The sequence below is a fragment of the Nonomuraea sp. NEAU-A123 genome (assembly GCF_018603905.1).
GTDB lineage: Bacteria > Actinomycetota > Actinomycetes > Streptosporangiales > Streptosporangiaceae > Nonomuraea.
Genome location: NZ_JAHFZZ010000015.1, coordinates 54497 through 110869 on the forward strand (window position 1 = coordinate 54497; position 56373 = coordinate 110869).

55 protein-coding genes, 1 tRNA gene and 3 pseudogenes (2 of these 59 only partly in view) are annotated in these 56373 nt (G+C 65.6%); 32 read left to right on the forward strand and 27 right to left on the reverse strand.

The window, feature by feature from the left end; genetic code table 11:
* The 5 genes from KLK06_RS37950 to KLK06_RS37970 all read right to left on the reverse strand — a co-directional run.
* Nucleotides 1-246, reverse strand: the start of a protein-coding gene (locus tag KLK06_RS37950; RefSeq protein ID WP_214640482.1) for a (2Fe-2S)-binding protein. The gene continues 252 nt to the left of window position 1, outside the view; the window shows 246 of its 498 coding nt (coding positions 1-246); the start codon lies at nucleotides 244-246; its stop codon lies off the left edge, out of view.
* A complete protein-coding gene (locus KLK06_RS37955) occupies nucleotides 243-2576 on the reverse strand; it encodes a xanthine dehydrogenase family protein molybdopterin-binding subunit (protein ID WP_214640483.1) in 2334 nt (777 codons plus the stop codon). Before KLK06_RS37955 ends, KLK06_RS37950 begins: the two co-directional genes overlap by 4 nt.
* Nucleotides 2573-3391 carry a xanthine dehydrogenase family protein subunit M gene (locus tag KLK06_RS37960; RefSeq protein WP_214640484.1) on the reverse strand — a complete coding sequence of 273 codons (819 nt, stop codon included), beginning with the start codon at nucleotides 3389-3391 and terminating at the stop codon, nucleotides 2573-2575. The genes KLK06_RS37955 and KLK06_RS37960 overlap by 4 nt, the downstream gene beginning before the upstream one ends.
* A 14-nt stretch (nucleotides 3392-3405) precedes the next feature.
* Nucleotides 3406-4668 (reverse strand): FAD-dependent oxidoreductase, encoded by a 1263-nt coding sequence (locus KLK06_RS37965; protein ID WP_214640485.1) that lies wholly within the window; start codon nucleotides 4666-4668, stop codon nucleotides 3406-3408.
* A gap of 192 nt (nucleotides 4669-4860) precedes the next feature.
* The gene (locus KLK06_RS37970) at nucleotides 4861-5361 is read right to left on the reverse strand and encodes a MarR family winged helix-turn-helix transcriptional regulator (protein ID WP_214640486.1); all 501 of its coding nucleotides are present in this window, start codon (nucleotides 5359-5361) and stop codon (nucleotides 4861-4863) included.
* Nucleotides 5362-5503: 142 nt separating this feature from the next.
* Between KLK06_RS37970 and KLK06_RS37975 the strand changes: the two are divergent.
* Nucleotides 5504-5620, forward strand: a pseudogene (locus tag KLK06_RS37975) (metal-sensing transcriptional repressor); the annotation flags it as partial.
* Nucleotides 5621-5953: 333 nt separating this feature from the next.
* Here KLK06_RS37975 and KLK06_RS37980 read toward each other — a convergent pair.
* The 4 genes and pseudogenes from KLK06_RS37980 to KLK06_RS37995 all read right to left on the reverse strand — a co-directional run bounded on the left by KLK06_RS37980 (nucleotide 5954) and on the right by KLK06_RS37995 (nucleotide 8187).
* Nucleotides 5954-6190 (reverse strand): hypothetical protein, encoded by a 237-nt coding sequence (locus KLK06_RS37980; protein WP_214640487.1) that lies wholly within the window; start codon nucleotides 6188-6190, stop codon nucleotides 5954-5956.
* A gap of 208 nt (nucleotides 6191-6398) precedes the next feature.
* On the reverse strand, nucleotides 6399-6908 hold the full coding sequence (locus tag KLK06_RS37985; RefSeq protein ID WP_214640488.1) for a hypothetical protein: 510 nt from the start codon (nucleotides 6906-6908) through the stop codon (nucleotides 6399-6401).
* 164 nt (nucleotides 6909-7072) lie between these two features.
* Nucleotides 7073-7600 (reverse strand): hypothetical protein, encoded by a 528-nt coding sequence (locus KLK06_RS37990; protein WP_214640489.1) that lies wholly within the window; start codon nucleotides 7598-7600, stop codon nucleotides 7073-7075.
* 180 nt (nucleotides 7601-7780) lie between these two features.
* Nucleotides 7781-8187, reverse strand: a pseudogene (locus tag KLK06_RS37995) (pyridoxal-phosphate dependent enzyme).
* Between the two features lie 249 nt (nucleotides 8188-8436).
* Between KLK06_RS37995 and KLK06_RS38000 the strand changes: the two are divergent.
* On the forward strand, nucleotides 8437-8667 hold the full coding sequence (locus tag KLK06_RS38000) for a DUF6289 family protein (protein WP_214640490.1): 231 nt from the start codon (nucleotides 8437-8439) through the stop codon (nucleotides 8665-8667).
* 368 nt (nucleotides 8668-9035) lie between these two features.
* On the opposite strand, the gene KLK06_RS38005 is transcribed toward KLK06_RS38000, so the two are convergent.
* On the reverse strand, nucleotides 9036-9848 hold the full coding sequence (locus tag KLK06_RS38005) for a tetratricopeptide repeat protein (protein WP_214640491.1): 813 nt from the start codon (nucleotides 9846-9848) through the stop codon (nucleotides 9036-9038).
* A gap of 252 nt (nucleotides 9849-10100) precedes the next feature.
* On the opposite strand from KLK06_RS38005, the gene KLK06_RS38010 reads away from it, so the two are divergent.
* Together KLK06_RS38010 and KLK06_RS38015 are read left to right on the forward strand one after the other, a co-directional pair.
* Nucleotides 10101-10628 carry a DinB family protein gene (locus KLK06_RS38010; protein WP_214640492.1) on the forward strand — a complete coding sequence of 176 codons (528 nt, stop codon included), beginning with the start codon at nucleotides 10101-10103 and terminating at the stop codon, nucleotides 10626-10628.
* Nucleotides 10629-11195: 567 nt separating this feature from the next.
* Entirely contained in the window at nucleotides 11196-12614 is a 1419-nt protein-coding gene (locus KLK06_RS38015; RefSeq protein ID WP_214640493.1) for a KOW motif-containing protein, read from the forward strand.
* Between the two features lie 183 nt (nucleotides 12615-12797).
* Here the strand turns inward: KLK06_RS38015 and KLK06_RS38020 are convergent, their stop codons facing one another.
* Complete coding sequence (locus KLK06_RS38020; RefSeq protein ID WP_214640699.1) at nucleotides 12798-13463, reverse strand: DUF4097 family beta strand repeat-containing protein; 666 nt, start codon at nucleotides 13461-13463, stop codon at nucleotides 12798-12800.
* Between the two features lie 316 nt (nucleotides 13464-13779).
* Here KLK06_RS38020 and KLK06_RS38025 point away from each other — a divergent pair, with 316 nt between their 5' ends.
* The 3 genes from KLK06_RS38025 to KLK06_RS38035 all read left to right on the forward strand — a co-directional run bounded on the left by KLK06_RS38025 (nucleotide 13780) and on the right by KLK06_RS38035 (nucleotide 17059).
* Nucleotides 13780-13947, forward strand: a complete 168-nt coding sequence (locus tag KLK06_RS38025; protein WP_214640494.1) for a hypothetical protein — start codon at nucleotides 13780-13782, stop codon at nucleotides 13945-13947.
* A gap of 159 nt (nucleotides 13948-14106) precedes the next feature.
* Nucleotides 14107-16074, forward strand: a complete 1968-nt coding sequence (locus KLK06_RS38030) for a right-handed parallel beta-helix repeat-containing protein (RefSeq protein WP_214640495.1) — start codon at nucleotides 14107-14109, stop codon at nucleotides 16072-16074.
* A 496-nt stretch (nucleotides 16075-16570) separates the two neighbouring features.
* Complete coding sequence (locus KLK06_RS38035) at nucleotides 16571-17059, forward strand: hypothetical protein (protein ID WP_214640496.1); 489 nt, start codon at nucleotides 16571-16573, stop codon at nucleotides 17057-17059.
* Nucleotides 17060-17422: 363 nt separating this feature from the next.
* Here the strand turns inward: KLK06_RS38035 and KLK06_RS38040 are convergent, their stop codons facing one another.
* Nucleotides 17423-18028: a hypothetical protein gene (locus KLK06_RS38040; protein ID WP_214640497.1), complete on the reverse strand. Its 606-nt coding sequence runs from the start codon at nucleotides 18026-18028 to the stop codon at nucleotides 17423-17425.
* Nucleotides 18029-18088: 60 nt separating this feature from the next.
* Between KLK06_RS38040 and KLK06_RS38045 the strand changes: the two genes are divergently transcribed.
* The gene (locus KLK06_RS38045; RefSeq protein WP_250906656.1) at nucleotides 18089-18445 is read left to right on the forward strand and encodes a hypothetical protein; all 357 of its coding nucleotides are present in this window, start codon (nucleotides 18089-18091) and stop codon (nucleotides 18443-18445) included.
* Between the two features lie 615 nt (nucleotides 18446-19060).
* On the opposite strand, the gene KLK06_RS38050 is transcribed toward KLK06_RS38045, so the two are convergent.
* Entirely contained in the window at nucleotides 19061-19522 is a 462-nt protein-coding gene (locus KLK06_RS38050; protein ID WP_214640498.1) for a hypothetical protein, read from the reverse strand.
* A 579-nt stretch (nucleotides 19523-20101) separates the two neighbouring features.
* On the opposite strand from KLK06_RS38050, the gene KLK06_RS38055 reads away from it, so the two are divergent.
* The 3 genes from KLK06_RS38055 to KLK06_RS38065 all read left to right on the forward strand — a co-directional run bounded on the left by KLK06_RS38055 (nucleotide 20102) and on the right by KLK06_RS38065 (nucleotide 25719).
* Nucleotides 20102-20254: a hypothetical protein gene (locus KLK06_RS38055; protein WP_214640499.1), complete on the forward strand. Its 153-nt coding sequence runs from the start codon at nucleotides 20102-20104 to the stop codon at nucleotides 20252-20254.
* Nucleotides 20255-21429: 1175 nt separating this feature from the next.
* Entirely contained in the window at nucleotides 21430-24144 is a 2715-nt protein-coding gene (locus KLK06_RS38060; RefSeq protein ID WP_214640500.1) for a tetratricopeptide repeat protein, read from the forward strand.
* A gap of 111 nt (nucleotides 24145-24255) precedes the next feature.
* Entirely contained in the window at nucleotides 24256-25719 is a 1464-nt protein-coding gene (locus KLK06_RS38065) for an IS66 family transposase (protein WP_214640501.1), read from the forward strand.
* Between the two features lie 218 nt (nucleotides 25720-25937).
* Here the strand turns inward: KLK06_RS38065 and KLK06_RS38070 are convergent, their stop codons facing one another.
* The 5 genes and pseudogenes from KLK06_RS38070 to KLK06_RS63220 all read right to left on the reverse strand — a co-directional run.
* The gene (locus KLK06_RS38070) at nucleotides 25938-29003 is read right to left on the reverse strand and encodes a hypothetical protein (RefSeq protein ID WP_214640502.1); all 3066 of its coding nucleotides are present in this window, start codon (nucleotides 29001-29003) and stop codon (nucleotides 25938-25940) included.
* 1933 nt (nucleotides 29004-30936) lie between these two features.
* Nucleotides 30937-31380: a hypothetical protein gene (locus tag KLK06_RS38075; RefSeq protein ID WP_214640503.1), complete on the reverse strand. Its 444-nt coding sequence runs from the start codon at nucleotides 31378-31380 to the stop codon at nucleotides 30937-30939.
* A 326-nt stretch (nucleotides 31381-31706) separates the two neighbouring features.
* A complete protein-coding gene (locus KLK06_RS38080; RefSeq protein WP_214640504.1) occupies nucleotides 31707-32618 on the reverse strand; it encodes a hypothetical protein in 912 nt (303 codons plus the stop codon).
* A 2-nt stretch (nucleotides 32619-32620) separates the two neighbouring features.
* Nucleotides 32621-33040: a hypothetical protein gene (locus KLK06_RS60430; RefSeq protein ID WP_250906657.1), complete on the reverse strand. Its 420-nt coding sequence runs from the start codon at nucleotides 33038-33040 to the stop codon at nucleotides 32621-32623.
* 132 nt (nucleotides 33041-33172) lie between these two features.
* Nucleotides 33173-33682 (reverse strand): annotated as a pseudogene (locus tag KLK06_RS63220) (DUF262 domain-containing protein); the annotation flags it as partial.
* A gap of 369 nt (nucleotides 33683-34051) precedes the next feature.
* Here KLK06_RS63220 and KLK06_RS38090 point away from each other — a divergent pair.
* Entirely contained in the window at nucleotides 34052-34534 is a 483-nt protein-coding gene (locus KLK06_RS38090) for an NUDIX hydrolase (RefSeq protein ID WP_250906658.1), read from the forward strand.
* Here KLK06_RS38090 and KLK06_RS38095 read toward each other — a convergent pair.
* Nucleotides 34512-35735 (reverse strand): XRE family transcriptional regulator, encoded by a 1224-nt coding sequence (locus tag KLK06_RS38095; protein ID WP_214640507.1) that lies wholly within the window; start codon nucleotides 35733-35735, stop codon nucleotides 34512-34514. The two genes, KLK06_RS38090 and KLK06_RS38095, sit on opposite strands and share 23 nt — an antisense overlap.
* Before the next feature lie 118 nt (nucleotides 35736-35853).
* Between KLK06_RS38095 and KLK06_RS38100 the strand changes: the two genes are divergently transcribed.
* The 10 genes from KLK06_RS38100 to KLK06_RS38145 all read left to right on the forward strand — a co-directional run bounded on the left by KLK06_RS38100 (nucleotide 35854) and on the right by KLK06_RS38145 (nucleotide 43331).
* Nucleotides 35854-36273, forward strand: a complete 420-nt coding sequence (locus KLK06_RS38100; RefSeq protein WP_250906659.1) for a hypothetical protein — start codon at nucleotides 35854-35856, stop codon at nucleotides 36271-36273.
* The gene (locus KLK06_RS38105; RefSeq protein WP_214640508.1) at nucleotides 36270-36578 is read left to right on the forward strand and encodes a hypothetical protein; all 309 of its coding nucleotides are present in this window, start codon (nucleotides 36270-36272) and stop codon (nucleotides 36576-36578) included. Before KLK06_RS38100 ends, KLK06_RS38105 begins: the two co-directional genes overlap by 4 nt.
* Before the next feature lie 325 nt (nucleotides 36579-36903).
* Nucleotides 36904-37620, forward strand: coding sequence for a GntR family transcriptional regulator (locus KLK06_RS38110; RefSeq protein WP_214640509.1), 717 nt, complete (start codon nucleotides 36904-36906; stop codon nucleotides 37618-37620).
* A 122-nt stretch (nucleotides 37621-37742) separates the two neighbouring features.
* Nucleotides 37743-38153 carry a plasmid replication, integration and excision activator gene (locus KLK06_RS38115; RefSeq protein ID WP_214640510.1) on the forward strand — a complete coding sequence of 137 codons (411 nt, stop codon included), beginning with the start codon at nucleotides 37743-37745 and terminating at the stop codon, nucleotides 38151-38153.
* Nucleotides 38150-38464 (forward strand): hypothetical protein, encoded by a 315-nt coding sequence (locus KLK06_RS38120; RefSeq protein ID WP_214640511.1) that lies wholly within the window; start codon nucleotides 38150-38152, stop codon nucleotides 38462-38464. The genes KLK06_RS38115 and KLK06_RS38120 overlap by 4 nt, the downstream gene beginning before the upstream one ends.
* Before the next feature lie 84 nt (nucleotides 38465-38548).
* Nucleotides 38549-39976 carry an FtsK/SpoIIIE domain-containing protein gene (locus KLK06_RS38125; protein ID WP_214640512.1) on the forward strand — a complete coding sequence of 476 codons (1428 nt, stop codon included), beginning with the start codon at nucleotides 38549-38551 and terminating at the stop codon, nucleotides 39974-39976.
* Nucleotides 39976-40176, forward strand: coding sequence for a hypothetical protein (locus tag KLK06_RS38130; RefSeq protein ID WP_214640513.1), 201 nt, complete (start codon nucleotides 39976-39978; stop codon nucleotides 40174-40176). The genes KLK06_RS38125 and KLK06_RS38130 overlap by 1 nt, the downstream gene beginning before the upstream one ends.
* Nucleotides 40169-41770: a helitron helicase-like domain-containing protein gene (locus KLK06_RS38135; protein WP_214640514.1), complete on the forward strand. Its 1602-nt coding sequence runs from the start codon at nucleotides 40169-40171 to the stop codon at nucleotides 41768-41770. Before KLK06_RS38130 ends, KLK06_RS38135 begins: the two co-directional genes overlap by 8 nt.
* Nucleotides 41767-41955: an AlpA family transcriptional regulator gene (locus tag KLK06_RS38140; RefSeq protein WP_214640515.1), complete on the forward strand. Its 189-nt coding sequence runs from the start codon at nucleotides 41767-41769 to the stop codon at nucleotides 41953-41955. The genes KLK06_RS38135 and KLK06_RS38140 overlap by 4 nt, the downstream gene beginning before the upstream one ends.
* A complete protein-coding gene (locus tag KLK06_RS38145; RefSeq protein ID WP_214640516.1) occupies nucleotides 41952-43331 on the forward strand; it encodes a site-specific integrase in 1380 nt (459 codons plus the stop codon). Before KLK06_RS38140 ends, KLK06_RS38145 begins: the two co-directional genes overlap by 4 nt.
* 240 nt (nucleotides 43332-43571) lie before the next feature.
* Here KLK06_RS38145 and KLK06_RS38150 read toward each other — a convergent pair.
* The 3 genes from KLK06_RS38150 to KLK06_RS62620 form a co-directional block, all read right to left on the reverse strand.
* Nucleotides 43572-43653: transfer RNA gene (locus tag KLK06_RS38150), tRNA-Tyr, on the reverse strand.
* Nucleotides 43654-43740: 87 nt separating this feature from the next.
* Nucleotides 43741-43977 (reverse strand): sulfotransferase, encoded by a 237-nt coding sequence (locus KLK06_RS62615; protein WP_308168633.1) that lies wholly within the window; start codon nucleotides 43975-43977, stop codon nucleotides 43741-43743.
* On the reverse strand, nucleotides 43914-44120 hold the full coding sequence (locus KLK06_RS62620; protein ID WP_308168634.1) for a hypothetical protein: 207 nt from the start codon (nucleotides 44118-44120) through the stop codon (nucleotides 43914-43916). The genes KLK06_RS62615 and KLK06_RS62620 overlap by 64 nt, the downstream gene beginning before the upstream one ends.
* 253 nt (nucleotides 44121-44373) lie before the next feature.
* On the opposite strand from KLK06_RS62620, the gene KLK06_RS38160 reads away from it, so the two are divergent.
* Together KLK06_RS38160 and KLK06_RS38165 are read left to right on the forward strand one after the other, a co-directional pair.
* Entirely contained in the window at nucleotides 44374-44871 is a 498-nt protein-coding gene (locus KLK06_RS38160) for a YajQ family cyclic di-GMP-binding protein (protein WP_214640517.1), read from the forward strand.
* Between the two features lie 346 nt (nucleotides 44872-45217).
* Nucleotides 45218-45517, forward strand: a complete 300-nt coding sequence (locus tag KLK06_RS38165; protein ID WP_214640518.1) for an antibiotic biosynthesis monooxygenase — start codon at nucleotides 45218-45220, stop codon at nucleotides 45515-45517.
* A gap of 5 nt (nucleotides 45518-45522) precedes the next feature.
* Here the strand turns inward: KLK06_RS38165 and KLK06_RS38170 are convergent, their stop codons facing one another.
* Nucleotides 45523-45798 (reverse strand): hypothetical protein, encoded by a 276-nt coding sequence (locus KLK06_RS38170; RefSeq protein WP_214640519.1) that lies wholly within the window; start codon nucleotides 45796-45798, stop codon nucleotides 45523-45525.
* 60 nt (nucleotides 45799-45858) lie between these two features.
* Here KLK06_RS38170 and KLK06_RS38175 point away from each other — a divergent pair, with 60 nt between their 5' ends.
* Entirely contained in the window at nucleotides 45859-46359 is a 501-nt protein-coding gene (locus tag KLK06_RS38175; RefSeq protein WP_214640520.1) for a hypothetical protein, read from the forward strand.
* A 10-nt stretch (nucleotides 46360-46369) separates the two neighbouring features.
* Here the strand turns inward: KLK06_RS38175 and KLK06_RS38180 are convergent, their stop codons facing one another.
* On the reverse strand, nucleotides 46370-47029 hold the full coding sequence (locus tag KLK06_RS38180; protein ID WP_214640521.1) for a hypothetical protein: 660 nt from the start codon (nucleotides 47027-47029) through the stop codon (nucleotides 46370-46372).
* A 148-nt stretch (nucleotides 47030-47177) separates the two neighbouring features.
* Here KLK06_RS38180 and KLK06_RS38185 point away from each other — a divergent pair, with 148 nt between their 5' ends.
* The 7 genes from KLK06_RS38185 (at nucleotide 47178) to KLK06_RS38215 (ending at nucleotide 52298) form a co-directional block, all read left to right on the forward strand.
* Nucleotides 47178-47927, forward strand: coding sequence for a helix-turn-helix domain-containing protein (locus tag KLK06_RS38185; protein WP_214640522.1), 750 nt, complete (start codon nucleotides 47178-47180; stop codon nucleotides 47925-47927).
* A gap of 10 nt (nucleotides 47928-47937) precedes the next feature.
* Entirely contained in the window at nucleotides 47938-48411 is a 474-nt protein-coding gene (locus tag KLK06_RS38190) for an NUDIX domain-containing protein (protein ID WP_214640523.1), read from the forward strand.
* A gap of 151 nt (nucleotides 48412-48562) precedes the next feature.
* A complete protein-coding gene (locus KLK06_RS38195) occupies nucleotides 48563-49540 on the forward strand; it encodes an alpha/beta hydrolase (RefSeq protein WP_214640524.1) in 978 nt (325 codons plus the stop codon).
* Nucleotides 49541-49552: 12 nt separating this feature from the next.
* Nucleotides 49553-50284, forward strand: coding sequence for a YafY family protein (locus tag KLK06_RS38200; protein WP_214640525.1), 732 nt, complete (start codon nucleotides 49553-49555; stop codon nucleotides 50282-50284).
* Nucleotides 50285-50335: 51 nt separating this feature from the next.
* Nucleotides 50336-50800 carry an NUDIX hydrolase gene (locus KLK06_RS38205; protein ID WP_214640526.1) on the forward strand — a complete coding sequence of 155 codons (465 nt, stop codon included), beginning with the start codon at nucleotides 50336-50338 and terminating at the stop codon, nucleotides 50798-50800.
* Nucleotides 50801-50854: 54 nt separating this feature from the next.
* Nucleotides 50855-52057 (forward strand): cytochrome P450, encoded by a 1203-nt coding sequence (locus KLK06_RS38210; RefSeq protein ID WP_214640527.1) that lies wholly within the window; start codon nucleotides 50855-50857, stop codon nucleotides 52055-52057.
* A gap of 19 nt (nucleotides 52058-52076) precedes the next feature.
* Nucleotides 52077-52298, forward strand: a complete 222-nt coding sequence (locus KLK06_RS38215; RefSeq protein WP_214640528.1) for a ferredoxin — start codon at nucleotides 52077-52079, stop codon at nucleotides 52296-52298.
* Between the two features lie 4 nt (nucleotides 52299-52302).
* Here the strand turns inward: KLK06_RS38215 and htpX are convergent, their stop codons facing one another.
* The 3 genes from htpX to KLK06_RS38230 all read right to left on the reverse strand — a co-directional run.
* A complete protein-coding gene (gene htpX, locus KLK06_RS38220; RefSeq protein ID WP_214640529.1) occupies nucleotides 52303-53154 on the reverse strand; it encodes a zinc metalloprotease HtpX in 852 nt (283 codons plus the stop codon).
* Nucleotides 53155-53282: 128 nt separating this feature from the next.
* A complete protein-coding gene (locus KLK06_RS38225; RefSeq protein WP_214640530.1) occupies nucleotides 53283-55001 on the reverse strand; it encodes an NADH-quinone oxidoreductase subunit N in 1719 nt (572 codons plus the stop codon).
* Nucleotides 54998-56373, reverse strand: partial view of an NADH-quinone oxidoreductase subunit M gene (locus KLK06_RS38230; RefSeq protein ID WP_308168636.1) — the 3' portion only. It continues 232 nt past the right edge of the window; 1376 of the gene's 1608 nt are visible here — the last part of the coding sequence; its start codon lies off the right edge, out of view — the gene reads right to left on this strand; the stop codon is at nucleotides 54998-55000. The genes KLK06_RS38225 and KLK06_RS38230 overlap by 4 nt, the downstream gene beginning before the upstream one ends.

The window sequence follows — 56373 nt, forward strand, 5'->3', positions numbered from 1 at the left end:
CAGCGACTCGACCGTGCGGATCTCCTGGCCCTCGGCCTGGGCCGCGAAGATCAGGCACGCGCGCGCCGGAGCGCCGTCGAGCAGAACGGTGCAGGCGCCGCAGACACCGTGCTCGCATCCGGCATGCGTACCGGTGAGGCCGAGCCGGTGCCGGAGCACGTCCACCAGCGTGTGCCGGGACTCCACCACCAGGTCGTCGTGCCGCTCCCCATTCACCGTCAGGCTGATCAGCAGCTTCTCCGTCATGCGTTCGCTCCGATCGCGCGCTGCACCGTCTCGGGCCGGATGGGGGTGTCGTCCAGCTCCACCCCGGTGGGGCGCAGGGCATCGTTCACGGCGTTGAGCACCGCTGCCGGGGCGCCGATCGTGCCGCCCTCCCCTGCGCCCTTCGCCCCGCTCTCGGTGAACGCGCACGGGGTCTCCAGATGGCGGATCTCGATGTCGGGGATCTCGTTCGCCGTAGGCACCTTGTAGTCGATGAAACTGGCACATGACGGCTCGCCCTGCGCGTCGTAGGTCACCTCCTCGAACAGCGCCCCGGCGATGCCCTGGGCGATACCGCCGCGGCACTGCCCCTCGACGACCTGCGGGTTGATGGCGACTCCGCAGTCCTCCACGCAGACGTACCTCAGGAACTCCACCCGGCCGGTGCCGGGGTGCAGCTCCACGACCGCGCCGTGAGCCGCGTTGGAGAACGTCCCGTCGCCGTGCACGTCGAAGGACGCGCTCGCGGTCAGGCCGGGTTCCGCGTCCTTGGGGAGCAGGTTGGCCTTCAAGTAGGCGATGCCGGCCAGGTCCCGATAGCGCAGGGCGCGCCCATGGTCGTCGCGCCTGCGTACGTGCCCGTCGTGCAGCTCGACGTCATCGGTCTCCAGCAGGTACGCGCCCAGGCGCAGCAGCCGGTCCGCCAGCTTGGTGGCCGCCCGCGCGACCGCGCTGCCGCCGATGGTGGCCGACCGGCTGGCGAACGTCCCGAACCCGTAGGTGATCCGGTCGGTGTCGCCCTGATGGATCTTGATCTGGGCGAGGTCCAGGCCGAGCCGGTCGGCGACGATCTGGGCCAGCGTGGTCTCGTGGCTCTGCCCGTGACTCATGGTCCCGGTCGTCACGGTCACGCCACCGGTGAGGTCCATCGTGATCTCGGCGAGGTCGAAGCCCGGCACCACGGCCATCTTGCGCTTGGCGAACGCGCCGGAGCCGTATCCGGTGCGCTCGCTGAAGCACGAGTAGCCGATGCCGAGGAAGCGCCCCTCGGCGGCCGCCTGTTCCTGGCGCTCGTACCAGCCCTCTTCCCTGATCATCTGTTCGCATAGGTTCAGGGATTCCAGGTAGGAGCCCGGGTCGTAGGTGACGTCGTTGATCCCGGCGTACGGGAACTCGGTGATCAGGTTCCGCCGCCGGATCTCGACCGGATCCAGACCCAGCTCGCGGGCCGCCCGTTCGAAGACCCGTTCCATGACCATGACGATCTGGGGCCTGCTGACCCCCCGGTACGGCGCCGACGGCGCCTTGTTCGTGGTGACGGCCCGGCCGCGGACCCGGTAGGCGGGCACGCGGTAGACGCCCGGCAGCTCCGCCGACGCCATCAACGGCTCGATCCCGGCGGTGAACGGGTAGCAGGAGTAGGCGCCCATGTCGCAGACCACATCGGCGTCGAGGGCAAGGATCCGTCCGCCTGCGTCGAACGCCGCGCGCACGTCGTACCGCTGCTCGCGAGCCAGGAACGAGGCGGTGAGCGCGTCCCGGCGGTCCTCGATCCACTTCACCGGGCGACGCAGTCGCAGGGCCGCGGCCCCCACGGCGATCTCCTCGCGGCCGACGACGCACTTCTGCCCGAATCCGCCGCCCATGTCCGGCACCACCACCCGCACAGCCCGTTCACCGAGGCCGAGACACTCGGCCAGCACCGTGCGGACCTGGTGCGGGACTTGGGTACAGGTCTGCACCAGGAGCTGCTCCGCGCGCGGGTCCCAGCTCGCGACGGCCCCCCTGGTCTCCAGCGGCACCGCGTTCTGCCGGCCCGTCCTGGACCGCACGTACACCACGCGATGGGCCGCGGCGAAGATGTCGTCGATGCCCTCGGTCGCGAACATCGACACATCCACCAAGGTATTTCCGGCAGCCGCCGCGTGCACGAGCGGTGCGCCCGGAGCGAGCGCCTGCTCCTCCGAGAGCACTGGCATGCCTGCCTCGTACGTCACCCTCACGGCCTCAAGGCCGTCCTCCACGGAGTACGGGTCCTCGGCGAGCACGATGGCGATCGGCTCGCCGACGAAGCGGACCCGGTCCCGGGCGAGGACGGGCATCGCGGTCGGCACGAATTCCGAAAGCGGCCGATCGAGGACGGCTGTGATGTCGTCGACCGCCAGGTCCCCGGCGGTGAACGCGGCGACGACTCCCGGCACGGCCAGCGTTCCGGACAGGTCGACGCCGGTCACGGTCCCGTGGGCGATCGTGCTGCGGACGAACTGCGCGTGCAGCATGCGGGGAAGGCGGATGTCGTCGACGAACCTTCCGTTCCCGGTCAGCAGCCGCGGATCCTCCCGCCGGGCGGCCGACCTCCCGACCCAGCTCATCGCCGCATCGCCGCCTCGCAGGCCCGGACGAGCAGGGTCCTGGTGAGGGCCCTGCGGTAGTCGGCGCCGCCGCTGCCGTCCGCCGGCGGGTCGATGGCCGCCGCGGCGGCCGCGGCGCATTCGGCGAACGTGCCACCGCGCGCGAGCACCGCCTCCGCCTCGGGCACCCGCAGCGGCACGGGGGCCACGCCGCCGAGCACGACGCGTTCGGCTTCCAGGTCGACGGCGGCGGCCACGATGGCGTAGTCGCCCCGCCGTTGGGCGAACTCGGTCAGCGCGGCATGCGGCGCGGGCCGCGGGAAGACAACCTCGACGATCATTTCTTCCGGCTCCAGCGCCGTGGTGAAGAAGCTGAGGAACAGCTCCTCGGCCGGGACCCGCCGTACCCCGGCCGTCCCCTGGACGACGACCTCGGCGCCCAGCAGGACGGCGAGCAGGCACCACTCGGCGGTGGCCTCGCCGTGGGCGAGGCTGCCGCCGACCGTGCCGCGCGTGCGGATGGGCAGGTGCCCGATCCATCCCATCGCGTCGCGCAGCACGGCGAAGCCGGGACCGAGCGGCGCGTTCTCCACCTGGTGATGGGTGGTCAGCGCGCCCAGACGCAGCACGCCGCCGTCGTCGCGGATGTAGGCGAGCTCGCCGCGCAGGCCGCCGAGGTCGACCAGGTGAGCCGGGCGGGCGAGGCGGAAGTTCATCATCGCGACCAGGCTCTGGCCGCCTGCGATGTACTTGGCGTCCTCGCCCAGCTCGGTGAGCAGGGAGACCGCTCCGGCGACGTCCCTGGCACGGTGGTAGGTGAACGGTGCGGGTTTCATCTCGGATCGGCCGGTCAGTTGTGGAACTGGTAGGAGAAGGCTTCTTCGTCGGGGTCGTTCAGCGGAGTGCCACGCCACAGCCACCGGTAGGAGACGTCGGACTCCCCGTCGAACCGCTTGAGTCTCTCGTCGCGGGCCCGCTGCTCGGGCCCGTCGGGCAGGTGGTAGAAGGACATGTTGCGCCAGGCGGCGTCCTGGACCATCCCGGCGTGCTTGGCGCGGCGCGACACGTACCGCATGAGGGCCACCCGGATGCCCTCGGCCGGAACGGCGCCGAGCTCCTCCGCGATCACAGCCGCGTCCTCCATCGTCTGCGAAGCGCCCTGTGCCTGGTAGGGCAGCATGGCGTGGCAGGCGTCGCCCAGCAGAGCCACGTGGCCGTCCACCCACACCGGATCGCGGCGGCGGTGGTACATGGCCCATGCGGAGACGTCGCCGTCGGCCTTGGAGAGCATCGCGGCGACCCGGTCGTCCCAGCCGGGGAAGGCGTCGATCAGCTCGTCCACCGTGGCGGGAACGGTCCATCGCTCCGCCACCTCGGGCGAGCAGGGCACGATCGCGACGACGTTGAGCCACTCCCCGCCGCGGATCATGTAGTGGACCAGATGCCGGTCCGGGCCGTACCAGATGGTGCTCTGGAAGCGGTCCACCAGCCAGCGCGTCGCCGGATCCGTGGCGATCTTGTCTCCGGGTATGAGCGCTCGATAGGCCATCTCGCCGGAGAAGAGCAGGTTGCCGGGCAGGCCGAGCGCGTCGCGTACTCGGGACCTGATGCCGTCCGCGCCGATCAGGGCGTCCGACTCGTACCGGTCGCCCGCGGCGGTGACCGCGACGGGCCGGGCGGGGTCGGTCCGGTCGACGGCCACGACCTCGTTCCCGGTCCGAACGTCCACCACGGGGCCGGGCCGGTCCTCGTCGACGCACGCGTCCAGCAGCACCTGGTGCAGGTCGGCGCGGTGGTAGTGCCAATAGGGGGCGTTGTACTCGCGCTTGCAGAAGTCGCCCAGCGGGGTCAGGCCGATCACGCTGCCGTCCTGCCAGCGGCGACGCACCTGGTCCAGGGGCTCGGTACGGATCTTCTCAAGGGCGGCGCGCAGCCCGAGCCCGAGCAGGATGCGGCTGGCGTTCGGCGCGGTCTGGATGCCCGCGCCAACCTCTCCCAGCTCGGGGGCCTGCTCCAGGACCGTGACGCGCAGGCCGCGCTGCCGCAGTGACAGCGCGGCGGTCAGCCCACCGAGGCCACCGCCGACGATCGTGACCTGGTACGACTGACTCACCTGGCCCAGCTCCAACTCTTCGGGATGCGAGGTCGTTCTCCGGGCATGCGGATCACAGCCATCTCGCCGCTGAAACTAATCCGAACACGGACGATCTCGAAAAAGCAAGAGACGTCGCTGGATGTAATTCCAGTACAACGGCAGGAGGAGGCAGCGGGATACCTCGGCTTTAACCGCCGCCCGCGGGCGACGTCATTCGTCGCCCATGAGCGCCTCCCACTGGGCCGCCAGCGCCGCGATCTCGCGCAGCACGCGCTCCCGTTCCGCCGTCGAATAGCCCTTCAACAACCGCTCATCGAGCTCTCGGACGCGCCGGCTCACCTCTTCGAGACGCCGCGACCCCGCCTCGGTCAGGTGCAGCAGCTTGCGGCGGCCGTCATGCGGCGCGGTGTGCCGGACGATCAGCCCGTTGTCCTCCAGCCGGCGGACGATGTCGGCCATCGTGGACCGGTCCAGCGCCACCGACGAGGCCAGCGATCCCTGGTCCACGCCGGGATAGGTGTCCACCGCGGTGAGCACCGCGAACTGCGGGCTGGTAAGGACTGGGTCGACCGCGCGCGTCCACAGGGCGACGTAGGACTGGTAGAGCCGCCGAGCCAGGTAGCCCGGCGCGGCGAGGAGCTCACCAGGCGTCGTAATGGCCTCGCCACCGGCTCCCCCCGCCGTCGGCGTTTTACCCGTTTCGCGCGCCATGCCCCTACCTAAGCATGAAGCCGCCGAGCACCTTCGATCGCCCGAATCGACACCCGGCGAGCGATCTTGCCCTGATCTGCACACTCCCTGCAAGAACCTTGGCGCCCCGCTTGCAGCTCAAGCCACGGAGCCGAACGAAAGCATGATGGGCGACGCACTGACCCGGCTGAAGCGGGCACACGGCCAACCAGCCGGCGTGATCGCCATGATCGAGGCGGGCGAGGACCGCGCGAAGGCGCTCACCCAGCTCGCCGCAGTCTGCCTTCGACCGCCCCCGACCACGGCAAACCCCCGCCACCCCGTGGCGATCGTAGGCAGGCAGCATTGGGCGGCGGCACGACCAGCCAGTGCTGCGACCGGAAACGATCACCGGGTCGATTGGCTGCCGTTGGAAGAGCGCTGGTACGAGCGCACGGTCGACGCCGTGGGCGTGCGCCGGTTCGCGGTGCAGGACCCGGACGGCTACCTCCTGCGCATCTCTCAGCACCTGGGGACCCGCCACCCACGTCATGCCGCGGCTCGTACGAAGCACCCATCGCGCTGACGCGTGCTTGCTCTCCCAAGACACTCCGTCGCCGACCATGCGGCGTCGCTACGATCCGCGGGTGCGCCGGCGCACTAGGACGATCAGCCCTATCTGGATGACGAGCAGCACCAGTGCGATCAGTCCCGATGCGGCGGTCATCTCTTCCTCTGAAAGCCCGCCAACACATTCCGTTATGTTGCCGCCCTCATATATAGAGGCGCAGGTGCGTCCAAGGACCATGACAACGACGAACCAGTTGACAAGCAGAAGGGGAACCGCGCCCAGGACAAGGAGCAGCGTCATGTGATTCATCCTCCCACCTGCCGGGTTCACCTTCGCCGGAACAGGTGCGAGACGCCCGCCTATATCGGAATCACGACTCACTCCGAACACACAAGCATAGGCAAGCGATCACGACAAGGTCGGTACGGTGCACTTCCCATCCAGCGGGCCCAGGCAGGGCACGACCAGGGTTTCACGTTCGCTGAGGAAGGCACGGCAGGCCGCGAGCTCACGGCTCGCTCTTGGCGGCGGTGTTCTTTGGCACATCTGTACGGTTGGCGAGTAGGCCGATCACCATGCCAAGACCGCACACCAGAAGTGGCCAGCCATATGGTCGGCGTGGCGCCCACCCATCGAAGGTGATCGCCAGTCCTGCCAGAATGACGACTCCGGCCAGCAGCCGGCTCAAGACCTGGCCTGCGATGCGCGTGCGCTGGCGGATCAGTAGGAGCGTAAGGATGATGGCCAAAACGACGCCGGGCCACGCCAGTAGAAAATAATCCCAGAAGGTGATGTCGACAGCCGGTTCGCCGATCAGGGTTACACGCAGCCAGGAGTCGGTCGGCAGCGTAGCAAGGGAGACGGGGAAAGCCATCAGCAGCATCAACAGCTTCCCGTAGAGCTGGTCCCCGAGATGGTTATCGACAGTCAGCCAGGTGAGTGCACAGACGGCCGCCATGTATGACAGCACGGTCACAGCCGCTGGAAGCCTAAGTGTGCGGCTGATGATTCGCATCATGTGGGGATTGTCTTCCAGGCAGGTGATCGTCGACGACAGAAGATGGCAAGCAGCCGGCGGCCAAGACCATCGCGGTCCTGCAGGAACCCCAGCACCACGCCGAAAGGTACCGGAGCCGCACCGGGGCCCTTCGGCTTGGCCGCGCGACCAATAGACGGCGAGGACTACGGCAACGTTCCCCCAGGCGTGGGAGTACAGCCAATCTCTTCACGCCGAACCAGCGTCAAAAACATGACCAGCACTGCGCCCGTCAAATAGTGCAGGATCGGCCCGGACTCGACGATGTGCCAACCCCCGAAACGGAGTGTGTCCATACACCCATCCATGACGACCTGGACGGCGTAGGGAATCGTGAATACCCCGGCGATCACCACGAACAACACCGCCGTCATCCACCCGGCGATTGTGCCCCACTTTCCTCGACTGGCGAGAGTCGCGCTCAGCCCAAGCGCCATCACCGCGGTGGGCCAGCCGTTCGACTCCGCCGATGTGGTCTGCCCATTGATCTCTATCAGCCAGCCGATATTCGCGAAGGGGTCAGCACATGAGATACGAACAAAGCCGTAGGCCGGTCCTTCGAGGAAATACCTCCAGACGGTACGCGAGGCGGGAGCCGCCAGCGCTGCCAGGCTTAACAAAGGCACCCCCCAGCGCGGGGGAATCACCGGTAACGGAAGCACAAGGGCCGCCACGTGGTCGTAGATGGAGACGCCCAGCCTAGATCATCTCTGGTAGGGACGACGGCATCCGACTGCACGCCCCTGAAACGCAGAAGAGCCCCCGGAGGGCCTCTGAGCTGGACTTACTGCGGATGGCAGGTGCAAGGGTCGAACTTGCGTAGGCTGAGTCGACGGTTTGCAGGGCGTCGCGGTTCATAACCTCGACTCCGGCGCGGAGATTCTGAGGCCAGGCCGCAAGGATGTGGCCGCCAGGGCGAGCCCGGCCGCCAAGCCTCCCCCGCCGATGGGAACAACGATCGTCGCAGTGTCCGGGAGCTGTTCGAGGATCTTCAGCCCGATCGTGCCCTGCCCGGCAACCACGTCCGGATGGTCGAACGGATGGATGATCACCGCTCCGGTCTGCTCCGCATGCTCCCTCGGCCGGGCCAGGGCCTCATCTACGGTACGGCCAGCGAAGATGACGTCGGCGCCATAGCCCAGGGTCGCCTCCACCTTCGGCAATGCCGCCCCCTCGGCATGAAGCCCGTCGCCTTGGTCCCGAGGAGTCGTGCACTCAGCGCCACCCCTTGTGCGTGGTTGCCCGCACTGGCCGCCACCACACCCCTGGCCCGTCCCTGTAGGGTGACCGGCCATGCCGTGGCGATCGTAAGGGCTGCATCTGTGCGGCAGGAGACTGCGCTGGCGCACTCAGGCCGTGGTCACCGACGTTGCCCACGAGCTCGGCAGCACATCGTTCGGCCTGACAGTCGTTTTAACCCCTTGAATACCGGTATTGACCTTATTGATCTATTCGCTTCGGCGATCGATCATCGAGAGCAGTAGCGCTCCTCACCCCAGGAAGGATCTTCATGATTCGCCGCGCATCGCTGGCCGTCCTGCTCGCTCTCGGCACCCTCACCGTTATCAGCTCGCCCGCGCACGCCCGCGCCTGCAGGATCGACTACCACTGCGAAACGTACTACTACACCGACTCGACCCGCACCACGCTGGTAGGGGTCAAGTACGAGAACTGCGTCGGGGATGAGACATGGGTGGGCACGCGGGGATCCTATCCGGAGTTCTACGAGACCCCCTGCTGAGCGTCCGCTCGGAAGTCTCCGCTCAGCAGAACAACGCCACTGCTTTGATCTACTTCGCCACCGGCGGCCGTGTGACCTGCGGCACGCGGCCGTCTCGCTCTGGCTCAACGGCGGTCTACCGGATCCGGTGCTCGCGGTGACGGCGACCGTGCCGGGTCGTCTACAAGGTCAGTTAGTGCTGTGACCGGAAGGTTCCCGGGTTTGTGGGCGGCCTTCCACGGCTTCGATGGCACCGCCCCATGATCGCATGAGACGAGTTCGCCTTGATGATCACATTTGACCCGGTCTAGCCTCAGTAACGGCTCACCGGCCCGGTGTGCGCGAGCCGTACGCCGGGCCGAACACTACGAGCAGTGCCAGGTCCTCGGTCACCTCGGCGAACCGGCCAGCAGTGCCGCGGACGTGGACCGCTCCGGTGCGCCGATGACCATGAACAACGCATGGGCCTGTCCCCAAAGGCGCCGGGACTCCTCGCGCCCCCTGCCCTTCACCGCATGGCCGAGCGTCATCAGGGCGCGTGCGTAGTCCAGCCGCTGCCCGGATCGCCGTGCGTGTTCCAGGGCCTGCTCGCACGCATCCACGCACTGCCCGCCGTCGCCCACCGCCAGGTGGATGGCGGCGAGCAGGCCATGCAGCCGTGGCACGTTCAGAAGATTGGACGTGAACGCCAGCTTCAGCGACCGGTCCGCCTCGTCACGTGCGTCTGCGTACCTGCCCTGGCGGTAAAGGAGCTCCGCGCGGCCGAGCAGCACCTCGTCCAGGTCGATGCCCGTGTCCTCGGCGAGCTCCAGCGCAGCGTCGAGGCGGGCGAGCGCACTGTTCACGCTGCCCAGCTCCAGCTCCGCTCCCGCCATACCGATCAGCGAGGCGATCTGGCACCGCCGGTTCTCCACCTCCATGGCGATGGCCAGACTACGGCCGAAGACGTCGATCGCCCGCTCGTAGTGGCCGACGCGCACCGACCCGAGCGAGTGATGGATCTCCACCGACCGCCGGTACCGCGGGAAGGCCTTGTGCGGTTCTCCCAGCTGTTTGAGCACCACGCCGCAGCCTTGGAGCGCCCTGGCCTCGCCCAGCGGCCAGCCCGCCCGGCGGGACAGCGCCAGCGCGCGCTCGTGGTGATCCATGGCGTTCTTGAGGTCGGCCATGCGCCATTGGGCGAGTCCGAGCGAGTGGTGCATCGCCGCCTGTCCTCTGAGAGCCTGCTGACAAAGGATTTGGTCGCCGAGGCCGGGACAGGGATGCCCTGGTCGAGCCCCATCTTCGAGCGATACGCCTGCGGACAGGAGCGGGCGCCTGATAGCTGAGGTGTTGTCTGCGCAACTCGGCAACCACGAGCCCGTGCTTGTCCCTTCGTGCTGCCGCCTGGTCGGCGGCGGGCATGATACGCGCGTACCCGCAAAATCGGTTGCGCAGGTCATCATGATGGTGGCATGACGTGGACAGCACCCGGCGTAGAGCGGGGACCTCGGACGGACATGGCCTGTGGCGAACGCGAGATGCTGGATAACTGGTTGAAGCTCCGCCGGGTGTTCCTGCTGCGCAAATGCGCCGGCCTCACCGCCGAGCAACTGAAGACCGCATCCGTGGAGCCGTCCAACCTGACGCTGCTCGGCCTCTTGCGACACATGACGGAAGTCGAGCGTTGGTGGTGGCGGGAGAAGTTCCTGCACGAGGACTTGCCCGAGCTGCACATCACGGAGGAGTACGAAGACGGCGACTTCGACCTGGTGGCCGACGCCGATGCCGAGGCGGACTACGCCGCCTTCCTCGCGGAGACGGCTGCGTGCGACGCCGCGGTCGCGAGCATCGACCTCGACGAGCTGGCCGACGACCCCAGGGCGCCGACCGGCAAGGTCAGCCTCCGCTGGATCTACATCCACCTCCTGGAGGAGTACGCGCAGCACACCGGGCACGCCGACCTGATCCGGGAGCGCATCGATGGGGCCACGGGAGCGTAACGGCCCTCCCGGCATTACCCGTATCTAGGTCCTGGCACCTCACCGACGTACCCGCTGATCAGCTGAGTGGTGGTTGGCCGTAGCTCCAGGACTCAGAGCCTGCTGACCAAGGCTTAAGTGCTCGTGGGGCATGGGACCGTAGAGGGCTGGCCCGATCTTGTTGATGGAGCCTGGTGGGACCATCGAGACAGTTGGCCGCGGAAGCAGTTGATGTTCTCGATTCTGAGGATGACGCCCAACTCGGTCCCTCTCCAGGCACCGCCAGGGCTGAGCGGCCAGGAGTTCCAGAACCTTGCCGCGTCGGCCGGGACTGAACAAGACCGGTAGCGGGCTCCTGGTTGCCGACCGAGTTGCGTATACAACACCTCAGCTATCAGGCGCCCGCTCCTGTCCGCAGGCGTATCGCTCGAAGATGGGGCTCGACCAGGGCATCCCTGTCCCGGCCTCGGCGACCAAATCCTTTGTCAGCAGGCTCTGAGGCACCGCGCAGGGCTGTTGGGCCCGTATGTCCGTGGCGATCTCTATCATGCTGGCCCAGAGATCGTCCGTGGCGATAGGGGACCCACCGTGGAGCGTCAGTTCGCGAGGATTGTCGATGGCCCGTTCGCCGGCTTTGATGCGGAGATCGTCTCTGTGAACGGTGACAGGTTGACAGCGCGTGTGACGGTATTCGGCCGGCAAACAGCGGTCGAACTCCATCGGGACCAGATGGAGCATCCCGAGGACATACCCGCGCTGTGGTCCAGCGAGGCGGAGGCCGACGGGGAGGTCCTTGCCGGGCTGCGGGAGCGGATAGCGGCACAATACGACGACCTCGGATATGGGGAGAAGTTCGAGTTCTTTCTCGAACGTGTCGATCTTCCCGAAGAGGACCTGGCTCAGGAGTGGGAGGCTTACACCGCGCTGTGTGCCAAGGTTGACGTCCATGTGCGGCGGCGCAAGGCGGTGGCGTTGCGCGCGTTCGATCAGGAGATCGCTCCCCTGCCGGCCGGTGAGGCGAGAAGGCGGGTGGCGGCCGACGCCGACCGCTGGCTGCCGGCCGCGGCCGCCCGGGAAGAGCGCCGGTCGCGGTACCCGATCATCGACCGCTCCAATGCCGAAGAACGGTTGCTGGCAACGACATTCGGGCACCCCGATCCGCCACCGACGCTGTGGGAACAGGCCCACCATCGGCGGGCCGCCGCGCGTTCCGCCGCCGACCTGCGGGACTACGCGGTGTGGAAGGCGGCGAACCGACCACAGGAACAGAACGAGCAGGTGAGGTCGGCTGCTGTCACCCAGGTGGAGCACGAGCGCGCCGCGATCGAGGAACGCCTTGCCCGCGACTGGGGATTCCAGCTGCCCGACTCGATCTTCCGGTTTCGGGCCTTCCTGCTGTCCCTGGGCCCGACCGAAAAGCAGGCCCTCGACGACCTGGAACTGTCCCCGTTCGGGATCATGGACCTGTTCGATGATCCCGCTCGCCGTTCCCGGGCCGGCATCGATGTGCGCGTACACGGCCGCTACTACCGCGACCCGCCCGAGTTCCTCACGTTCATGCACGGCGGCACCGACGGGCTGCATTTCGGGCTCTGGTATGACGATGGGCGCACCTGCACCGGCGTTGCCTCCTACTACAACAACGATGGCGGCGGCGTGGGCCTCCCATCGCATACCCCTCTCGAGACCGTCCGGCACACGCTCGAATGGGGATGGCGCCACGTCGGAGATTGGGATGATGAGCCGGCCGACCCCATGAGCCTCGAGGTGATCGCACGACGGCACCGGCTACGGCTCCTGCGCGAGGTCCTGATGACCTTCCAGTCGCCCGCGAAGCCCACATCACCGAGGCACGGCGCCGCTGCGCCGCCGGATACCCCGCCGACGCGCTTACCCTCGGCCGTGACCTGCATTGGATCAGCGCAGGAGACCCCGAGCTCGAACACCACGCCAACGAACTACTCACCATGGCCTACCGTGCCCTGGGCCGCGACAACCTCGCTGTGATCGCCCAAGCCCACCACCACCACCGCGGTCTCCCCCAGGTGCACGTCCTCGAAGAGACCTGATCGCAGTCACCATCAATGCACTGCAGACCCGGCAGCAGGGCCGTCGGCGAGGCTCCACTACCAGAGGGCAGCCCAGCGAGATCGCCGGGGTCACTTCGCCTCACCCTCTGAGGCAGTTCCATCACAAACTGCGAGCGGTGATGTCGCCGTTGGAGGTGGTGGCGTGGATGTCGAGTTCGGCGGTGCCGTCGTTCTTGAGGGCGTTGGTGATGCGGCCGTGGCTGGTACCGGCATCCAGGGAGGCCGAGACGCCGGCGGCGGCGGCGATCGAGATGTCGCCGGACTGGGTGCTGAGCACGACCTTGCCGCGCACGGCCTCGGCGATCCGGATGGCGCCTCTTGCGGTGCTGATCTCTGCGGGGCCACCCAGTCGGCCGACCTCGACGTCTCCGTCGGCCGCGGCGAGGCGGACGCTCGCGGCCTCGTCGATCTTGATCTGACCGTACGCGCCGTCGAAGGCGACGTCGCCGAGACAACCGACCACCCGGAGCTCCGTGCTGGCCGCCTTGACCTGGATGCTGGAGCCGGCGGGCAGCTGGATCGTCACCTCGATGGATCCAGACGGGCCGAAGTACTGGTTCTTCGCCTCGGCACTCTGGATCCGCAGGACACCGTCGGCGTATTCGACCGTGGTCTGCTCCGCCGCCTTCACATCACGGCTCTTTGACGCGTTCACGGGCGAGACCTCGACGGTGGTGTCGGACCGGTCGGCGGCGATGAACTGGACGCGCCCCGCAGGGATGTCGAGGACGGCGGAGATCGGGGCGGGGGTGTCGAACTTCTGCATCATGTGCTCCTGTGCTGTGTTGTTTCGGTCTTGCGGCTCGGCGTGGCCCAGTTCGCAGCCCTTAGGCCGCAATCGCTGAACCGTTCATGGCTCAACCATCGCCGACCGCTCTGATACCGAGCCGTCTCCGTCCTGACGCCGCCGCTGACATGGCCCGGAACTCCCGAAGCCACAGCGAGCCGCAAGGTAGGGATCGTGCCGCGGGCTTTCGCAGCGAGTTCGTCGCGCCGTCCGTGAAGGTGTCGATCTCCTGTCCAGCGTGCCCAATGGTGACCCAGTCCGTTGAGGACGGCCGGTCGCGTTCGGGGCGGTGGGGGTGGACGCCGACGCGGCAGTGATCACCGCCCTGAACGTCGCTATCGACGCCACAGCGCTCAACGCCTACGCCGTGGCCGCGCTCCGACGCGTCGCCCATGACCTGGCATCGGCGGGCGTTCATGGTGCGAAGGACATCGAGGATTCGCCGACGTCCCCGAAACGGTGAAGAGGTGTCTCCGCGGTCCCCGATCAGCAGGACGCTGGCATCGGCCCTGCAGTACTGTCTCAGTGCTTGATCTTGAGGTTGGTGCGAGCTCTGGCTACAGCTGCGACGGCTGACGGTCGAGTGCGGCCAAGACTGGCCAAAACTTGGAGGAGCACAGGAATGCGAAGAACCTGGCCAGTGGCGTTGGTGGCCCTCGCCACGATTGTCATGAGCGGCGCGACGCCGGCGAGCGGCGATGCGGTCGATTCGGCAACCGATTCGACGACGGCAACGGCAGCGGTCTGCGGCAGCTCGTCGCTGAACGGCCCGACCACACCGCCCTCCGGCGCGGTCGTGGTCCCTGCGGGCGACAACAGCGGCGTGGACTTACGCAAGGCGAACACCACGTACTACTTCGAGACCGGCACGCACACGCTGGGCACCGACCAGTACTCCCAGATCATGCCCGGCACCGGCGCGACGTTCATCGGCGCGCCCGGCGCGGTACTGGACGGGCAGCGGCTGAACCTGTTCGCGTTCACTCAGGGGGCGACCGGCGTCACGATCCGGTACCTGACCATCACCGGGTTCGTCGCACCGCACGATCAGGGTGTGGTCAACCACGACTCCGGCGACGGCTGGGTCGTGGAGCACAACACGATCCGTGACAACGCCGGCGCGGGGCTGATGGCCGGGGCCACGAACAAGATCCGTGGCAACTGCTTGAAGGACAACGGGCAGTACGGCCTGAACGCGTACAAAGCCGGCAACACCATCACCGGCCTGGTTGTGGCGGACAACGAGTTCACCGGCAACAACACCGAGGACTGGGAGCACCAGATCCCTGGGTGCGGATGCACCGGCGGGATGAAGTTCTGGGCGGTGAACGGTGCCGACGTGACCGGCAACTGGGTCCACGGCAACCACGGGCCGGGGGTCTGGGCGGACACCAACAACAACGACTTCCTCATCGAGGGCAACCTCATTGAGAGCAACGACTCGCTCGCGATCTTCTACGAGATCAGCTACAACGTCGTGATCCGGAACAACACCATCCGCGGCAACGCCTGGGCCTCCGGTTCAGAGCGGGCAACGAAGGGCGACCCGTTCCCCGAAGCGGCGATCTACCTGTCCGAGGCGGATGGTGAGCCCCGCGTGACAGCGCGGACCAGCAAGATCGAGATCACCGGCAACCGGTTGGAGAACAACTGGGGCGGGATCACCGCGTGGGCGAACGCCGACCGGTTCTGCAACAGCCCAGCCTCGACGACCGGCGACTGCACGCTGATCGTCGGGCCGACCAACACCTCACAGTGCTCGGCTCCTGCCATCGCCAGCGAGCCGCTCTACACCAACTGCCGCTGGTGGACGAAGAACGTCGACATCCACCACAACACGTTCGCCTTCGACCCCAGTGCCGTCAACGGCGGCTGCCCAACGCAGTACTGCGGGCACATGGCCCTGCTGTCCAACTGGGGCACGTACCCAGACTGGTCCCCGTACAAGGGCGCCGTGATCCAGCAGTCGATCGTCCACGGGTCGAACAACTCCTGGCACGACAACACCTACACAGGACCGTGGCAGTTCAGGGTCACCGACATGGGCAGTCGCATCGCGCCCGGGCAGTGGGTCGGCCCCCAGTACGGCCAGGACGCCGGCAGCACGTTCGACGGCGGCACGCCCGTCCCGCCGGCGATCACCGAGCAGGACTTCGAGTCCTCGACGACCTCGCCCTACACCCCGTGGTACGGGTCCAGTCTGGCGCACCAGACCGGCGGCGCGCATGGTGGCACAGGCTCGCTGCAGATGACCAGCGCCCAGGCGTCTGGCAGCGCGGTGCAGCTCGACAACTTCCCCGGATACAGCGGTGTGGTCGCCGGTACGAGCTACCACGTGTCGCTGTGGTACCGGGAGGCCGTGGCGACCATGCCTGCCGTCACGTGGAATGTGCGGTGGCGCGACGAGTCCGGCACGGTGCTGCGTACCGACGCCATCTCCCTGGCCCAGAAGACCGCCTGGACCGAAGCAGCCGGCACGTTCACCCCGCCCGCGGGCACGACCCGCGTCGACTGGACTTTTGTCTGGAACGCAAGCACCGCCGGGCCCGCGTTCCAGATCGATGATGTGGCAATCCGTCCCGGGGCTTAAGCAAAAGACCTGAGGAACATGAGCCCGGTGACGGCGCGTGAAGCACCCGTCTTGAGGTCCCCAGCGAGCGACAAACCGCGTGACAATCACCAAAGATGATCACACACGTTGACGAACGTTGGAGGACGCACAACGCCGGGGACCCAGTTGTTGCAGGTCAAGGGCCTGGTCCTCAAGATCGAGAGCCAGGCCCTTCGCCGCACCACAACACGTCCGGCGTGACTGCGGTGAACTTCCGCCGGACCAGATCCGGGGCGGCGGGCCGCTTGCCCTGTCAGCGCGTGACCGTTGCGGCAGGCGCATGGCCTTCTTTCTGGGGCGGAGCGATACAAGCACGCCGCCGCCCTCATGATCATTGCATGTATATTGCACGGCGATCCGGGCGATAATCCCTATCGGGCCCTGACTCCGAGAAGCAGCTTCTCAGGGGATTCAGGCATACCGCTCCTCGAACCCTACGCACAGCTCAGACGCCGCCGAGACTCCGGAGCATCCTGTGCCTGACGACGTGATAGGTAACGAGACGTCATACCTGCGACTTCAGGCCGACTACATCGGTCGTGTGGGGGTCGAGGTCGGCATCTTCGTCGCCGTCGATCACCTGCGACGCAAGAACTTGCTCACATCGGAGGAAGAGGAGCTCTACTTCGACATCGACGACTGGTTCCGCAAGCACCTGCCCGAACCGCCGTTCTATGCCGATGGAAACACCATCGGCGCGATCACGTGGTTCAAGCGCGCCACCACGGGCGCGATGCTCGCCCGCCTGGAGCCGTTGCGAGATCTACTGACGGTGCACGGCGTGCGATGCGACCTCGTACGCGCCAGCGACCCCGGGAAACTGATCTACGAGGACGAGTACCAAGTCGGTGTGATCCCCAGGATCAGAAAGCCCGTACCACCCCTGCCACCTGGTGTCACGCTTGGACCGACCACCTCAGGTTCCAAGCGGCACCTTGCACGCCAGGCACCGGAATCCAGATGATCCGATGGACTTGCCTCGGCTCGGAAGCGGACCACAACCACGTTGTCCGGTGAGCCGTGCTGAGGAACGAAGCACGGCTCACCGATCTCCCCCAACTGTTCACGATGGCCGGCCACGGACGGGCGATCGTGAGGGCCGTATCTGTACGGCGCGTCATACAGAACCGAACCGCATTAGCAGCTCGGATCCTGGCCGTTCCGATCAGTTCAACCTGGACCGCTCGCCCTCGCTGGCCAAGGTTGGACGGCTCCGAACGATGCGGCATTGCAACTAGAACTGCAACTAGAACGCTTCCAGCACCAGGTTGGGACGCAGGACGCTCGGCGGGCTCTCCACACGTGATCGCTGCGGCTCCAGCCCGTCTCAGAGCAGCCGCATTGGTCGTCTCAAGGGGTCCCAATCCATGGTGACGAGTCCCCCATAACGCTTGGCCAGCCTGTGGCGTAGGCCTTGGCTGAACGCGTTCGTTTCGACGACGATCCGGTTGAGTTCGGGTTCGATGTACATCCCCAAGACCTCGGGTTCGTCGATCGGCCTGCCGTGTTCCCTGTCCTCCGTCAAGGTGGTCAGGGCCGCTTGGCTGTTCCGGACCAGTCGGACCTGGGGCACGATCCGGTACGGAATGGGTTTCCCGTATGACCGGTCCAATCCTGAAATCGGCGGGGAAGCCAGCTCTTGTCCTCGGGGCGTGACGTAAGGGGCGATGAGCCGGTATGGCGCGTACAGGAGGTAGGGCGGGGCGAGATCGTGCGGGTAGGTCTCGGCCCGCCGCTGAGCGGCTTGTATAGCCTGATAGAAAGGCCCGATGCTCACGGCCGACCGGGGCGCTGGCGACCTTAGTTTGTAGTACACCTCCACCGCGTCCTCTGCCGCTGGTTGCACGATCACTCGCCATCCGCCCGGCAGGCACACAGGCACCGCCGTTACAGCGTAGACAGCGAACAGCGCCAAGATCGCCTTCAGTCGCATGCGGAAAGAGTGTAAGACAGGGGCTGGGGACGGCCCACGCTCGACATCTCCCGCCCCGAAGTGAACAGGCGGTGGACCGACACCGGGGACGCGCACGAGCAGCGCGGGCTCAAGCACCGTGGAGAAACCGACGTCCGCGTGGTGCCGATCCCTCCGGAGCTGGTCAAGATCCTTCGCGAGCACATCGCAGAGTTCGGCGTCGGCGAGGACGGCAGGATCTTCCGCAGCGAGCGGGGCGGCGTGGTCGCCTCAACGGCGTACACGGAGGTGCGGCAGGAAGCCCGCATGCTCGCCCTGACTCCTGCTCAGGTCTCCTCACCCCTCGTCCGGCGGCCGTACGATCTGCGGCACGGGACGGCAACAACGTTGATCATCGGCCTGCTGACCGTAGGCACCCTTCACAAAATGATCGACTGAGGCACACCCGTCTCTCCATCTACCTTCGGTGCGCACTGTAGGCGGCCGGACACAACGTGAGAGGCCCGTTGCCGCGTTTCCACTGGTGACGGGCTTCTTCCCGCTGGTGTGGCAGGTGCAAGGTTCGAACTTGCGTAGGCTGAGCCGATGGCTTTACAGTCCCGCCGCAAGAAGGCTCTGACCTACACTTACTCGACTCGAAGCGCGCTTCCGGGAAACGGATGGGGAACGATCACGCTTTACGCCTTGCGAGCCCGTGCCATGGCCGTTCTCGGCGCGGGCGGTGTGATCAGCAGCCGGGTTGAGGGCGGCTCTCCATGGTGGTGGGAGCCGCTCTCTCGTTGATCAATCCACCGCGCGGGTGCTAAGAGGTTGCGCCTGCGCAGGTGGTGACACCGCACGCCTTCTTGCCTGCTGCGACGGCCGCACTTAGTTCCACCTCGTCGATCGCGCGCGGTTCCCGGCCTACGGATTCGCTGCTCATCTGGCCGCCTACCAGCCCATGGCAGTCCCGTCTCGTATGCCAGCAGTCTCCCTTTTCGGTGATGAAGACAATGGTCATGGTGTTGTCCCCCTTCAGGCTCGCTGCGTGTGGTGAGTAGGTCAAACGAGGCGTTACCGCCGCCAGTGTCCGTCGCGGCAGGTGTACGTGCGCCCGTTCGACGCGACGCCTACCGCTCCGGGACTGCCGCAGAAGCCGCCCGGGTGTGCTCCGGCGAGCGGTGCCGGCTCCGGTTCCGCTACGGGCTTGGGCTTGGGAGTGCGCTTCGGCGAACGCCTCCCCTTATCGGGGTCGCGGTCGTCGCGGTCGCGGGACTTGATGACGCCGTCGCCGTCTTTGTCGTCGTCGTAGTGGTCTTCGATGCCGTCCTCGTCGAGGTCTTCGATGTCCTCGACGGGTTCCGGTGTCGGCGTCCAGGAGACGGTGTGCGACGTGCTCGGAGGCGCGCTGGCCACGGCTGCGGGTTCTTGGTCATTGCCGACGAAGAGGGCGTTGCAGCCGACGACAACAAAAGCGATTACGGCGAGGCAGCCCCATGCCCCACCCTGGTTGCCTGACTTGGATTTGCTGGGCATGGCGTCTCCTCCGGCTCCGCGTGGACACGAACGGTATGTGGGACGCTGCTTTGCGCTACTTAGTTGGCGGGAAAGCCCTCATCTAGCAGGCTGATCTGGCCTTCGCAGTCCCGCCACTTCTCCACGCCTGTGATCCTCACTGGCCAGTGGGGCGCGATGCCGGGCTCTTCCGCAGTGAGATCGGCTGCGAACGCGCCGAACTCCCCGCGGTGTGTGAGCGCCTGGCCGACCTGGCTGAGCGTGCCCGGCTGCTGAAATAGACCGGCCCCACACTCGAGTAAGCAGCCGCATCACCGCCGAGCAGACGCCGCTGACGACCTGGTCGCAGGTCCGCCGCCGCCACGCCGACCTGACCGGCGCGGGGGCCGAACAGGCCGCCCACTCTCAGCTCGTAGAACGCGACGCCGCCCGCCAGACCGAACCCGGGCGCGGCACTCTCCCGGCCGCATCTTAGCCGCTGATCCGGCTGGAAATCAGTGGGCAGCCTCTAGAGAAGACCCATAGTGCCGATTTGCGATCCATCGAACGTACGACGGTTACGCAGGCGGGCGTGGGGAGCACCTCAAGGACGACTACGGCGTGGCCGCTGGCTTCGGGTCGCCCCCGGGCGTGGGGAACGCGAACGACCTCGACCGACGTGAGGCGGACCTCGCGGGTCACCCCCACGTGGGGGCGATGCGCTGCGGCGACCAGTATCTCGGCGCGCTGCCCGACCTGTCCCCACACTCGTAGGGGTTAGCCGAGCGTATCGGGGTCGGCGTGCGCGTGAGTCTCATCCTCCCCACGCCCGTGGGGGTGATCCGATGATCACGGAGTCGTGAACGAGGTGTGAGCCGTTCGAGCCTCTGACCTGTATGCAAGGCTTCCAGCCCATCCACGCATCGTGTAGCGACCTGGTGGTCAACAGCCCTTGATCCAATGGGAACGCATTGAGGACGATCAGCCGTGGCGGCTCGGTGACAGTCGTAGATAGCCAGACACAGCACGAGAGGCCCGTCATCGCGTTTCCGCTGGTGACGGGCCTCTTCAAGCTGGTGTGGCAGGTGCAAGGTTCGAACTTGCGTAGGCTGAGCCGACGGTTTTACAGGGCGTCGCAGTTCATGGCCTGGCGTCCCTGTTGAGCTGCGAAGATGCCGCGTTTGGCGACTCCCCTGCGAGCTGTCTTCCGGACATATTCCGGATCTTGCAAACCTCCACCCTCTGCCCAGCTTCTCCGACGACATTGACCATCGTGCCCAGTGGGACGGGGCGCGGAACGAAGCCTGTCTCGTCGGGACCTGCGGGAAGACCACCTCGTCAGCCTCTCCGAGAACGACCGGGGCGAGATGCTTCTCACCAACGCCGAACCCCGCGCTGGTAGCCCCTGAACCAACAGTGGCAAGGTTCGGGACCGCCGCGAACTCAAGCACCGAGCCGAAGGAGAAACCCGGTCGGTGCCGATCCATCCCGAACCCGGCAAGCTGCTCAGCGAACACATCCGAGACTTCGGCACGGGCCCCAGCGGACGCATCTTCATCGGTCCCCGAGGTCGACACATGGCCGACCGCGTACCTGAAGGACTTCCACGAGGCCAAGGCGAAAACGTTCACAGATGCCGAGGCCAGATCACCCCTCATGGACGCTCCCTGCGCCCTGCGTCATGCAGCCGTCTCCACATGGCTAGATGCAGGCGTGCCCGCGCCCCAGGTCGCCGAGTGGGCAGGACAGCGTCGATGTGCTCTTGCGCGTCTACGCCACGTGCATCTACGGGCCAGCAAGGCGAAGCCATGCGCCGCATCTGGGACGCAACATAGTAATCCCGTGTCAAGGGCTGCACTTAGCATTAGCCTTGAACCTCACACCCGGTTACCTCTAGAGGCGAAACCGGCTCTGTCCAGGCTGCAGCGTTTCTCCGTGAGGAGGCCACAATGAGCGTGTGGCGGCGAATGCTCGCTGGAGTAGTGCTTGCCCTTATGGTGGTAACCGCCATAACAGCAGCGGCGTTAGCCAAGCTACCTCAGCCGCCAACATGGGCTGCGGCAGTGATTGCCGGAGCGGCGTTTACTGCCGGCTTGACTCTCGATCCGTTTAAGAAGCTCGCCGCAGAGTGGATTGAGCGCCCCCGCAAGCACCGTGAGATACTCCGCACCCACACCCGGGTGCACGACCATACTGGCCGTCTTCAACGGGTTAATAAATGCATCGACGCGACAGTCCTGGGAGTGCACCCCGCAGCCACCACGGATACCAATCACGACATCGATCGCTTGCCTCCATATGTTAAGCGCGATGCCCATGTCAAGCTCCGCGAGGCTTTCGACGTAGGTGGGATGGTAATCCTGGAGGGGCCGTCTTCGGCTGGCAAGACACGCCTCGCCTTCGAATGCATGCACGCATATGCCCCTGACCGGTTGTTGATCGTGCCCAACAACTTGACGGCGCTGAGAGAGATCACCAAGGAGCCAGTACGCCTCAGGAATTCCGTCATATGGCTTGATGATGTGGAGCGATACCTTGCCAGCGGCGGCCTGGATGGAGCGGTCTTGGATGCGCTGGTCCCTCATGAAATTGTCGATGTATTGGTCTTGGCCACCTTACGGGCCGAAGCTCGTAAAGAGCTGACCAGTCCCGATCTGGAGACCGCCACCGCGAGGTCCGTTGAGGAAATCATGCGGCGCGCCCGCGTGATTCCGCTCGAACGAGCGCTCAGCCCTGACGAACAAGCTCGCGCCCAGGAGTTGCGTGCAGACAAAAGAATCGCTGCCGCCCTAGACCAGACAACGGGAGCAGGATTCAGCGAATATTTGGCCGCATCACCAGCGATTTTGGAGCGCTGGCAGTCCGCATACCGGGGAGAGCATCCGGTCGCAGGAGCTATCATCAGCGCCGCAATTGATATACGCCGCGTTGGATATCAAGCACCAGTGCCCCGCGAGCTATTGGCCAAGACCTATACGCACTACCTGGATCCACGTATACGACATCGCTCCGACCTATCGACATTCGACGAAGGACTTGCTTGGGCAACCCAGCTCGTAAAAGGCGCCAGCGCCTGCCTTACACAGGATGCTTCGGATACCTTCCACCCATTTGATTACTTAATCGATCACGTCCAGCACGCCAGCGATCTTCATCAGATCCCTTCAACACTCTGGCCAGAAGTCCTGGCCCACGCCAGCATTGCCGACACTGTCATCATCGGACTTTCCGCATCGTTCGCCGATCAGCGAAAGGTAAGCGAACAGGCATTTCGTCGCGCCGCCGAAACCGGCAACATAGGCGCCATGTACAGCCTCGGAGTCATACTCAAGAGCGCCGGGCAGACCAAAGAGGCGGAACAGTGGTATCGGCGCGCCGCCGAAACGGGCCACCCCGACGCCATGAATAACCTCGGCATCCTGCTCAACAACACCGACCGAACCTCAGAGGCGGAACAGTGGTACCGGCGCGCCGCCGAAACCGGGAATACAAGCGCCATGTACAACCTCGGCATCCTACTAGATAACGTTGGCAACCCCGAAGAGGCGGAACAGTGGTACCGGCGCGTCGCTGAAATCGGCCATACCAACGCCATGCGGAATCTCGGCATCCTGCTCGCCAAGGCAAACCGTACCGAAGAAGCCGAACAATGGTACCGACGCGCAGCCGAAAACGGCCACGCCAACGCCATGCACAACCTCGGCATCCTGCTCGCCGAGACAGACCGTACCGAAGAAGCCGAACAATGGTACCGACGCGCAGCCAATAAGGGCCACACCGGCGCCATTTACAGCCTCGGCAACCTGTCCAGCAACAAGGGACGAGTCGAAGAAGCCGAACAATGGTGGCGCCACGCCGCCCGTACCGGCCACACCAACGCCATGAACCGCCTCGCCAACCTACTCAAGAAGAAAGGACGAGTCGAAGAAGCCGAACAATGGTGGCACCAGGCCGCCCAAGCCGGCGACACCGACGCTATATATAACCTCGGCGTCCTGCTAGCCACGACAGGCCAGACAGAAGAAGCCGAACAATGGTACCGACGCGCCGCCGAAAACAGCCACGCCAACGCCATGTACAACCTCGGCATCCTGCTCATCGAGACAGACCGTACCGAGGAAGCCGGACAATGGTGGCACCAGGCCGCCCAAGCTGGCTACACGGAGGCCATGTACAACCTTGGCGTCCTGCTAGCCGCGACAGGCCAGACAGAAGAAGCCGAACAATGGTACCGACGCGCCGCCGAAAACGGCTACACCGACGCCATGCACAACCTTGGCCTCTTGCTAGACATCGCCAACCAAACCGAAGAAGCCGAACAGTGGTACCGCCGTGCCGCCGAAAATGGTGACATCAACGCCGCCTACAACCTCGGCGTCCTGCTGGCCAAGGCAGGCCGTACCGAGGAAGCCGGCCCCTGGTGGCACCGCGCCGCCGAAAGCGGTCATCCGCACGCAATGTGCAATCTCGGCGCCCTGCTAGCCGCGGCAAGCCAGACAGAAGAAGCCGAACAATGGTGGCGCCTAGCCGCTGAAACTGGCCTTCCCGCCGCCATGCTCAACCTCGGCGTCCTGCTGGAAGACACCAATCGGACAAAAGAAGCTGAACTGTGGTATCGCCGCGCTGCCAAGGCGAGCATGAGTCAAGACCCTACCAACCCCTGAGCTGATGGTATCCATTCACGCCTGCCGCTGAGTTGAGGGTTGGTTTGGGGTAGACGTGCCTGTCTCCGCTGAATATAGGGATCTTGGGGTGGGTCGTCGTACTTTGAGCTGGTGGCCCCCGATCCCGCGAGTTGGAGTCGTGAGGAACTGCTGGCTGCGCTGGCCGAGCGGGACGCTGTGATCGCCGCGTTGATGGCCGAGGTCGAGCAGTTGAAACGGCGGGTGGGGATGGATTCGTCCAACTTCTCGATGCCGCCGGGCTCGGACGGGCCGGCGGCGCGGGCCAAGCGCGCCAAGAAGACCAAGAATCGCTCGCCCCGGCCGCGTGGTGGACAGCCGGGCCATGACGGCCATGCTCTGGCCTGGCGGAGCAGCCCTGACCAGGTCACCATGGTCGGCCCGCAGTCCTGCTGCGGGTGTGGCCAAACACTGGCGGGCGTGGAGGGCGAGGTCGTCGCGCGGGTGCAGGTGTTCGACACCCCGCCGGTGAAACTCCAGGTCACGGAGTATCGGATGGTGCAGGTGGCCTGCCCTGCCTGCCGTTGGACGACTCGGGCGGCCACCCCGCCGGGGCTGGCCGGGCCCTGCTGCTATGGCCCCAACGTCCGCGCCGCGACCGCGCTGCTGGCCTGCGCCGGGCATATGAGCATCACCCGGGCCGCCGACCTGATGGGCGTGCTGCTGGACGTGCCGGTCTCTACCGGGTTCACCGGCGGGCTGGTCAAGCGCGTCGCCGACCGGCTGACCGGCTTCGAGAGCGCGGTGAAGAACGCGTTGCGGGCCGCGCCGGTGCTGCACCACGACGAGTCCCCCGCCCGCGTCGCCGCCGACGACGGGGATCGGCTGCTGTATGTCTACACCGCCCGTGCCGACCGGCTCCTGTGGTTCGGCGCCGCTGACAACCGCGGCCATGACGCCCTGGACGGGTTCGGGATTCTGCCCGGCTACCGTGGCACCCTGGTCCGCGATGACTACGTCGGCTACGCCACGTACGACCAGGACCTGGCCGCAGTGCAGCTGTGTTGCGCGCATCTGCTGCGATCGTTGCGCGGTATCGGGGAGCTGGATCCCGACGGCAGCCGGGTGCAGCGGTGCTGGACCGAGCCGGTCATGAGCGCACTGACCGACGCCAAGGCCGCGGTCGCCCAGGCCCACACCGAGGGCGCCACCGCCCTGGACCCGCAGGTTCTGGACGCGCTGCGCGCCCGTTATGACGAGGCGGTGGCCTGGGGCATCGCCACCAACACCCACCGCGACTGGCCGAGTGGCCGACATCCCGGCTACACCCTGGCGAAACGGCTGCAGACCCGGGCGGCGCAGGTGTGGCGCTTCACCGTCGACTTCGCCGTGCCCTTCACCAACAACCCCTGCGAGCAGCCCCAGCGCATGGTCAAACTCCAGATGAAGATCGGCGGCTGCTGGCGCAGCGTGCGCACCGCCGCCCGCTACTGCCTCATCCGCTCCTACCTCGGCACCGCCCGCAACCACGGCATCCACCCACTCGATGCCCTCCGCGACGCCCTGTCGGAAGCCCCTGGATGCCACCCCGAAACGCCTGATCAATCACAGGCGTGAATGGATACTTAAGCAGTTGTCAGGCACAGCCAAGCAATCACCTGCTGCGCCCCGCCTTTAGGGGCCTGACATCACATCTGGATAAAGCTAACGAGAGATTACTGCCGCTTTGATGAGTTTGCCGAGATAGCTCATCGAACGCCAGCACTGCGGGGAGATAATGCCAAAACAGGCGAATCGAATAACTTTTCAGCAAACTCAGAGGACCATTGCTCCGCTTATTCCTCTTGCGGGATAATACTAAGCTCCATGTCCTCTGCCAGCTGCGCTACTATCGACGGTTCAACTCTTGCGATTCCAATCAATAGCGTGTCCGATCGAAGCTTTGTGAGCGCTCGCGTCAGCAATTGACGACGTTTTTGCGTGTCCATCTGAGCAACGATAGCAGTGATCGCTTCCGCCTGAATATGCGGATTGGAGATGGACTGGATAAGCGCTTCAGCGCGAACGGTCTGTCCAGCCTGGGCAAGAACACTTGCTAGATCACGCAGCAACGAGGCTTTGACATTCGCATCGGAAACAGATCCGGCGACTTGCTCAGCTTGTCGCGCCACCTTTTCTATCTGATCGATCTGGCCGGTTTGGCTTAACGTTATTGCTAGCGATGTTAACGCCTGCGCCTGGAGATCGGCATTATCGATGGAGCAGGCAAGCTTGTGGGCCTGATCGACTTGACCGCTCTCGGCGAGAGCTCCAACCAGGTGGTGCAGTCCCTGCAGTTGCTGAGCTGGGTTTGTGATAGAGCGGGCAACTTTCTCCGCCAGTAGCGCAACTTCTCTAGCTTCGTTAAGCTTACTCGCCCTGGCCAACGCGCCAGCCTGGGTAGTTAGTCTCTCGGCTCGGGATACGACGCTTGCAATAGATTCCGGGATCTTTTGAAGCTCATGCAAAACATGGGTCGCGTAGTCAAGGTCTCCTAGCTTCTTCAAGGAGCTACCCAGCCTCCGCAAGGAGGCGGCTCGATGGTCGGGGTCATTGATTGATTTAGCGAGCGCCTCAGCGCGATCAAACTGATGAGTGCTGGCGTAAGCATCTACCAAATCTCGTAATGCTTTGTCGCGCGAGTCTTGATCAATGATTGACGTAGCATGCATCTCAACGTTTTGGGCAACTTGGCTAGCGCGAACGAATTGTCCCGCTTCCGCTAGCGAGACCGCAACAGAGCACAGTGCGCAAGCTTGGCGGATAGGGTCAATTATGGATTGAGCCAGCACTTCGGCGCGGTCGAACTCGCGAGCGCTGGCTAATATACGGACAAGTCCATGCAGAGCCTGAGCTTGAAGTTCAGACCTTTCAATGGCGCGAGCACACGCTTCTGCAGCGTCGAAATGTCCTGCATCGCCAAGGATGCCTGAAATATCGCGCAATCCTCTAGCTCGGTCGGGCTCCGATATAAACCTAGCAATATTGGCAGCTCGTCGTGCAACGTCTATGACCCGATCGGGATACCCAGCCGCCCCTAGAGCATTGGCCAAAATACGCAACGCCTGAAACTGGTGCGTGTGGTCGTTAATTGCATCAGCGAGCGTTTCCGCGCGTTCTAACTGCCCATTCCTAGCCAGAGCGCTTGCAATATCCCTTAGCGCCCCGGATTGGGAACCAAAGTCAGCGATGGAGCGAGCGAGCGTTTCCGCACTGTCGAACTTTCCAGCCCTGGCCAAAGAATGGGCAATTGTACGCAGCGCTTGAGCTTGGGAAGGTTCATTGGCGATAGAATCGGCCACTGCTTCGGCGCGGTCAAACTCCCCAGCGCCAGCTAAGACACCGATTAGGTCGTGTAGTACCCGAGATGGGGGATCCGAGTCGGCCATAGTGTAGGCAAGCGCTTTGGCACGGTCAAACTGCCCGGCTCTAGCCAGCGCGTTGACCAGACCTCCCAATGCCTGTATTTGCGAGAAAGATCCAGTGATCGAGCGTGCGATTATCTCGGCGCGTTCGGCTAATTGATCGGCGTGAACAAGCCACCCAACCTTTGAGAAGGGAACGATCAAGTCACTCAGGACCTGAGCTTGGGATTTGGGTTCCTTTATCAAGGTAGCCTGAGCCTCAGCCTGTTGGGCAACTTGCGCAGCATGATCGTGCTGTCCCGCGTCAGCTAAGGCGCGAGCTAGAGTCGTCAGGGCCTTGGCTTGCGATTTAGCGTTAGAAATGGATCGGGCCAGCGCTTCTGCTCGCATAGGGTTGCCAAGTTTTACCCAAACCGCTGGCAGTTGAATTGGAATATTGGCATTGCGATCAGCAAGAAACTCGCGGGTACGAGCGAGCAGCAGCATCGCTTGCAGGTCTGGCATCTCTTGCTTACACACGACACCTTGGCAGGTAAGAATCTCCGACAAGGCCGACGCATCCCCACCGCTCACATCTAGCATACGGTCTAGGCGCGCCCGGTCAATGGCGTAGGCCACCATTCGCGCAATGTTGCCAGTCGTCAGGAGAAGCTGATGATAGCCACGTAGAAGAAACTCCGGTGTTCCGGATGGCCAGCCTTGATCACGATAGCGATCGGCCCAGACATGGATTGTATCCAGGTACACGGCAAGCGCCGTTTCACCGAATGCAGCGATCGCAGTGGCTTGGAGCTCCTCATGCGCCAAGACGAAAATTTCTGCGCCCTCTTGGGGGCGCCACCGGCTGTCTCTGCTGCTGAACGTCCGTCCCGACACCGCCCGCAACTGGCGGTCCACCTCGGAGGCCGCTAGTCCAGTCAACTCGGCAAGATCGCCACTACTCAACCCGCCGCCTGCAGTAACCAGCACCCCTAAGAGGTCGCGCTCAGTTTGACTCCCATACAATAAGTGATCAAGCTCTCGCTCAGCGTCGTCACGGATGATTTGCGCGCTAGGTGATGAGCTCAGCAATCGCATGATTGTTGGGTTGCGTAGAGGATGCCGTGCAGGCACATCCGAAGGTACGGGCGGATTCGGACGTCCTGCTACTACAATCCGCAGTCCTTCAGAAGGCGCCGCCGGCAACAGTGCCGCAATACTGTGTGCGCCTGGGCCTACTGTCACCCCCCTGTCCTCATCTAGCCCGTCCACTACTAGTACTAGCCGCTCGCCACGCTGCTTACATAGCCGCGTCGCCTCTTTGAGTAGCCGCCCGAACCACCCACGTTGGGTGGCCTCGGTCAACAACCCTGGCATTGGCTGCCCCAGCAGCTCCGCTAATTGCTCGATCACCACGTCAAGAAACGCATTCCGGTCACTCTGTCCGGCATAACGTGCAGTGATGAAAAACGACACCACCCGCACTCCTGGTGGTGGATTAAGCACGAACGTAGCCATCAGTGCAGACTTGCCAGCCCACGCTGGCCCCTGCCACCACACATAGGCTTGCTCATTATTTCCAGTACAGAAAGCGGTCAGTTCCGCTAGCTCCGCCTCGCGGCCTACCAACCGCCATGGAAAGATCTGCTCAACCTGTTCGCGATAGGCCGACCGCGCTGGTGGCACGGCGGCCAGGTGCACATCCCCATGGTGGCTCCCCGTGTTGACATAGCTGCCTTCTCCGCCGAATGCATCACCGGTATCACGGACGGTGCTCTTCACCAGGAAGATCGCCCTTCATGTCTACATCAGACTGGCAGGGATATTCAGGCTAGCTCCACGCCGGAATTGGCATCTCCGCCGCTGCCTGCGTCAGCATCTCCCGTTCGTTCCACTCGTATCTGGCCAGGCACCGCATCAGCCCGTCCCGAAAAGCCTGTGTTGGCCCGCCCGCCACCCCGGGCAGTAGCCCGCCCAGTGCTTGAAACTTGAACGTTCCTACTGTTGGAGGCCGCCGGCCATGCAGCCCACAGCGCCACACCCACGGCGGCAACCCCAGCCAGAGCTGAGGCTAGGGAAGCGACCTTATCGGCCCGGTCCCACCCCAGAACCGCGAAGAGCACGGCCAAGACGGCTACCACCACCATCGTGGCAACCAGCACCCACCGACGCACTGTCATACCGATATTCTCCGCACCTTCCACCGGCAACCCATCTCAAATGAGCAAACTTCTCCTTATCGATGCCTTCGTACCGGCAGCAGCCTCCCTCGGAGAGCGGTGTCATGGTCAACGGGAACCAGAAGTCACGGATGTGCAGCCGTCCGTAGGGTCCTCTCGTGCTTCGCTGTTTCCTAGAGATCAGCGTCCTATGCGGCGTCGCGCGATCGAGCAGTAGCGTCGGCCCTGACCAAGGTCCTCTGCCCCACTCGCGATGAGATCCTCGGGTGTCGCCCTGGTCCCCTGGCCTCAGTCCTCCGTGCATGCTGACTCTCGAGCGTGTCCTGGCCTGATCAACATATGGAACGAGGCGGGACGGTCACGCGCTGAAACTTGGCCGCGTATTGGCCGTGAGAGGCCGTAGGGCACCGGTGATCGCCGTTGACAGCCGGACACAAAGCGAGAGGCCCGTCACCGCGTTTCCGCTGGTGACGGGCCTCTTCGAGCTTGTGTGGCAGGTGCAAGGTTCGAACTTGCGTAGGCTGAGCCGACGGTTTTACAGCGGGTCGGCATCTCAGCGACGATCATGCGCGCGACCTGCCGAAGGTTCTGCTCCCCGAGAACTACCACTCAAGATCATCCCGTACATATCCCGGATCTTGGAATCTCGGCGGCCAGCACGACAACCTCACCATCGTCGCGGTGGTATGCGTCCGCCGTTGATCATCCATGCGTAGTTACAGCCATCTCCCTCTGGTGTCCACATGGTGCAACCCAGGAAGTGGCCGTGTATGCGGCTGCTGCGCTGGACGATCACGCCGTACCCGCAGAGACAGCGTGCACCGGGGCAGGCGACAAACCTGGGGCGCTGGGAAACGGGGTACGTCGATCGTCTTGGCGCGGGGACAAGAGCGTTCACGATGCGCTGGAGGATGCCCAATATGACCTCCGGGCGGAAGCCTCGGCTTCTAACGAGGGGTTCTTGCGAGCGGTTGCCCGCACCTGTCAACGATACGCCGCAGATGATCCTTAAATGTGCGGACCCGCACATCTCCCCGACCTGATCATCCCGTCTGCCGTCGACCCGCCCGAAGGGGAAGCGGGCCAGGGCCACGGGCACCAGATGGAGCGCCCCACTGGACGAACGATCTGGTGCCCGTGGCCCTGGTCTGCTCGGCTTGTCCCGGGTCGATGGCGGGCGGGATGATCAGGCTTCCGCATCAGCCACTAACCAACCCTGGCTCGCGTGTGGCGATCATCCCGGAGCCGGAGTCCCCCGCCGGAGGCGTGGTTCAGATCCCGAAGTAGAGGAGGCACGCGGCGCCGACCATGACGAGGCCGATCCCTAACAGAATGATTCCGAAGACGTTGAGGGAGCCCCAGAACAACCAGAGCCAAGCAATCGTGACCACGAGTGCCAAGACGAGCCAGGCTCCGGCTCGGACTGATCCGCCGTACCCGCCTGACACGATCAGCGCCAAGGCACCGAGAAGGATGTAGAGGCCGATCCCCCAGAGCAGCAGTCGCCCGAAGTCTTGGCCGGAGCCGAATAGCTGTAGCCGTTCCGCAAGAGCGGGGACAGCGACCGGGGCTTGCGCTTGTGCAGGGCTAGAAGGATCGAGGGTGTTCCCATCGCCCCACGGGGCCTTATCGTCCCACTTCAGGAAGGTCATCACGGCGACCATGAAAGCTGCGACCGTGGCTACTTCCGCGAGGATCGTTAACCGGCTGCGCATCCTGCAATCGTCTGTTGTTCGGATCAGTCGTGTCCAGACGGTAGAGCAGACCCGCTGCGGTGGCGTGGCGCCAAGGTCGGTGGGCTCGATTGGTTACGGCGGGAGCTGACTCGGGTCAGCCCGCCGGCGGCGCCGTCCGGGACCGGCCCCCAGGCCGCATGCCCGGACGGCGGGCGCCGGCGGGCCGGTACGGCGGCGCGCCGCGCCGCCGCTTGATACCTATAGGAACGATTCGGCAAGGGTTCATTGCGTATTTCGCCGAAGCAGCCTTAGTCCACGAACGCTGTAGCAAGATAGCCGCAGCATCACAGCCGTGGTGTCATGCACTAAACTCCTGCGAAGCTCCAGTTAACGATCTCGCCTAGAGCGTTGGACGCCAATACAAGCTCACCAGCGACACGCGCCCTGGCCGTTGCGGCTTGCATCGCCTCGTTAAAAGTCTTGTAGCGCCTTAGTGCACGTTGCGAACCTGGAGAATACTCCGCCCAATCGCTTTTCACCTGTAAAATCTTCCGCACCTGAACAGATGTGCGCTGGAATCGCCCAGCCGGACCTGAATTATACGACAAATCGCGAATACCTCGCGACATGAGAGTGTCAATACACACAGCAACAAGCTTCACATTGCGCGGTATAGTACTTAAAATCGGAATTGGAGTCACAGGCATAGCCGCGTGAGCAGCCTCATGCCGGAGCTCGATCACTTGCGTCAGAACATTCTTGAGGTTGCTATTCTCGGGACGCTTCTTCACCACCTGATCCCAAATGAAAGTAAGTTCTGGCCATGTCCTGTTCTGGTCGAGGCCAATAAGGGAAAACATGGATTCGATATCCGAGACTTGAATGTTGGATCCGATCCACTTGAACGCAAGCTCATGAGGAACCAGCGTGCTGGTGGACAGGGATGTCAAGGATTTCCCTATTTCCTGCAGCAGCATAGCGCGCTGCGCTGGCTCACAATCACGTAAACTTCGAGGAAGAGCTTCTACTATCCTATCCTCGTAGCGCTTGGATCCGCCGGGCAGATGAATGGGAGCTATACGAGCAGTCGTTAGCGCAGCAACCCATTCCTTCATGCGATCACGCATAAAGGCTTCGAAGCTGACAAGGCCATTAACGGCTATGCCGCGCATAAGATGCGCCCGTATTGCCGGTTCAGAGAAAGACGACTCCTGCAGTGCATCGATAGCGCGCTCGATAGAGCGTAGAGTGCACAGTAGATCGTCTATTGCTGCCACAGTTACTCCGCCGCAAGTTCGCGAAGGAGTTCCTGGACAACCCGGATAGCGTGTGTTGCTTCGAAGCCTCTACTAGTTGGCCCATGACGGTCACTAAACGGCGGCGCATCAAGCAAGCGTGCCATCTTTTCTGATGCCAGAGCGTTTTTCCCTCGCGCTTTCGCAAGGACTTCGTCCGAAGAGATATGGCATGCAATCATTTGCACATCGTATATTTCTGCCACAACGCGGTCGAGCCATCGAGGATACCTGAAGCGCTTGAAAGCATGTTCGCCCCAGATAGCCTCGCATGCTCGAATAGCACGTTGAAAACATTCACGATACGAATCGATTTCATCAGGCGAATCGTAAGCGTGAGTCGCCATAAATTGGTCGAGCATTCGCTGCGTTGGATGAGTCCATAGATCTTCCATTCGTGCCATAAACAGAAATCTTAGAACGTACGCTACGTCGGCCATGTCCCGACGTGCTGACGCCTTTAATTGCACCCAAAGAAACTCGTCTTGCGAAAGCCCAATAAGGGCATCATTCAGCGGACCGGGGAAGGCCGCACTACGGAGCTGCTGAACGCTGAGAGGTTTGCCTCCAGTGTTAAGCCTAAGGAAAACCTCGTATCTCATGAGAGACGAGGCTTGGCGAGGAATGGTCACGACAGTTATCAGCTGCATTTCGAGAGCAGTTCTGAATTCCGGCCCTAGCTCATCGAAGCTACGATTTCGCAACCCGGGGAGGACGTCCAAACTCCGAAGACGGAACTCGTTATTAAGATATCGATATACAGCAGTCAGCCTTTGGTATCCGTCAATTATCACATACTGACCTCGCGATTCCTCAGCCAAATATATGGGCGGGACTGGTATGTTGAGCAGTAGCGATTCAATCAGTCTCGACTGCCGTTTAATGTCCCATCGATGACTGCGGAGATAGTCCGGGGTTAGATCGAGAGACCCGGACGAGATTAGCCTCATTACATGTTCGACGGATATATGCATTGTCTGAGTCAGGAGCCTCGCATCTTCCCAGCTGGCGTCCTGGCCCCAGTCTTCATCTGAATTTGATTGCATCTTCACCCCGGTAGTTCATATGATGAGCTAATGCTAGCGCGCGTATAGGGATCCTGTCTTGTCTATGACATGTCCCCCTGCTTTACTAGCTAGCCTTCGTGATACATGGCTGCAACGGGTCAACGCTAGCGTGCACCACGTTCATGTATGTCTAGGACAGTCGATCTTTGGTCTACTCAGTGGTGGGGCAATGACCGCTTGCACGTAGCACTCCTGCGGGGGAAGGTGTCGCTCATGTTCTCGGCGCAAAGTCGTGTATCTGAGATGAGCAGACGATAGTTTCACGGTGTGGCTGATGACGCTGAGCTGACGCGCTGGGTGGTGCACGGGGAACGGCTGATCTACGACAACCGGTGGATCCGGTTGGGGATGGCCGATGTGGAGATCCCTGGCGGGGAGCGGTTCGAGCATCATGTGGTGCATCTGGATCGGGCCGCTATCGCCGTGGTCGTGGATGAGCAGGAGCGGGTGTTGCTGATGTGGCGGCATCGGTTCGTGTTTGATCGGTGGGGGTGGGAACTGCCCGGCGGTCTGATCGAGGCCGGCGAGGATCCCATGGATACTGCTATCCGCGAGGTTGAAGAGGAGACCGGGTACAGGCCCAAGCAGGTCGAGCGCCTGGTGAGCTATCAGCCGATGGCCGGCATGGTGGACTCCGAGCACATCTTGTTCCTGGCGCGCGGGGCTGAGCTGGTCGGCAAGCCGGAGGGTGAGGTGGAGGCCGACCGGATCGAGTGGGTGCCGATGGCGGAGATCCCGGCGATGATTGCCCGCGGTGACATCTGGACGTCGGGGACGTTGATCGGGCTGCTTCAGGCTCAGCAGCGGCTCAACGGCCAAGGGCGCGGTTGACCGCCTGCGACAGCTCGTCGATGCGGCGGCGCTGGCGGCGGGAGCCGGTCATGGTGGCCAGTTGCTTGGCGCGGTGGATGTGGGGTTGGGCGGCTTCGGGGTCGCCGGCCGCCAGGAGGGCGTGACCGAGGTCGCATCGGACGCCTGCCTCGGCGCGGTTGTAGGTGCCGTCCATTCCGGCAAGTGAGGAGCGGAGGTCTTCGACGGTGCCGGGGTCGCCGAAGCGGAGCAGGCAGCTTCCGCGCCAGCGGGCGAAGTGGTGGACGTTGATGGACAGGTAGGGCATGTCCGGGTCGCCGTCACCTTCCGGCAACACGGTGGCGGCTTGGTCGAGGGCGCGGCGGCAGGCGGCTTCGTCGCCGAGTACGGCTGCGGCTTCTGCCTCGGCTGCGGCCAGCCATGTTCTGAGGCGGGCCGGTACATGGTTGCGGTGGGTGGCGTGGATGTACTGGAGCAGTTCGGCTGCCTCGGCGGGTCGGCCCAAGTCCATGAGTACGTATGCCTGTTCGCCGGAGACGTAGGCGAGCACGGCCGGGTCTTCGGCTTCGCGGGCGGCGCCTTTGGCGCGTTCGTAGTGGTTCCAGGCGTCGTTGAGGGCGACGGTGTTGATGGCCTGCCATCCGGCCAGTGAAGCTGTTTCGGCAATCAGGTGGGCGAGCTGGGCGCGGATGCTTGGGCGTACGGCGTGGTGGTGGGCTCGTTCGATCTGGGCCATCTGGGCGCGCATCTTGTCGGCGATGGCGAGGCTGCCGAGTTGGCGGTCCTGGAGGCGGAGGTTGTTGATGTCCGTGCGCAGGATCATGACCAGGGTGTCGTCGACGGCTGCGGCGGCGTCCAGGCGGGCGGTGAGTTCGTCGGTCTGCTCCTGGTGCTCGTCGCCCGAGTCGCCGGTGGGGGATGCGATGTCGAGCGGGGCCAGGCCGAGCAGCATGCGGGCGTGGTCGGGCAGGCCGAGGCCGGTGGCTACGCGTTCGAATACGGCCAGTTCTTCGATGGGGCCGGCGGTGCCGTTGAGGATCTTGTTGACGCGAGGTTGGGAGTGGCCGGTTGCCGTTCCGATGCGTACCTGACTGGCTCCGGCGTATTTAACCGCGAGCCGGAATAGTCCGGCGATGTCGCGTTTCTTGAGGATTTCCCGGCTTTCGTCGCGATCCCAGATGGCATCTGGTATTTCGATGCGGTCGAAAGCACTCGGGCGCATGCGAACCTCCGGATTTCGGCTCCGAGATGGTGCACTGCTTTGCCGCGCACTCTATATGCCCTGACTGCATATCACCGTGGGATATGTATAAACGGTTGGCCCGATCATGCTCTGCCGCATGACAACTCCAGTCAGGTGCACAGAATGCGATGGGCGGGGATGGAAGATCGTCACCCGGCGCGGGAATGTGGCGGCGGTCGTGCTCGGCATGGCGTCGAATGCCGCCGTCGAGTGTCCTCTGTGCGAAGGGCCTGAGCGGGTCTGTTCGGAGGGCGAGGTGTTCGAGTGGGAGGTGCGGGTCGGCGCCGGTCACGGTGATGAGCTGGGGGCGTCCGGGTCGAGCTCGTTCCAGGCCACGGCGATGGACGAGCTGCGCAAGGCGATGCGGCGCATGCCGGAAGGGGCGTCCGTGCGGGGGCGGATCACGCACAGCGTCTACGGACTCGGGGCCGTGGCCGATGAGGCGTCTCGGCGCGAGGTCTTCCGGGCGCATCTCGACCCGGCGGGCACGGTGCGGTTTGAGCGGGTGGCCGAATGACGCCCCCGCGCGTGATCGCAATTGACCCGTATCATTCCGCCGATCTTCTCCGGCAGACGCTGGGCCGGAACGGCATTGCCGCCGATGTCCACGAGGGATACGGGCTTGCCCTGGTATCCGTTTGGGTGGGCCTTGTCGTGTGGTGTGACGGTCAATACTTCTGGTGGCGAACCGGATGGAATGCCGAACGGCATCGCGTCATCTATGCGTGGCATCCGGCGATTGATCCCGAGCGGGCCGCTCGTCGTATCTCCATGTACTACGCGAGTCTGCGGGCGATGCAGCCGATATCCGAGCTGACCTGATCCGGGGGCGAGGTAGGCGATGAGTGCAGATGCCTCTTGGGTGTGCGGGGTGGAGCGTTCCCGGCGTGATTCCGTCCTGGTGCAGCACGCGGTGCGAACGGATGGAACGAGGGCATGGTGCGGCGCGGCGGTTCGTCCGGTGGCGATCGGTGATTGGTATGTGCCGTTCGTCCCGAAGGGTGCGACTTCATGCGGTGAATGCGCCCGGAGGTGGCGACGCAAGTTCGGAACGGCATGGAACGCTGCCTGAAAGGGCACTGACAGGTTTTGGCTTAGCCGGTACTGTACTTATGCGGTCAAGCGCAAGAGTGAACGGACGGCTGACATGAGTATGGACTTCGCTCCGCCGAAATATGCCCAGGTCATGAGGGCGATTCAGGAGCGGATCGAGTCGGGCGAGTACGCGCCTGGCGACATGCTGCCGTCCGAGACGCAGTTGGTCCGTGAGCTGGGCGTGGGCCGTACAACGGTGGTGCGTGCCCTGCAGACGTTGGCAATGCAGGGGTGGATCGAGCGCGAGCACGGGCGCGGCTCGTTCGTGAAAGGCCGGCCCGAGAGTGAGGCCGAGAACGTCCGCCCCGGCCTGACCGCTGCGGAGCAAGGCGAGAGCGCCGACAGCCTCATTGAGGTGACACGTGTTCCGGCGTCCCGGCATGTGGCTCGGCTGCTCGGGGTGGCCGAGCGAACCCCGGTGATCGTCCGTAAACGGGTGGCCCGGCAGGCGGATCTCGTGTCAGCGGTGGAAACCGTGTGGATCCCCCTGGAGATTGCGGTCGGCACTGACTTGGAGAAGGCCGAGCCGCTGCGGGGCGGGATCCGGCGGCATCTCCAAGCGGTCAAGCATCTGCGCTTCGACCACATCACTGAGCGCCTGTCTGCCCGCAAGCCGACCAAGGACGAGGCGGACCTGCTGGGCTCGTCCAACCCGGTGCTCGGTGTAACGGCGACCGTGCACGACCCTGCGGGGAACGTGCTTCTCGCCATGAGTCTCGTGCTGCCTGGCAGCCTTCATGAGCTTGAGGATGTCTACAAGGTCAGGTAATTCTTACCGCGCCACTTCGGCTCAACCACTTGTGCGGACGAGTGGCGACTGCCTACTCTCAACTCATGCGGACAAGTGGACGAGCGAACAAAGGGCTCGTCGCCGCAGGCGAGAGGAATCACATGGCAATCCAGGGACCCATCCCGATCAGCTTCGAGCAGGTCTTCCCGCACGGCTGCTACCTCGTGGGCCAGGTCGAGCAGGTCAAGGACTTCGACGCCTCGACCAACGGCAAGACCGTCTACGCCAAGGACAAGACGACCGGTGAACTCGTCTGGCAGATCCCGGCCATGGACGGCGACCCGACCGTGAAGGCGTCTCAGAAGACGGTCGCGGTCAAGATCCTGTCCTCGACGGAGCCTCCGGTGCCGCCGGCCGTGCCCGGTCTCCCGATCACGCCCGTGGAGTTCGTCGGGATGACCGTCACGCCCTACGTCGGCCAGACCGGGCGGCTGGCCTACTCCATCCGCGCCACCGGGATGCGCCCGCCGCGCACCAAGCAGGCTGCGACCGGCAAGGAGGCGGCGGCGTGAGCCTCGGACCGTACACCTACGTCACGCTCTCGATGACTCAGGCGGAGAATCCGCGGCTCATCGTCTCCTTCCACACCAGCGAGGTACGGGTAGCCGCCCGTGTGATCGACGAGCGCCGCCCGTACTTGGCGTTCACCACGTCGGAGGCGGACGTCTCGGTCTCCACCACGGGCGGCGGGCCGGTCACCGACGCCGACCTGGCACTGGCGCGCGAGATCTACAGCGCCGCTGCTCGCTACCTGGCCGACTGCGAGCGCCTGCACGCCCAGCAGTTGGCCACCGGCAAGGCCATCGACCAGACGGCGGCCTGACAGGCAAGGCGGGGCCGCCAGAAGGTGCAACTTCCGGCGGCCCCCGGTTTCTCCCTGATCTCACTCACGAGAGGTTCCAAGCATATGTTCAAGCGGCTGCCTGGGGATGAGGCGCGCAACCTCGTCACCACCACGCCCGACACGGCCGTCGTCTTCCGCCCGGCCGTCATCCGGACTCCCGCCATCATCACCCTGATCATCTTCACCTGGCGTATCCTCACCGGCTGCGTCCGGCTCGTATGGCGCCACCCCATCGCCACCCTCCTCACGTCGACGCCCGGCGCGCTCACACTGGCGTACGGCTGGCAGACCGCTCTTCTGCTCCTCGCGCCCGTCCCCACCGGCCTCCTCGCCTGGGCCTTCACCGACCGGCTGAGCTTCACCCGCCTGATCGGCCTGCGACTGCTCGCCTGGTGGCGGCTGACCTGGATCTACCAGCGGCACTGGCAACCCGTCATGATCGTCTCCGGGCTGGGACGACACCTGTGGGGCCGCGACTACCTGCCCCGCCTCGGCAAGCTCACCTGCACGGCATGGGCCGACCTGGTCACCGTACGCATGCTCAAAGGACAGTCGGTCAAGGACTGGGCCGACCGTCTCGACCACCTCGCCCAGGGCTTCGGCGCGCCATCCTGCCGGGTGGCGATCACAAGGGGCGGCCACCTTCAACTCACCTTCCCGCGAACCGATCCACTCGCCGTACCACTGGCCGCCCTCCCCCTGCCTGAGGCGCCGACCGTGGGACCGGTCGAGATCGGCAAGCAGGAGGACGGACGGCCGTGGCTCCTCAAAGTGCACGGCACACACGTCCTCGTCGCGGGCGCCACCGGAGCAGGCAAGGGCTCGATCATCTGGTCCACCATCCGCGGCCTCCTCCCGGCCGTACAGGCTGGCCTGGTCGAGATCTGGGCACTGGATCCCAAGCTGATGGAACTGTCCTTCGGCCGGGCCCTGTTCGGCGACCGGTACGCGGCCACCCCCGAGGACTGCGCGGATCTGCTCGACCAGGCCGTCAACGTGATGCAGAACCGCGCCGCCCGCTTCGCCGGCCTCCAGCGCTCCCACACCCCGACCGAGCAAGACCCCTTCGTCCTGGTCGTGGTCGACGAGGTGGCGTTCCTGACCGCCTACCAGTCCGACAGAGAGCTGAGACGCCGGATCTCCGCAGCCCTGGCCACCCTCACCACCCAGGGTCGCGCGGTGGGAGTGGGCGTCCTGGCAGCACTCCAGGACCCGCGCAAGGAGGTCATGAACATCCGCAACCTGTTCCCCGACAAGATCGCCCTCCGTCTGGACGAGTCAGAGCAGGTGGACATGGTCCTCGGCGACGGCGCACGCGACCGTGGCGCCCTGGCCGACCACATCTCACCCGTCCCCGAACTCGGCGCCGGCGTCGGCTACGTCCGGCTGGAAACCTCACCCGACCCGATCCGGGTCCGCGCCGCCTACGTCTCCGACACCGACATCCGCGACATGGCCGCCACCTTCGCCGCCGGAAAGGACGCTGCCTGATGAAGGTCTGCTTCCACGGCACCGCCGAAGAACTCGAACTCGTCGCGGGCCGCCCCCTCATGGTCCTGCTCACCTCCCGCGACCTTCCCCGGCTGCGCGTCTTCGCCCTGCTCCAAGCCCGCACACTCAAGCACCCGTACAACGGCCTGTTCCGGCTGTGCGCCGACCTGGCAGAGGACAAGGGGAGCGGCCATGACTGACCTGCCTCGTGCCGTACGGCAGGCCATGCCGCTGGCCCGTGAGGTGGCCGTGGAGGTCGCCAAGCAGTACGGCGTGTGCATCCGGCCCGTGCCGCTCAAGCGCCTCGACACCCACACCGGCCACTGGGAGATCGTCGACGTGCCGTGCGGGGCCACCCTCGACGCCAAATGCCCGCCGTGCGCCAAGCGCAACCGGCAGCTCCGGCGGGCTCAGTGCCGGGAGGGCTGGCACCTCGACCACGAGCCGGCCATAACCCCGGATAGGCCGAGCAAGGAACAGCGGTGGCTGGTCGAGTTCCGCGCCGACCTCCAGGCCAGCCGCGACCAGGCCGCAGCCCTCGGCGAGGACACCGCCGACTGGGACGCCGCCATCCAGGGCGTGGACGTCGAGATCAACGAGGCGGGCATGCGCGGCACCGTGCTCGGCCGTACCGTTCCCAAGCGCACCCGTTCAACCAGGCGGCGGCAGGACGCGCCGAATCTGCCCAAACGCAAGATGGCTGCGACGACGCTCGGGCGGACGTTCACCAGTTCGGACGGCAAGGTCTACCGGCCCTCGCTGTTCGTCACGCTCACCTTGCCCTCCTACGGCAAGGTGCGTGACGGCGTCCCGGTGGATCCGGAGACCTATGACTACGCGCGGGCCGCTCGGGACGCCTTGCACTTCTCCAAGTTGGTCGACCGGTTCGTGCAGAACCTTCGCCGGGTGGCGGGGTATGACGTGCAGTACTTCGCCACCGTGGAACCTCAGAAGCGGCTCGCGCCGCACCTGCACATGGCTGTGCGCGGCACCCTGGCCCGCGCGGAGGTCAAGCAGATAGCCGCCGCGACCTATCACCAGGTGTGGTGGCCACCGGCCGACGTGGTGCTCTTTGAGGGTGACCGCCTGCCGGTGTGGGAGGACGGCGTCGGCTACCTCGACCCCGGCACAGGGGAGATGCTGCCGACCTGGGACGAGGCACTCGACCAGCTCGACGCCGACGACGCGGCCGAACCGCTCCACATGATCCGATTCGGCGACCAGATCGACGTCAAAGGCGTACTCGCCGGCACTCCGGACGCCGACCAGTGCATCCGCTACCTGTCCAAGTACCTCACCAAGTCGCTCTCCGACAGCCTCGACCCGGACAACCCCGCTCAGCATGACCACGCCGCCCGGATGGTTGAGGCGCTGCGCTTCGAACCTTGCTCCTCGGCCTGCCCGAACTGGCTGCGCTATGGCGTACAGCCCAAGGACGCCAAACCGGGGATAACCCCCGGCCGGTGCCAGAGCAAGGCCCACAAGCCCGACCACCTCGGCTACGCGGGCCGTCGCGTCCTGGTCTCGCGCAAGTGGTCCAACAAGACCCTCGCCGAACACAAGCAGGACCGCCGCACCTGGGTCCTGGCAGCCCTCGGCCAGCCCAACGAACCGACCGACCCACGCCGCTACATCTGGAAACCCGCCCCGGCCGGAGACGCCAACGTCGCCCCGCTCGCCATCCGCCTCCTCCGGTCAGTCGCCGAACGCCAACGCTGGCGCGCCCACATGACCCAACTCCAAGCCCAAGCAGACGGCCAAGATCTTTCGGCAACTGAGGAGGTGGCGGCGTGAAGCGAGACGAACTCCTCACCGTCGCCCAGGTCCTCGACGAGCTCGGCGGGGTCTCCCGGCGGACCTTCTACCGCTGGCGCGAGATCGGCAAGGCACCGAAGGGCTTCCGCCTGCCCAACGGCGAACTCCGCATCTACCGCAGCGACCTCGAAACGTGGCTCGAATCCCTCCGGAGCGCAGCGTGACGACCTCATACGACGTGAAGTTCTGGGAGATCCGCCGGAACAAGTCCAGCAAGTCACCCTCCTATGAGGCTCGCTGGAAGGTCGGCGGCCGGGAGAAGTCCAAGACCTACAAGACCAAGGCCCTCGGCGAAAGCTTCCTGACCGACCTGCGCCAGGCTGCAAGGCGCGGTGAGGCGTTCGACCTGGAGACCGGCCTTCCCGAGTCGATGATCAAGGCCAAGGACGCGCGGACAGTCCTCGACTTCGTGAAGGCGTATGTCGAGGCGCGCTGGCCACACGCGGCTGCCAAGAGCCGCGACAGCATGTCCGATGCCCTGGCGACGGCTCTCCCAGCACTGATGACGGACAAGGCAGGGCGGCCGGATGCGGCCACCCTCCGAACCGCGCTGCGCAAGTACGTTCTGCTGCCCGACGACAAGCGACCCGCGATGCCTACCGACATCGCGCGAGCCGTCCGCTGGCTGGAGGGGGCGTCGCTCAACATGGAGGAGCTCAACGAGACCAAGGCCGTCCGCCCGGCCCTGGATGCCCTCGCGCTCCGCCTCGACGGCCAAAAGGCCGGCGCCAACACGATCAAGCGCAAGCGCGCCGTCCTTCACCACGTCTTCGAGTACGCGGTCGAGCTGGAAGAGCTGCCTTCCAACCCGCTGCACCGCATCAAGTGGAAGCTTCCCAAAACCACCGAAACCGTTGACCCGCGCGTCGTGGTCAACCCTCGCCAGGCCCGGGAACTGCTCGTGGCGCTCACCTACGTCGGCAAGCGCCAACGTGGCGGGAAAGGGCGGGGACAGCGCTTGATGGCCATGTTCGCCTGCCTGTATTTCGCCGCGCTCCGGCCCAGCGAGGCAGTCAGCCTCCGCGAGCAGGACTGCCACCTCCCCCCGGAAGGCTGGGGACGGCTTACGCTCGACGTCTCGCGCCCCGAGGTGAACCGCAGGTGGACCGACACGGGTGACGCTCACGAGGTGCGCGGTCTCAAGCATCGAGGCGTGGATGACATCCGCCGGATCCCGATCCCTCCTGAGCTGGTCAAGATCCTTCGGCAACACATCGAAGAGTTCGGCCTCGCTCCCGATGGGCGGCTGTTCCGTAGCGAACGGGATGGAGTGGTCGCTTCGACGGCCTACACCGAGGTCTGGCAGGAGGCTCGAACCCTGGCCCTCACTCCTGCCCAAGTCACCTCACCGCTCGCCCGGCGACCGTACGACCTACGGCACGCGGCCGTCTCGCTCTGGCTCAATGGCGGCGTACCGGCTCCGGAGGTCGCAGCCCGCGCCGGCCACGGGGTGGACGTCCTACTGCGTGTCTACGCCAAGTGCATCGACGGCCAGGAGGAGATCGTCAACCGGCGGATAGCGGACGTACTGACCACATGAGATCACGAGCAGCACTCCTCAAAGGGCTCCGGCTTCCCCCGGGGCCTTTCGGCGTTGCAGGGCCGTGTCATCCCGCGAATAGCCCGGATCACGGGCGTCTACCTGGGAAAACGCCCCGTGGCTCATCCCGCGTATATCCCGTGACCAGCGGCAAACGGCCGCTCAGAGCTGCTCACGGCTGCACATCCCGGAAATGCAAAGAGGCCCTCGAAAGGGCCTCTGAGCTGCGCTTACAGCGTGTGGCAGGTGCAAGGTTCGAACTTGCGTAGGCTGAGCCGACGGTTTTACAGACCGCTCCCTTTGGCCACTCGGGCAACCTGCCTCGTCCTCCGCTCTCGCGGCGACAGAAAGAAGAATAGCGGACTTCAGAGGTACACGTGACACCGGTTTGTCCCACGCCGGATCCCGCTTACCTGCTCCGCCAAAACGGCAGCGTCCTCGCCACCGACCGCGCCATCCTCGCGAGCATCTCCGCATCGTTGACCTGCGGGAACGGCTCCTCCGGCACCGGAACGCCAAGGAAATCGCACATTGGCTCCCAGCCCTGGTTCACCCGGAAGACGAGCAGGCGTTCGGCCGGAATCACGGCCTTGATCTCGGCGGCATGCTCCGAGAAGGTGCGCAGGGCGTGCGCTGTGTCCCCCATGCGGCCGTCGAAGACCCACTGCCGATTATCAAGCTGGTCATCTTGGCCATGGCCCCCCAGCGCCGTACCTGGCCCGGCCGCTGGACCACCTCCATCATGTGGTGGCACGGCCCGCATCCCAACCGCTCAAGGACGCTCTTCATGGACAGCGTCCCTGTACGACCGAAGCTGGCCCCGATCACTCGCTGACGCCTACCAACTCGATCGGAAACTGCCTCAATGGGCAGGCAATGCCGATGATCCTTCGGCGTGGTGCGTGGATCAAGGCCTGGCGCCCTGCACGACGCGCCGATGCTGGCTAGGCTCGTACGCTGGGGTCCGCGTTCGCAGAGGGGCGCGTTTCGAGGTCCGCAAGAACTGGAACCGGATGCCGCCTAATGCTTACGCAGCGAGAGGATGTGCGTTTTGGCCGATTCATCTTTCGACATAGTCAGCAAGATCGACCGCCAGGAGGTCGACAACGCGCTGAACCAGACGGTCAAGGAGATCGGACACCGCTTCGACTTCAAGGGCACCGGAGCGAGCATCAGCTGGTCCGGTCAGAGTATCGAGATCAAGGCCAACAGCGAGGAGCGAGCCGGGGCCGCGCTCGACGTGTTCAAGGAGAAGGTGATCAAGCGAGGCCTCTCCTTGAAGATTCTCGACGCGGACGAGGCCAAGCTGTCCGGCAGGGAATATCGCATGCTGGTCTCCCTCAAGGAGGGCATCGACCAGGAGAACGCCAAGAAGATCTCCAAACTGATCCGCGACGAGGGACCCAAGGGCGTCAAGGCCCAGATTCAGGGTGAGGAACTCCGGGTCAGTTCGAAGAAGAAGGACGATCTCCAGGAGGTCATGTCCCTGCTCAAGGGCAAGGACCTGGACATCGCCCTGCAGTTCGTGAATTACCGGTAGCGGGCGCCCGCCGTACGTCATAGATCGCGGAGGGCACATCCGGGGCACACGGCCGAGCGCGCCGTCCACGAGGGCACGCGTTTCCTCCCTGTGCCTCGGGCCCGCTCTCCTGGGTACGTGTTGAGCATCGGCCGCTGGAGACCAGATATGCGACCAGGCGGCCCGATGTGCTGCCCTTTCTGCGAAAAGGCGACGTGGTCCTGGTCGATCTGCACGGCCATCAGCGGCAGGTGGCCAGCACGGTCACCCGCCGGGGTCCGTCATGAGCCGCGGCCTGCCGACCCACCTCGACCCCGGCGGAACCCGAGGGGCTCCGTGGCGAGCTACCGCGACCGAGGAGGAACCCATGAGCACAACCGTCGAACTGACCCGCTTCAAGGTGCGCCCTGACCATGCGGAGGCGATGCTGGCGGCACGCCCGGCGATGCTGGCCGACTTTCGCGGCGACCGGGAGGGCTTCCTCGGTGCCCGTCTGGTGCGGTTGCCCGGGGACGAGTGGCTGGATGTTGTCGAATGGCGCTCGGCGGAAGACTTCGCTGCCTCGCGTGCCAAGGGCGCCAACCTGCCGGGCATCGCCGCCTTTTTCGGCGCCATCGCCGAGTTGGTCAGCGCTGAGGAAGGCGTACTGGCCGACGCCGGCATGTAGCCGCGTCACCGGCGACTCGCTTCACCAAGCTCCATTCCTGGGGCATCGACCTGGTAATGGGTGAGCGCGATCACTTCCTGCTCGGTTCCGAGGCCCGGCACATTCAGCATCCATTTCTCGGCGCCGACGCCTTCGGCCACAGCGGCGCGGTGGGCGCGTAGGCGTTCGCGGATCCCCGCAGCGGCATCGCCTACAGCTACACTCGTCGCCGTTTCTCCTTCGGTGGTGGCGGCGGCGCCCAGGAGAACCACCGCCTCGCCACCGCTGTCCTGCGCGGCCACGCGATAGGGGCATCTTCCACGAAGAAACCGTCTAACCGATCTCGCCAGGAGCCTGTCACGATGACCATGCTCGTTCACATCACCGCAGCCAAGAACACTCGGTCGATGCGGCGCAGCGGCATCCGTGCGGTGAGCGGTGGGCATGAGGGGGTCTCTGGCGTCTATTGCCTGCCGGTGCTCCCGTCGTACCAGATCACCCATCAGTGGGTCCGCGAGCTGCGGCGAGGCGGACAGCGTACGCTCGTCGCCGTCTATTTCCGGGTACCCGATGAAGAACCGGTGCAGGTCGGCCACTACAGCCGGTTCCCCGCCGAGATGGCCAGCTCCGAAGCGGCGGCGCTGATCGCGGGGCAGCCGGATGCACGCGGGTACGAGTTCTTCGTCTCGCGGTCTATCCGGGCTGACGAGATCCACCACATCCGCAGCGTCAATCAGGTGACGGGGTGGCGCTACATACCGGACGCACACGGAAGACCGCCATGCGCGTGCCCGATCTGCAATCCCTCGGGCCAGTACGGGGCGGCCAAGATCCGGGAAGCCTTCGGCGATCCTGACGACTAGTTTTCCGAGGTCAGCTGCCTCTCGTTGTTCGCACTGCGGCCAACAGACCAGTCGCGGGCCCTGCTCTGGGGATCGGTTCTCGGCGCAGATCCCGCACGTGCACGGTGAGAGCCCGCGCGAGTGTGTATTCGAGCCGGTGGAATGCGTCCAGCGGGACGTCCTGGTTGCGGCTCAGGCCGGTCGCTCCGTCGGTGGATAGGGTGACGACGTCGCCCAGCACGCCGTACGGCTCGTACACGCCGTTCGAAGTGTAGATGTGCGCTTCGATGCGAAGGCGCGGACAGAACGCGATCGCCTTGGGGATGCATCCCGCACACGTCGCAGGCTTGGTGACGTACATGGATGCCACGGGCACAGCTCGGGGGAAGACCCACCACAGGCGTCCGCTGGACGGCTCCCTCGCGGTTTCCCTGCATACCTGGCATAGCTCGTTCAGCATGCATTCGCGCTGCCGCAGGCTGTGCACCTGATCCCACAAAGGGGCACCGCGTCGATGGTCTTCCTGGCGGGCCCACAGCACACCCATCTGCCAGTCGTCATCGTTCGGGTCCGGGTAGGACAGTCTGCGCCCGTCCGTCGCGCCGTTGTAGCGGGCGAAGACAACCCCGAGGTCGACCTTCTCAGCGCTGTGGGGGGTGATGTACGGCACCTGCACGTCGGCCGCGGCCAACGATTGAGCAGGCGTTCCTGTGGGAGGTACAGGCGCGTGTCTGTCCTGGTGCACGCTTCATAGGTTCCGGAACTAGGAAGGACACCTGAACGTCCCCGTGGGACGTTTGCCGGACGTCTTTCTGCCGTATAAACGTCCCGTGCCCCCCGTGAACGATCGCCTACGCACAGCGATGCTCCGCGCAGGCGTCACCCCCGTGCAACTCGCCCAGGCGGCCGGCGTAGACGTCAAGACGGTGACCCGCTGGATGAACGGCCGAATGCCCCACCCGAGCAACAGGCTCGCCATTGCCCGGCGCCTCAATGAGACCGAAGGCTCCCTGTGGCCCGCAGCCCGGCCCGACCAGGCTCCAGGCAGCGCCGCGACGGGCGAGGTCATGGGCGCCTATGGCCACCGCGTCGACATCCCCTCCGAGCTGTGGGAAGCCCTCCTACTCCGCGCCCACCGCCACATCGACATCGTCGGCTACAGCTTCCTGTTCATCTGGGAGCAGCACGTCGACATGTGCAAGGTCATCGCCGCAAAGTGTGCCGACGGAGCCCACGTACGTGTCGCGCTGGCCGACCCTGAGTGCGCACACGTGCGCGAGCGCGACGACCTGGAGCAGCTCGGCGGCACCCTGCCGGGCCGGATCCATAACGCACTCAACCACCTGAAAGAGCTACGCGAGGTACCCGGCGTCCAGGTCAGCCTGCACCAGGTCCACCTGTACTCAGCCGTCTACCGCTTCGATGAGCAAATGATCGTCACGCCCTACCTGTACCGGGCCCGCGGCTACCAGCACCCTGCCCTGCACTTGCGCCGGCTCAGCCCGCACGGCATCTTCAGTCGCTACGCCGACCAGTTCGAGCAGATCTGGGGAACCGCCAAGCGACTGCCGTCCGCCACCACGGGGTAGGGCCGACGGCATGGCCCGAACGGACTACTACGACGACCCGAACGCGCCGACCCCGAACACGATCGTCCCCGGCGGATCCGCGGTGGTCGTCGACGACATAGGTCGTGTCCTGCTGCATCGTCGGCGCGACAGCGGCCTATGGGCCCTCCCCGGCGGCGTCATGGCTGTCGGAGAGACCATCGCCGAAGCCGTGGCCCGCGAGGTGATCGAGGAAACCGGCGTCGCCGTCGAGATCACTGGGCTGGTCGGCATCTACAGCGATCCCCGGCATGTGATCGCCTACAGTGACGGCGAGGTCCGCCAACAGTTCAACATCTGTTTCCGAGCCCGCCCGACCGGCGGCGACAGCCATGCCACGAGCGAGGCCAGCGAGGTCCGGTGGGTCCACCGCGACGAGTTCGACACCCTTGACATGCACCCCACACAGCGACTGCGGCTCACCCATGCCCTCGACGAGACTCGCTCCGTACCGTACGTGGGCTGATCGAGGTTAGGTGTCGTCATACCGTGATGCTTCGGACGCGCGGTGTCGAAATCGATTGTGACTGCCGGGTGATGGGACGGGGGCGGTTGTGATGGAGGTCACCACGCAACCGTGACAGTACGGTGTCGCGCCCCCGGTCGAACCTGGTCCCATGACCCCACCCACCATCCTCGTCACCGGACTCGACCCGGACGACCTCGCCGAGACCCGAGCCGCCAACGACCGCCTCGAAGAGCTGCTCGACCGCCAACTCCCGCTCCACGTGCAGAATGACCCAGCCGCCGCCCGCTCCTTCCAGCGTTCGGGTGGCGGCGGGTTCCCGGCCGCGCCACCGCTTCCGGAGGGGAGCTGGCGAAAAATCGACGGCCGGATCCCGCTGCGGGTCTTCTTGCCGGCGGAAGGGCGAGCGCTGGCAGGCGTGTTCCTGCACTACCACGGTGGCGGTGGGGTGATCGGCTCGGCGGACGGCCAGGATCCGCGGCTGCGTGATCTGGCGGTCAACTGCGGCATCGCCGTCGTCAGCGTCGAATACCGGCTGGCGCCCGAGCATCCCAACCCCGCTGCGATGGACGACGCGGAGCAGGCCGCGCTCTGGCTGCTGGAGCACGCCGCCGCCGAGTTCGGGACCGAACGGCTGATGATCGGCGGTGAGTCGGCGGGTGCCCGACTGTCCGTCACCACTCTGCTGCGGCTGCGGGACCGGCATGGCCTGGTGCCCGGCGAGGTGTTCCGGGCCGCGCAGTTGTCTTTCGGGATGTACGACCTGGCGCACGGGACGCCCAGCAGCCGCCGGGCCGGGGAACGCAACCGGCTGATCAACGCCCCGATCCTCAAGTGGTTCCGCGATCAGACGCTGCCGGGGCGGCAGGTGGAGGAACGCCTTGATCCCGACATATCGCCGCTCTACGCCGAGCTGAGTGGGATGCCCCTTGCGCGGTTCACCGTGGGCACGGCCGATCCGGTGCTGGATGACACGCTGTTCATGGCGGCTCGCTGGTCGGCGGCGGGGAACGCGGCCGAGCTGGTGGTGGCGGCCGAGGGGTGGCATGGGTTCACGCTGCAGTCCACGGCCCTGGCCCGCCGCGAGCTGGCGGACCAGGAAGACTTCATCCGACGCCACCTCGCCTAACCTGTTAGCGCCATGAACCGTACCGAACGCCTGTATGCCCTGGTCGACGAGTTGCGGGCCATCGCGCCTCGGCCCCGGACGGTCGGGTGGCTGGCGGACAGGTTCGCGGTGTCGCGGCGCACCGTACAACGCGACCTGCAAGCGCTGATGGAGACCGGTGTGCCGGTGCGGAGCGAGGCGGGGCAGTACGGCGGGTGGTTCATCGACAGGAACACCGCCCTGCCGCCGATCAACCTCACCGCCGCGGAGGCGCTCGCGGTGGCGGCGGCGCTGGCCGGAGCCGAGGATGCCACCCCGTTCTCGGCCGCCGGTCCGGGCGCGATGCGCAAGCTGGCCGCCGCGCTCGGCGAGGCCGCCGCCGAGGAGGTGCGTACGCTGACGGAGCGGATCCACGTGCTGCCCGCCCGTACCGTGCCGGGCATCCTCGCCGCCGTCGAACAGGCCGTGGCACAGCAGCGGGTGGTCTGGATCCGGTACGCGGACTCGAACGGCCGGGAAAGCGAGCGGGAGGTCGAGCCGGGCGGGTTGCTGGCCTCCGGGGGCTCCTGGTATCTGATCGGCTGGTGCCGTAGTCGTCGTGCGGGGCGCGGGTTCCGCCTGGACCGCATCCGGGCCGCCGAGCTGCGCGACGAACCCTCCCCAGCCCGTACGATCGCCGCGCTCGATCACGACCTGGCCGTTCGCGCCCGCCAGGCGGAGACGCTCCGTTCGCTCAGCGGGCCGAGCCGCGACCTCCGGCACTGATCCCTGGGCCCAAGCCGCAATTCGGAGAACACGCGCATAAGCTCAATTGACGTGACGAAGATCCCCCTGCGCCGTTTCACGGCCCGTGCCCTGCCCATTGACGAACAGGGCAGGGTGCTCCTGCTCCACGGGTTCGATCCCGCCCGGCCCGACGAGCCGTTCTGGTTCACCATCGGCGGCGCCGCCGAGGACGGTGAGACGCTCCACGAGGCCGCCCTGCGCGAGCTGCACGAGGAGGTCGGGATCCGGGCCGACGCCGACCAGCTCACCGGGCCGTACGGGACGGGCACGATCGAGTTCTTCTTCGCCGAGTACGCCGTCACCCAGGATCAGACGTTCTTCGCGATCCAGGTGGCCGAGGACGTGGACATCTCGTACGAGTACATGGAGGAGATCGAGAAGGCCACCACGCTGGGTCACCGGTGGTGGAGCCCCGAGGAGCTGGAGGCCACCGACGAGGTCTACTTCCCCGAGGACCTGGCCGCCATCGTGCGCAAGATCAATTCGGCTGCTTGACGACCATAAGGCAATTGTTTTAAATGCGGTCATATCGGCCATCAGGAGGTCACCGTGAGTGGCACGCCCGATTACCCGTTCCGCAATCCCACCGCCCTGGAGCCGCCTGAGGAGTGGGCGAGCCTGCGCGAGGGCTGCCCGGTGGCTCCGATCCGGCTCGCCAGCGGCGACGAGGCGTTGCTGCTGACCCGCTACGACGACGTCAAGCAGGTGCTGTCCGATCCCCGGTTCACCCGCCACCTGGACGCCGCCAACGCAGCCAGGACCACTGCCAACGCGTCCGGCGGGCCGTTCGCCACGCGCAGGAGCGGTATGGCCGCCTCGGTGGGCGAGGGGCACCAGCGGTGGCGCCGCCTGGTCGGCAGGGCCTTCACCGCCAAGCGCGTCGCGGCCATGGTGCCGCGGATGGCGGCGATGAGCGAGCAACTGATCGACGCGATGGTGGCGCAGGGGCCGCCGGCCGACCTCGTCTCCGGTCTGGGGTTCCCGCTGCCGGTGTGGGTGATCTGCGATCTGCTCGGGGTGCCGAACGGGGACCGGTTCCGGTTCGCGTACTGGTCCGACACGCTGATGAACCTCTCGAAGTACGAGCAGAAGGAGGTCGACGCCGCGCAGGCCGAGTTCAACGAGTACTTCGCCGCGCACATCGCCGCCAAGCAGGCACAACCCGGTGACGACCTGATCAGCGACCTCCTCGCCCTCGTCGAGGAGGACGACTTGATGACGGAGGCCGTGGTGCTGGGCACCGGCCAGAGCCTCCTGGTCGCCGGGCACGAGACCACCGCGAACATGATCGGGAAGATGGTGGCGATGCTGCTGGCCGACCGGCGGCAGTGGGAGCGGCTGCTGGCGGACCCGTCGCTCGTCCGGTCGGCGGTGGAGGAGACCCTGCGCTTCGACGCGAACCCCGGATTCGGGATGCCGCGCTACATCACCGAGGAGATCGAGGTCGGCGGCACGACGCTGCCGCCCGGGACCACGGTGGTCTGCAGCATGGCCTCGGCCAACCGCGACGGACAGGCCTTCGAGGACGCCGGCGACATGGACGTGAGCCGCTCGCCCAACGCCCATCTGTCCTTCGGCGCCGGGCCGTACTCCTGCGTGGGGCAGGCGCTGGCGCGCACCGAGTTGCAGACCGTCCTGTCCGTACTGCTGCGCCGGCTGCCCTCTCTGGAGCTGGCCGTTCCCGCCCGCGAGCTGGCCCGCCGCGAGGGGCTGCTCGTCGGCGGGCTCCAGCAGGTGCCCGTCAGGTGGTGACCGCGGAGAAGGGACGATCATGAGGGTGGCGGTGGACCGGGACAAGTGCTGCGGGGCGGGACAGTGCGTGATGATCGCGCCGGAGGTGTTCGACCAGGACGAGGACGACGGGATCGTGCTGCTGCTCGACGACACACCGCAGGCGCGCCTGTACCGGGCCGTGCGCGAGGCGGCGAGCGTCTGCCCGGCCGCCGCGATCCAACTGTCCGAGCCCGACGTAGTCCAGCCGGGCGTGGGGTGACGGACTAGCGGCGGTAGCCTGCCATGCGCTCCAGCCGGGCCACCCGCTCGGAGGTGGGCGGATGCGTGGAGAACAGCCGCCCGAACCCCGACCCGCTGAACGGGTTGGCGATCATCATGTGGGAAGCCGAGGTGAGGCGGCTGTTCTCCGGCAGCGGCAGCCGGCGAGCGCCCATCTCGATCTTGCGCAGCGCCGAGGCCAGCGCCAGCGGATCGCCCGTCAGCCGAGCACCCGACTCATCCGCCTGGAACTCCCGCGTTCTGGAGATCGCCATCTGCACCATCCCCGCCGCCACCGGCCCGAGGACCATCATGAGCAGCGCCCCCAGGAACCCGGGCCCCTCATCGTCATCGGACCCACCGAAGAACACGGCCAGATAGCTGAGCCAAGTGATCATCGTGGCCAGAGCCCCGGCCACCGATGAGAGCAGAATGTCGCGGTTGTAGACATGGGACAGCTCGTGCCCGATGACCCCGCGCAGCTCGTCCGGGTTGAGCAGCTGGGTGAGCCCGTACGTCACGCAGACCGCCGCCTGGCGCGGGCTCCGTCCGGTCGCGAAGGCGTTCGGTTGCACGGTGGGGGAAATGTACAGGCGGGGCATCGGCTGCCGGGCTTCGGTGGAGAGCTCCCGTACGATCCGGTAGAGCAGGGGCTGCTCAACCTCGCTGACCTGCCGCGCCCGCATCGCCGACAGGGCGATCCGATCGGAGAAGAAGTAGGCGACACCACTGCTCGCCATGGCGAGCACGAACGCGATCTGCAGGCCGGTGCCGCCGCCCAACCACCCTCCCACCGCGAGTATCAACGCAGATAGGCCGCCCAGCAGAATGGCGGTGCGCAGACCGTTGTGGTGCAAGGTTCCCCCCTTCGTGGTGTGGGTTCACCCGGTCCAACGACGATCCCCCGGTCCATCGTTCCCCGTCGTGCTCAACCGAGGGCACAGCGCGACCGAACCGCCTGCCCAAAGCCCTGGAGTCCCCTTTATCACCCGGAGGCGGACAACGACGTAACCCCCAGCACCAACTGAGGTGCGACCGAGAACAGGAGCGCCACCACCAGAGCGATCCCGACGGCCACCCAGACAGCGGGCACCGCCCGGCGGACCCCGGCGGGCACGGCCTCGACCGGGGTGAACAGTCGTGCCGTCCAGACCACGTAGTAGTACAGACCGATCACGGTGTTGACGGCCATGACGACCGCGAGCCACCCGGCCCCACCCTCGATGATCTCCCGGAACACCACCACCTTGGCGAACAGCCCCGCCAGCCCCGGCGGCAGTCCGGCCAGGCAGATCAAGCAGAACGCCAACGCGATCGCCGCCACCGGGCTGCGGAAGGCGAGGCCGCGATAGTCGTCCAGCTCGTTGCGCGCGGTCGTCCGCGACACCAGCATGACGACCGCGAACGCGCCCAGGTTCATGGCCGCGTAGATAACGAGGTACGCCACCGACGCCCCGACCGCACCGGCAGCGTCAGCGGCAGCGACGAGACCAGTGGCACCCGCCGCACCCGCCGCACCCGCCGCACCCGCCGCACCCGCCGCACCCGCCGCACCCGCCGCACCCGCCGCACCCGCCGCACCCGCCGCACCGACGGTCAGGCTAGGGCCGGCGGCCGTCGCGCCGGTCTGGGCCGCCACTGCGAGCGGGGCCAGGATGTAGCCCGACTGGGCGACCGAGGACCAGGCCAGCAGTCGTACGGCGGAGCGCTGGCGCATGGCCAGAAGGTTGCCGACCGTCATGGTGAGCGCCGCGACGACCGCGATGATGGGCGTCCAGGTCGACGCCTGTCCGGGCAACGCGGCGACCAGGAGGAGGATCAGGCCCGCGAACCCGGCCGCCTTCGAGATCACCGAAAGCAGCGCGGCGACCGGGACCGGCGCGCCCTGGTAGACGTCCGCCGCCCAGGAGTGGAACGGCACAGCGGCGATCTTGAACGCGAACCCGGCCACGACGAGCACCAGCCCGACCGTGACCACGCCCGGCAGTCCGTGATCGGCCGCCAGCAGGGACGAGTGCGCCTCCGGCGTCGCCGCACCCGGCGCGGCCACCGTCCCGCTGAACACCGAGGCGAGACGGGAGAGGTAGACCGTCCCGGCGATCCCGTACAGCAGGGAGACCCCGAACAGCATGACGGCCGTCGACACGACCGAGACGAGGAAGAGCTTGACCGCCGCCTCGGAGGAGCGCCCGTCGTAGCGTTTGAGCGCGGTGAGGGCGAACACCGGCAGCGACACCAGCTCCAGGGCCACCACCAGCATGATCAGGTCACGCGAGGCAGGCAGGGTCACCGCGCCGACCAGCGTACAGAGCACCAGGAAATACCACTCACCTGCCGGAATGCCACCTCCGGCCAGCTCGGACATGGACATCAGCACGACCACGACGGCCGCGACCAGCACCAGCCCCGCGAAGATCAGCGTGAACCGGTCGACCACGAACGAACACGCCGCCGCACTTCCTGCCCCCGCTGCGGTGGCGAGGCTTTCGGGAACGCAGAAGGTCGCCCGCGAACCGCCACCTCGTACGGCCTGCGCCACGACGAACCCCAGCGCGACGACGATGCCCCCGAGACTGACCAGACCGAGCCCGGTCTGGGTCCGCCTCCCGGTGGGCAGGAACGCGTCGAGCATCAGCACGAGCCCGGCCACCAGGGCGAGGACCAGCGGCACCGCGATGACGAAGTAGTCGATCTGCTGGATCATGACAAGGCCCCCAGCAGGGTCTGCACGGCCGGTGTGGTGAGCGAGAGAAGCAGTTTGGGCCAGAGCCCGAACAGCAGGATCAGCACGATCAACGGCACCCAGGCGGCCCACTCGTACCCCTGGATGTCACGCAACCCCCGCCGCCCGATCCCACCGTCGGAAGGCCCAGGCGGGCGCGAGCCGAGCGCACCCGAGCGAGCGACTGCCGCCGGGACCGCACGTTCAGGGAGGCCGTGCGTCACGCGGGACAGCATGACGAGGAAGTACGCCGCCGTCAGCACCGCGCCCAGCCCGCCGATCACCATGAACGTCAGAAACAGCCCCCGCGGCAACCCGTCCCCAGGCTGGAAGGCGCCGAACAGGGACAGCATCTCCCCCCAGAACCCGGCCAGCCCAGGCACCCCGAGCGAGGCGATGGCCGCGAAGGTCAGCACCGACCCCAGGTGGGGAAGCGTCGCCAGCATGCCGCCGCCGAGAACTCGCATGTCGGCCGTGCCGTAGCGCTCCTTGATCGCGCCGGCGAGGAAGAAGAGCAGGCCGGTGATGAGGCCGTGGGCGACGTTCGCGAACAGGGCGCCGTTGACGCCCACCGTGGTCAGCGTGGCGAAGCCCAGCAGGACGAAGCCCATGTGGCCCACGGACGAGTAGGCGATCATGCGTTTGAGATCGCGCTGAGCGAGGCACGCCAGGGCGCCGTAGACGATGCCGACCACGGCGAACGCCCCCAGCCACGGCGCCACCGCCACCGCCCCTTCGGGCAGGACGGGGATGGCGATCCTGGCGAAGCCGTACGTGCCCATCTTCAGCAGTACGCCGGCCAGCAGCACCGAACCGACGGTGGGCGCCTCGGTGTGCGCGTCGGGCAGCCAGGTGTGCAGCGGCCACATGGGCGTCTTGACCGCCAGCCCGACGCCGATGGCCACGAACGCGAGAATCTGTACGGCTCTGGGCATGCCCGCGCCGTGGGCCTGGCCGAGGGCGACGATGTCGAGCGTGCCGGTCCGCGCCCAGACGAGCAGCAGGCCGAGCAGCATCACGACCGATCCGAGCAGCGTGTACAGGATGAACTTGATCGACGCGCCGCGACGGCCCTTGCCGCCCCAGATGGCGATCAGGAAGTACATCGGGATCAGCACGATCTCGAAGAACACGAAGAACAGCAGCAGGTCGAGCGCGAGGAACGTACCGATCATGCCGACTTCGAGCACGAGCAGCGTGAACACCATCGCCCGAGGCCGCGCACCGCCCGCTCTCGCCCGCAGCAACTGTCCGGGACCGCGCGCGTCGCCCCAGCTCAGGTAGACGAAGCAGAGGAACGTCAGGAGGGCGGTCAGCGCGATCAGCGGCAGCGAGATGCCGTCGACGGCCAGGT

Bases quoted from the DNA above. Each gene is read 5' to 3' on its own strand.
- KLK06_RS37955 (WP_214640483.1), bottom strand. From the start codon at position 2,576: ATGAGCTGGGTCGGGAGGTCGGCCGCCCGGCGGGAGGATCCGCGGCTG.
- KLK06_RS37960 (WP_214640484.1), bottom strand. From the start codon at position 3,391: ATGAAACCCGCACCGTTCACCTACCACCGTGCCAGGGACGTCGCCGGA.
- KLK06_RS37970 (WP_214640486.1), bottom strand. From the start codon at position 5,361: ATGGCGCGCGAAACGGGTAAAACGCCGACGGCGGGGGGAGCCGGTGGC.
- KLK06_RS37980 (WP_214640487.1), bottom strand. From the start codon at position 6,190: ATGACGCTGCTCCTTGTCCTGGGCGCGGTTCCCCTTCTGCTTGTCAAC.
- KLK06_RS37985 (WP_214640488.1), bottom strand. From the start codon at position 6,908: ATGATGCGAATCATCAGCCGCACACTTAGGCTTCCAGCGGCTGTGACC.
- KLK06_RS38000 (WP_214640490.1), top strand. From the start codon at position 8,437: ATGATTCGCCGCGCATCGCTGGCCGTCCTGCTCGCTCTCGGCACCCTC.
- KLK06_RS38005 (WP_214640491.1), bottom strand. From the start codon at position 9,848: ATGCACCACTCGCTCGGACTCGCCCAATGGCGCATGGCCGACCTCAAG.
- KLK06_RS38010 (WP_214640492.1), top strand. From the start codon at position 10,101: ATGACGTGGACAGCACCCGGCGTAGAGCGGGGACCTCGGACGGACATG.
- KLK06_RS38020 (WP_214640699.1), bottom strand. From the start codon at position 13,463: ATGCAGAAGTTCGACACCCCCGCCCCGATCTCCGCCGTCCTCGACATC.
- KLK06_RS38030 (WP_214640495.1), top strand. From the start codon at position 14,107: ATGCGAAGAACCTGGCCAGTGGCGTTGGTGGCCCTCGCCACGATTGTC.
- KLK06_RS38040 (WP_214640497.1), bottom strand. From the start codon at position 18,028: ATGCGACTGAAGGCGATCTTGGCGCTGTTCGCTGTCTACGCTGTAACG.
- KLK06_RS38050 (WP_214640498.1), bottom strand. From the start codon at position 19,522: ATGCCCAGCAAATCCAAGTCAGGCAACCAGGGTGGGGCATGGGGCTGC.
- KLK06_RS38060 (WP_214640500.1), top strand. From the start codon at position 21,430: ATGAGCGTGTGGCGGCGAATGCTCGCTGGAGTAGTGCTTGCCCTTATG.
- KLK06_RS38070 (WP_214640502.1), bottom strand. From the start codon at position 29,003: ATGGCTACGTTCGTGCTTAATCCACCACCAGGAGTGCGGGTGGTGTCG.
- KLK06_RS38075 (WP_214640503.1), bottom strand. From the start codon at position 31,380: ATGCGCAGCCGGTTAACGATCCTCGCGGAAGTAGCCACGGTCGCAGCT.
- KLK06_RS60430 (WP_250906657.1), bottom strand. From the start codon at position 33,040: ATGGCACGAATGGAAGATCTATGGACTCATCCAACGCAGCGAATGCTC.
- KLK06_RS38090 (WP_250906658.1), top strand. From the start codon at position 34,052: ATGGCCGATGTGGAGATCCCTGGCGGGGAGCGGTTCGAGCATCATGTG.
- KLK06_RS38095 (WP_214640507.1), bottom strand. From the start codon at position 35,735: ATGCGCCCGAGTGCTTTCGACCGCATCGAAATACCAGATGCCATCTGG.
- KLK06_RS38100 (WP_250906659.1), top strand. From the start codon at position 35,854: ATGACAACTCCAGTCAGGTGCACAGAATGCGATGGGCGGGGATGGAAG.
- KLK06_RS38105 (WP_214640508.1), top strand. From the start codon at position 36,270: ATGACGCCCCCGCGCGTGATCGCAATTGACCCGTATCATTCCGCCGAT.
- KLK06_RS38110 (WP_214640509.1), top strand. From the start codon at position 36,904: ATGAGTATGGACTTCGCTCCGCCGAAATATGCCCAGGTCATGAGGGCG.
- KLK06_RS38115 (WP_214640510.1), top strand. From the start codon at position 37,743: ATGGCAATCCAGGGACCCATCCCGATCAGCTTCGAGCAGGTCTTCCCG.
- KLK06_RS38125 (WP_214640512.1), top strand. From the start codon at position 38,549: ATGTTCAAGCGGCTGCCTGGGGATGAGGCGCGCAACCTCGTCACCACC.
- KLK06_RS38130 (WP_214640513.1), top strand. From the start codon at position 39,976: ATGAAGGTCTGCTTCCACGGCACCGCCGAAGAACTCGAACTCGTCGCG.
- KLK06_RS38135 (WP_214640514.1), top strand. From the start codon at position 40,169: ATGACTGACCTGCCTCGTGCCGTACGGCAGGCCATGCCGCTGGCCCGT.
- KLK06_RS62615 (WP_308168633.1), bottom strand. From the start codon at position 43,977: ATGGGGGACACAGCGCACGCCCTGCGCACCTTCTCGGAGCATGCCGCC.
- KLK06_RS62620 (WP_308168634.1), bottom strand. From the start codon at position 44,120: ATGAAGAGCGTCCTTGAGCGGTTGGGATGCGGGCCGTGCCACCACATG.
- KLK06_RS38160 (WP_214640517.1), top strand. From the start codon at position 44,374: ATGTGCGTTTTGGCCGATTCATCTTTCGACATAGTCAGCAAGATCGAC.
- KLK06_RS38165 (WP_214640518.1), top strand. From the start codon at position 45,218: ATGAGCACAACCGTCGAACTGACCCGCTTCAAGGTGCGCCCTGACCAT.
- KLK06_RS38175 (WP_214640520.1), top strand. From the start codon at position 45,859: ATGACCATGCTCGTTCACATCACCGCAGCCAAGAACACTCGGTCGATG.
- KLK06_RS38190 (WP_214640523.1), top strand. From the start codon at position 47,938: ATGGCCCGAACGGACTACTACGACGACCCGAACGCGCCGACCCCGAAC.
- KLK06_RS38195 (WP_214640524.1), top strand. From the start codon at position 48,563: ATGACCCCACCCACCATCCTCGTCACCGGACTCGACCCGGACGACCTC.
- KLK06_RS38200 (WP_214640525.1), top strand. From the start codon at position 49,553: ATGAACCGTACCGAACGCCTGTATGCCCTGGTCGACGAGTTGCGGGCC.
- KLK06_RS38215 (WP_214640528.1), top strand. From the start codon at position 52,077: ATGAGGGTGGCGGTGGACCGGGACAAGTGCTGCGGGGCGGGACAGTGC.
- KLK06_RS38225 (WP_214640530.1), bottom strand. From the start codon at position 55,001: ATGATCCAGCAGATCGACTACTTCGTCATCGCGGTGCCGCTGGTCCTC.